Origin of the sequence: Pseudoalteromonas holothuriae, from assembly GCF_945859825.1 — a bacterium.
Classification (GTDB): Bacteria; Pseudomonadota; Gammaproteobacteria; order Enterobacterales; family Alteromonadaceae; genus Pseudoalteromonas; species Pseudoalteromonas holothuriae.
Genome location: NZ_CAMAPC010000009.1, coordinates 115,343 through 172,465, shown reverse-complemented (window position 1 = coordinate 172,465; position 57,123 = coordinate 115,343). Strand labels below are relative to the sequence as shown.

Annotated in this window: 39 protein-coding genes and 2 pseudogenes (1 of these 41 running past the window's edge); 12 read left to right on the top strand and 29 right to left on the bottom strand. The window is 40.4% G+C overall.

Annotated elements, in window-relative coordinates; genetic code table 11:
* A pseudogene (locus tag OCI93_RS12930) lies at positions 1-106 on the top strand (IS982 family transposase); the annotation flags it as partial.
* 55 nt (positions 107-161) lie between these two features.
* Here the strand turns inward: OCI93_RS12930 and OCI93_RS12925 are convergent.
* Both OCI93_RS12925 and OCI93_RS12920 read right to left on the bottom strand, forming a co-directional pair.
* Positions 162-809, bottom strand: coding sequence for a histidine phosphatase family protein (locus OCI93_RS12925; protein ID WP_261626565.1), 648 nt, complete (start codon positions 807-809; stop codon positions 162-164).
* 46 nt (positions 810-855) lie between these two features.
* Entirely contained in the window at positions 856-1,677 is an 822-nt protein-coding gene (locus OCI93_RS12920) for a 3-deoxy-manno-octulosonate cytidylyltransferase family protein (protein ID WP_261594764.1), read from the bottom strand.
* A 308-nt stretch (positions 1,678-1,985) separates the two neighbouring features.
* Between OCI93_RS12920 and OCI93_RS12915 the strand changes: the two genes are divergently transcribed.
* A complete protein-coding gene (locus tag OCI93_RS12915) occupies positions 1,986-4,427 on the top strand; it encodes a TonB-dependent receptor (RefSeq protein WP_261626564.1) in 2,442 nt (813 codons plus the stop codon).
* A 316-nt stretch (positions 4,428-4,743) separates the two neighbouring features.
* Here OCI93_RS12915 and OCI93_RS12910 read toward each other — a convergent pair whose 3' ends face one another.
* The 5 genes from OCI93_RS12910 to OCI93_RS12890 all read right to left on the bottom strand — a co-directional run bounded on the left by OCI93_RS12910 (position 4,744) and on the right by OCI93_RS12890 (position 11,073).
* Complete coding sequence (locus OCI93_RS12910) at positions 4,744-5,100, bottom strand: hypothetical protein (RefSeq protein WP_261594766.1); 357 nt, start codon at positions 5,098-5,100, stop codon at positions 4,744-4,746.
* A gap of 380 nt (positions 5,101-5,480) precedes the next feature.
* Positions 5,481-6,035: a hypothetical protein gene (locus OCI93_RS12905; RefSeq protein WP_261626563.1), complete on the bottom strand. Its 555-nt coding sequence runs from the start codon at positions 6,033-6,035 to the stop codon at positions 5,481-5,483.
* 113 nt (positions 6,036-6,148) lie between these two features.
* Positions 6,149-6,523, bottom strand: coding sequence for a hypothetical protein (locus OCI93_RS12900; protein WP_261594768.1), 375 nt, complete (start codon positions 6,521-6,523; stop codon positions 6,149-6,151).
* A 719-nt stretch (positions 6,524-7,242) separates the two neighbouring features.
* A complete protein-coding gene (locus tag OCI93_RS12895; RefSeq protein WP_261626562.1) occupies positions 7,243-9,960 on the bottom strand; it encodes a CHASE domain-containing protein in 2,718 nt (905 codons plus the stop codon).
* A 123-nt stretch (positions 9,961-10,083) separates the two neighbouring features.
* Positions 10,084-11,073: a substrate-binding domain-containing protein gene (locus tag OCI93_RS12890; protein WP_261626561.1), complete on the bottom strand. Its 990-nt coding sequence runs from the start codon at positions 11,071-11,073 to the stop codon at positions 10,084-10,086.
* 477 nt (positions 11,074-11,550) lie between these two features.
* Between OCI93_RS12890 and OCI93_RS12885 the strand changes: the two genes are divergently transcribed.
* Together OCI93_RS12885 and OCI93_RS12880 are read left to right on the top strand one after the other, a co-directional pair.
* Complete coding sequence (locus OCI93_RS12885; RefSeq protein ID WP_261626560.1) at positions 11,551-13,227, top strand: esterase-like activity of phytase family protein; 1,677 nt, start codon at positions 11,551-11,553, stop codon at positions 13,225-13,227.
* Positions 13,228-13,288: 61 nt separating this feature from the next.
* Complete coding sequence (locus tag OCI93_RS12880) at positions 13,289-14,167, top strand: hypothetical protein (RefSeq protein ID WP_261626559.1); 879 nt, start codon at positions 13,289-13,291, stop codon at positions 14,165-14,167.
* Positions 14,168-14,375: 208 nt separating this feature from the next.
* On the opposite strand, the gene OCI93_RS12875 is transcribed toward OCI93_RS12880, so the two are convergent.
* The 3 genes from OCI93_RS12875 to OCI93_RS12865 form a co-directional block, all read right to left on the bottom strand.
* Positions 14,376-14,861 (bottom strand): hypothetical protein, encoded by a 486-nt coding sequence (locus tag OCI93_RS12875; RefSeq protein ID WP_261594774.1) that lies wholly within the window; start codon positions 14,859-14,861, stop codon positions 14,376-14,378.
* A gap of 37 nt (positions 14,862-14,898) precedes the next feature.
* On the bottom strand, positions 14,899-15,750 hold the full coding sequence (locus tag OCI93_RS12870; RefSeq protein WP_261626558.1) for a hypothetical protein: 852 nt from the start codon (positions 15,748-15,750) through the stop codon (positions 14,899-14,901).
* Between the two features lie 885 nt (positions 15,751-16,635).
* The gene (locus OCI93_RS12865; RefSeq protein WP_261626557.1) at positions 16,636-16,821 is read right to left on the bottom strand and encodes a hypothetical protein; all 186 of its coding nucleotides are present in this window, start codon (positions 16,819-16,821) and stop codon (positions 16,636-16,638) included.
* Positions 16,822-17,087: 266 nt separating this feature from the next.
* Between OCI93_RS12865 and OCI93_RS12860 the strand changes: the two genes are divergently transcribed.
* Positions 17,088-19,064, top strand: a complete 1,977-nt coding sequence (locus OCI93_RS12860; RefSeq protein ID WP_261626556.1) for a TonB-dependent receptor plug domain-containing protein — start codon at positions 17,088-17,090, stop codon at positions 19,062-19,064.
* Positions 19,065-19,590: 526 nt separating this feature from the next.
* On the opposite strand, the gene OCI93_RS12855 is transcribed toward OCI93_RS12860, so the two are convergent.
* The 3 genes from OCI93_RS12855 to OCI93_RS12845 are packed head-to-tail and all read right to left on the bottom strand — an operon-like array spanning position 19,591 to position 21,796.
* Positions 19,591-19,920: a DUF3325 domain-containing protein gene (locus OCI93_RS12855; RefSeq protein ID WP_261626555.1), complete on the bottom strand. Its 330-nt coding sequence runs from the start codon at positions 19,918-19,920 to the stop codon at positions 19,591-19,593.
* Positions 19,917-21,536 carry a PepSY-associated TM helix domain-containing protein gene (locus OCI93_RS12850; RefSeq protein ID WP_261626554.1) on the bottom strand — a complete coding sequence of 540 codons (1,620 nt, stop codon included), beginning with the start codon at positions 21,534-21,536 and terminating at the stop codon, positions 19,917-19,919. The genes OCI93_RS12855 and OCI93_RS12850 overlap by 4 nt, the downstream gene beginning before the upstream one ends.
* The gene (locus OCI93_RS12845) at positions 21,515-21,796 is read right to left on the bottom strand and encodes a hypothetical protein (RefSeq protein WP_261594219.1); all 282 of its coding nucleotides are present in this window, start codon (positions 21,794-21,796) and stop codon (positions 21,515-21,517) included. Before OCI93_RS12845 ends, OCI93_RS12850 begins: the two co-directional genes overlap by 22 nt.
* Before the next feature lie 544 nt (positions 21,797-22,340).
* On the opposite strand from OCI93_RS12845, the gene OCI93_RS12840 reads away from it, so the two are divergent.
* Entirely contained in the window at positions 22,341-23,219 is an 879-nt protein-coding gene (locus OCI93_RS12840; RefSeq protein WP_261594218.1) for a hypothetical protein, read from the top strand.
* A 107-nt stretch (positions 23,220-23,326) separates the two neighbouring features.
* A pseudogene (locus tag OCI93_RS12835) lies at positions 23,327-23,470 on the top strand (IS5/IS1182 family transposase); the annotation flags it as partial.
* A gap of 1,306 nt (positions 23,471-24,776) precedes the next feature.
* Here OCI93_RS12835 and OCI93_RS12830 read toward each other — a convergent pair.
* The 8 genes from OCI93_RS12830 to OCI93_RS12795 all read right to left on the bottom strand — a co-directional run bounded on the left by OCI93_RS12830 (position 24,777) and on the right by OCI93_RS12795 (position 38,239).
* Complete coding sequence (locus OCI93_RS12830; protein ID WP_261626553.1) at positions 24,777-26,126, bottom strand: sphingomyelin phosphodiesterase; 1,350 nt, start codon at positions 26,124-26,126, stop codon at positions 24,777-24,779.
* Positions 26,127-26,720: 594 nt separating this feature from the next.
* Positions 26,721-30,188, bottom strand: coding sequence for a DEAD/DEAH box helicase family protein (locus OCI93_RS12825; RefSeq protein WP_261626552.1), 3,468 nt, complete (start codon positions 30,186-30,188; stop codon positions 26,721-26,723).
* 38 nt (positions 30,189-30,226) lie between these two features.
* On the bottom strand, positions 30,227-31,273 hold the full coding sequence (locus OCI93_RS12820) for a virulence RhuM family protein (protein WP_261626551.1): 1,047 nt from the start codon (positions 31,271-31,273) through the stop codon (positions 30,227-30,229).
* A 154-nt stretch (positions 31,274-31,427) separates the two neighbouring features.
* On the bottom strand, positions 31,428-32,624 hold the full coding sequence (locus tag OCI93_RS12815) for a restriction endonuclease subunit S (protein WP_261626550.1): 1,197 nt from the start codon (positions 32,622-32,624) through the stop codon (positions 31,428-31,430).
* A complete protein-coding gene (locus tag OCI93_RS12810; protein WP_261626549.1) occupies positions 32,621-34,321 on the bottom strand; it encodes a type I restriction-modification system subunit M in 1,701 nt (566 codons plus the stop codon). The genes OCI93_RS12815 and OCI93_RS12810 overlap by 4 nt, the downstream gene beginning before the upstream one ends.
* Before the next feature lie 7 nt (positions 34,322-34,328).
* Positions 34,329-35,267, bottom strand: coding sequence for a DUF5655 domain-containing protein (locus OCI93_RS12805; protein WP_261626548.1), 939 nt, complete (start codon positions 35,265-35,267; stop codon positions 34,329-34,331).
* A 295-nt stretch (positions 35,268-35,562) separates the two neighbouring features.
* Positions 35,563-37,383, bottom strand: coding sequence for a glutamine--fructose-6-phosphate transaminase (isomerizing) (gene glmS, locus OCI93_RS12800; RefSeq protein WP_261626547.1), 1,821 nt, complete (start codon positions 37,381-37,383; stop codon positions 35,563-35,565).
* 88 nt (positions 37,384-37,471) lie between these two features.
* On the bottom strand, positions 37,472-38,239 hold the full coding sequence (locus OCI93_RS12795; protein WP_261626546.1) for a DeoR/GlpR family DNA-binding transcription regulator: 768 nt from the start codon (positions 38,237-38,239) through the stop codon (positions 37,472-37,474).
* A gap of 206 nt (positions 38,240-38,445) precedes the next feature.
* Here OCI93_RS12795 and OCI93_RS12790 point away from each other — a divergent pair, with 206 nt between their 5' ends.
* A complete protein-coding gene (locus OCI93_RS12790; protein ID WP_261626545.1) occupies positions 38,446-39,750 on the top strand; it encodes a PKD domain-containing protein in 1,305 nt (434 codons plus the stop codon).
* A gap of 199 nt (positions 39,751-39,949) precedes the next feature.
* Here OCI93_RS12790 and OCI93_RS12785 read toward each other — a convergent pair whose 3' ends face one another.
* Positions 39,950-40,246, bottom strand: a complete 297-nt coding sequence (locus OCI93_RS12785; RefSeq protein WP_261594208.1) for a DUF6482 family protein — start codon at positions 40,244-40,246, stop codon at positions 39,950-39,952.
* 216 nt (positions 40,247-40,462) lie between these two features.
* Between OCI93_RS12785 and OCI93_RS12780 the strand changes: the two genes are divergently transcribed.
* The 4 genes from OCI93_RS12780 to OCI93_RS12765 all read left to right on the top strand — a co-directional run bounded on the left by OCI93_RS12780 (position 40,463) and on the right by OCI93_RS12765 (position 46,342).
* Positions 40,463-41,746, top strand: a complete 1,284-nt coding sequence (locus OCI93_RS12780; protein ID WP_261626544.1) for a beta-ketoacyl-[acyl-carrier-protein] synthase family protein — start codon at positions 40,463-40,465, stop codon at positions 41,744-41,746.
* Positions 41,747-41,946: 200 nt separating this feature from the next.
* Complete coding sequence (locus OCI93_RS12775; RefSeq protein ID WP_261626543.1) at positions 41,947-42,633, top strand: LytTR family DNA-binding domain-containing protein; 687 nt, start codon at positions 41,947-41,949, stop codon at positions 42,631-42,633.
* Positions 42,634-42,791: 158 nt separating this feature from the next.
* Positions 42,792-44,762, top strand: a complete 1,971-nt coding sequence (locus tag OCI93_RS12770; protein WP_261626542.1) for a TonB-dependent receptor — start codon at positions 42,792-42,794, stop codon at positions 44,760-44,762.
* Positions 44,763-45,049: 287 nt separating this feature from the next.
* Positions 45,050-46,342, top strand: coding sequence for a LysM peptidoglycan-binding domain-containing protein (locus OCI93_RS12765; protein ID WP_261594204.1), 1,293 nt, complete (start codon positions 45,050-45,052; stop codon positions 46,340-46,342).
* 197 nt (positions 46,343-46,539) lie between these two features.
* On the opposite strand, the gene OCI93_RS12760 is transcribed toward OCI93_RS12765, so the two are convergent.
* The 7 genes from OCI93_RS12760 to OCI93_RS12730 all read right to left on the bottom strand — a co-directional run.
* A complete protein-coding gene (locus OCI93_RS12760; protein WP_315942819.1) occupies positions 46,540-49,716 on the bottom strand; it encodes a lantibiotic dehydratase in 3,177 nt (1,058 codons plus the stop codon).
* Between the two features lie 12 nt (positions 49,717-49,728).
* Positions 49,729-50,952: a lanthionine synthetase C family protein gene (locus OCI93_RS12755; RefSeq protein ID WP_261594203.1), complete on the bottom strand. Its 1,224-nt coding sequence runs from the start codon at positions 50,950-50,952 to the stop codon at positions 49,729-49,731.
* A 72-nt stretch (positions 50,953-51,024) separates the two neighbouring features.
* Entirely contained in the window at positions 51,025-53,148 is a 2,124-nt protein-coding gene (locus tag OCI93_RS12750; protein ID WP_261594202.1) for a peptidase domain-containing ABC transporter, read from the bottom strand.
* Positions 53,149-53,180: 32 nt separating this feature from the next.
* A complete protein-coding gene (locus tag OCI93_RS12745; RefSeq protein WP_261594201.1) occupies positions 53,181-54,425 on the bottom strand; it encodes an HlyD family secretion protein in 1,245 nt (414 codons plus the stop codon).
* Between the two features lie 242 nt (positions 54,426-54,667).
* Entirely contained in the window at positions 54,668-56,029 is a 1,362-nt protein-coding gene (gene glmU / locus OCI93_RS12740) for a bifunctional UDP-N-acetylglucosamine diphosphorylase/glucosamine-1-phosphate N-acetyltransferase GlmU (protein ID WP_261626541.1), read from the bottom strand.
* Positions 56,030-56,331: 302 nt separating this feature from the next.
* Positions 56,332-57,027 (bottom strand): hypothetical protein, encoded by a 696-nt coding sequence (locus tag OCI93_RS12735; protein WP_261626540.1) that lies wholly within the window; start codon positions 57,025-57,027, stop codon positions 56,332-56,334.
* Positions 57,024-57,123: the end of an efflux RND transporter permease subunit gene (locus OCI93_RS12730; protein ID WP_261626539.1), read on the bottom strand. The gene runs 3,059 nt beyond the window's last position; only the last 100 of its 3,159 coding nucleotides appear in the window; its start codon lies off the right edge, out of view; the stop codon is at positions 57,024-57,026. The genes OCI93_RS12735 and OCI93_RS12730 overlap by 4 nt, the downstream gene beginning before the upstream one ends.

Genomic DNA, 57,123 nt, shown 5'->3' with positions numbered 1-57,123 from the left:
CTTTATGTTGAATTTAGTGGCTGGATTGGTGGCTTATTGCTTTAAAGAAAATAAGCCACACCTTAATTTAACTGACGTAGAGCTTAACGCATTAGTTATCGCTTAAGCAGATCTCAGGTTAAATTAGGTAAAAAGAGCACGCTCGTGTGCTCTTTTTATAATCATGTATGTAAGGCTGGTATTAATCCCCACTCAACACAGTGCCAATCATTCTGTTGCCCCGTTTCGTTCTCGAAAATACATATACCACCCGTAGGCACTTTTAAATTCACTAAGTCAGACTGACTATCCAGCACATGGCTAAAGCGCATAATACCATTACTACTAACCATCAATGTGGTTCTATTTACTTGCTGAGCTAATATTGAACTTGCAAAAGCATGCCAGCCATTACGCAGTTCGTCAGGGGCAACCTGCCACCCAGCAGGTACTTCGCCATGGCTATTCCAACGTGTAATAATTGCCTTCCCTTTCGCTAAATCTCCCTTACCCAAGCGCAGCATTACATCCTGCTCTATCTGATTTTCATCCGGTCCATAATCTATTTCATTCAAAAAGTTGTCTGTCTGAATCACACTGTCATTAATATTTAGTGGTCGACAAATCAGCTTAGCAGTTTGTTGATGGCGCTTTAATGGCCCTGCATAAATCACATTTGGTACGAGCTTATTAGCTAATAAATATTGCCCAATAGCTGTCCCTTTATCTTGCTCAACTAAATCAAGGTCGGTACGCGCACCAACTCGAGTAGGCGTATCTGTTGGTAAAAATGTATTGCCATGTCTAACGATAATTAATCGTGTTGTCATAAATACTCCTATCTTTAAATCATACCCAGCACGGCACATATAACCACTAAAGTGTTAAATCGTACTCACCATCTCTGGCAATAATCGCTTCAGCACGTTTAATATCTTCAGGGCTATCTACCCCACTCATTCCGGTATGACCTTGATAACTCACCGGCACCATTTTTACCGCTAAGCTATTTTCTAAAAAGCGCATTTGCTCTAGGCCTTCGCAGCTTTCATAGACACTCTCAGGTAACGTAAAATAGGCCTCTAGTGCGCTGGCGGTATAACCATATAAGCCAATATGACGTTTTACTGGTGATAGCGTTGTCGCCTGTCGCATCGACGCTTCTTTACGAATAGCGGGAATAATATTTTTGCTGAACGTTAATGCCAGTTGTTCGTGGTTAGTTTGCACCGTAGTACCACTAAATGGTGTAATTTGCTTAACGGCTCTCAAGTCATCAAGCTCTTGCCATGTTAGCTCAACATAAGGCGTAAACACCTCTCCTACTTCGCTATTGCGCCACGACTGTATCAACTCACTAATAAACCAAGGCGGACAAAAAGGATTATCTCCTTGTAAATTTACGATAAAGTCTGGTTTTTCGGTCAACTGTTTTAGCACATCAAAACATCGCTCTGTGCCACTACTGCACTGCTCTGACGTCATCATACAAGGTACATTATGCTGCTGACACAACTGCATAATACGCTCATCGTCTGTTGCCACTACATAGTCACAACCTTGCTGACTTGTAGACACATAACGCGCCATATCAGCGACTCGTAACAACATTTCTCGCCCTGCAATTTTAATTAATGGCTTACCTGGTAACCGCGTACTGCCATATCTAGCAGGGATCACTATCAGCGTTTTATGCATTTTAAAGTCCTTGGAAATCGTTTAAATGTGGCTGCGAATACTTTTCTAGCACCTGCGACTATGGTCCATTATAGACCGTCTAGCAACATGCTTTAAAGACTAGTTTTAATCAGCATCGCACAGCCAAATAAGATACTCTCAGATTTCTCAAAACCCGATTATTCATGTAGCAAAATCAGCCAACTGGTAAAATAGATGATAACTAAAGGTTATAAAGCATAAAAATCAGGAGGAACAGCTAATTTTTAGTTGCAATCTAAATGATAATAATTAATATTCGCGACCTAAAAATGTGCCTGGAATATTATATGAAATCGTTTAACCTCTCATTAGTAACACTCGCCTGCTTAAGTGTTTCTGCTTTTGCACACACTCACAACGCAACAGTTAACACCGCTGATTCAGAACAATCACTAGAGCGGATCAGCGTATATGGCAAGCAAAATGACGTGGTTATGAACTCCGGCCTTGCGACTAAATCCAACATGTCTTTAATGGCAACACCTGCGGCGGTGGTTATCGTAGACGAAGCCATGATCAAAGCTCAAGGCGTCAATAACTTACAAAGTTTAGTGCGTAACATCAGTGGTGTTACACAAGCGGGTAATAACTATGGTATCGGAGACAACTTAGTAGTGCGTGGTCTAGGTGCTAATTACACCTATGATGGCATGTATGGTGGTGCAGGTTTAGGTAATACGTTTAACCCCACTCGCTCACTGACCAATGTTGCTTCTATCGAAGTATTAAAAGGCCCTGCGACAGGGCTCTATGGCATGGGCAGTGCTGGTGGTGTTATTAACTTAATTGAAAAAAAGCCTCAATTTGAAAAGCATAATGAAATCAATATTGAGCTAGGACAATGGCAAAGTTATGCTATGAGCATAGACTCAACTAATGGCATAACCGATGATTTAGCCTATCGCTTTGTCGCTAAAACAGCGCGCAGTGAAGGCTATCGTGACTTAAGTAATGACCGTGATGAAGCCTACCTATCGCTTCGTTATTCCCTAGATAACACTCAAGACTTAACCCTCTCAGGTGCATATATTAAAGACAGTATTGCCGTAGATTCAATTGGTCACCCTATTCGTATTTACAATGCAGACTCTGTGGCAGGAAAGCATGCCGGTGATGTGACTTGGCAAGATTTAATGAATGACCCTAAAGACCAAGGCATACAATTGAGTGATTCGCAACGTCAGCAATTGGCAGACTCTTTGGCTGCCAGCGACGGTCTTACGCCCTATACTTTTGGTCATGCAGGGCTTATTTCGCCAATGGCCAATGATAATAAGGGCGAAGAGCTACGCTTCAAGCTTACTCATAATATTGATTTAACAGACAACCTATTCCTAAACCAACAATTACAATATCGAGATTACGACACAGGCTTTGCTCGTCAAACCGGTGCATATAACTATGTGTATTGGAACCGTCGAGGCACCATCAATGCAGACCCTCGCGCACCATTAGTTATGGATGGGCAACTCTACCCATTTGCCGCACGCCGCCAAGAATATCGTAAAGTAAGTGCTGATGAACATTCATGGCAATACTTTGCTGACTTACGTTATGACTTTAATCTTGCCGGTATCAATCAAGAATTATTAATCAATGCTAACTACGAAGACAGAGATATACGCTTTAAACAATACTCTATTTACGATGCAGATAAGGTGATCAAAAATAAACAAGGCGAACAGATATACCAAGGTACTTTACCGTATATCTTAGATATTCGTTCACCTAACTGGGCAAATGGCCGCTTTGAAGATCACGACCCACTCAATACCGCAAATTATAATAAAACAGTCAGCGCTTGGGGCACAGGTATACAACATGTAGCCTATTTTGATAATGGTTTTACGACTCGCGTAGGGGTTGCCTTCAATGAGATTGAGCAAAGTTATGAACACTTTGGCGTTGATGCACGCTACCGCGCAAGTGCCGCACAACCCACGCCAGAACAAAACACCTCAGACCAAGGAGCCACTTACAACTTAGGTGCTACCTATATGCCAACAGATAACTTTTCCGTGTTTATTAATCACGCTAAAGGGCGTACAGCTTACGGTATACTAAATAGCATATCAGGCAGTGAAAAAGACCTTGATGACTCCGAATCTTTGAGTAATGACCTAGGTTTTCGCTTCAAATCATTTAATGACCAACTATTAGCTTCTTTCGTGATATTTGAAAGCGCTCGCACTAACTTGCAATACACCAACCCTGATTATGAAGAAGGCGTTTCTGCTGCCAATGTGGCGCGTTATTTTTATGATGGGCAGGAGCAGACTAAAGGTGTGGAACTAGATTTAAATGCCTATTTAGACGAGCGTTGGAAATTAAATATTAATGCTGTTTATCAAGATGCTCGAAATCAAAAGAACCCTAATGATGAACGTAATTTCAACACCCGCCAAAAAGGTGTACCTTACATCAGTGCTGGTACATGGCTTAGCTACACTGCGCAATGGTTTAAACTGGCTCACCCATTAGAGCTAAGTGTAGGCGCTAACTATGTTGATAAGCGCAGTACACATTCAACCTCATTTGGCATTCCTGATGGCTATGTACCAAGCTACACCGTATTTGATTCTGCATTGAGTTACAAAAGCGACGATTGGACGCTACAGTTAAATGTAAATAACTTATTCAATAAAGCTTTCTACAGCAAAGCGATGTTCTTAGGGGGGATGCCTGGGGATGAACGTAATGTAAAACTAAGTTTCAGCTTTACACTTTAATATCATATTTATGCACAAGCTTTTTGCTTGTGCATTTTATTTAATATCAGGGTATACCAATTGCATTAAATAAATGACCAGCCATTGCGATAGAGAAATGATTTATTAACAATTCAGGTATGTAGTTATTTTACATAAGTAATTTTTTAATGTTAGTAATGGAAAACCTAATATTTTGTAATAAGCAGCTATACAATAAGGTTATTGAGTGAAGTTCAAATTAGAAGCCTAGCCTTTGCCATAGGTAGCAGCTGAAACACCGCATTATTTATACACCTTCCAATGTGCTACTAATGCAACAGCATAATTTTTGTGGTTATTTTATCACTTTCAAAAAGCTCGATTGCACCTCAGGCCTCATAGGTATTATCGGTGCTTGTACACAACAACCCAGAGTTTCTGCACGCAAGGCACTGACGTGATTAAATACTGTTTTAACGCCATAATATTGCTCCATATCTTTATCGCTCTCCAACAGGTCGCCTAACTCTAACATCAAATAATATGCTGTGTGTTGAATTTTTTCAGGTACTTGCTCTTCAACTTCCCCTTTGACAAACCCACGACGGATAAAAAGCTCTAAACGGTTACATCCATGTCCTTGCACAATCATACCTACCGCCAATGCGATAGCAACAACCATTAATACTATAAAAATCACAATTGGTTGCATAACTTATGCGACCTCCCAATGTTTGACCTTACATATGATAAACTGCCCCTCTTGATTTAGATGCCCAATCAAGATTTCAAAAAACAAGCTGACATTTCATCACCGTTAACCAGAAAACTCGTGAAACAGCAAAAATAACACTCATCGATTGCCAATAAAAACCTATTGTGTAAACCGAGCAAAGCTAAATATTGTTACCAAATATTAACTTTCACTGTAAAGTGTGTCAATTTAAAACTAAGCTCGCTATCGTTTGCTCTATAGCAACAATTTGATTTTATTTAAAAAACGGTCGCATTATATAAATATATTTATATAAAACCAATACCAATAGTTAAATATTCTTAACAGCGTTTACCAAACTCAAACTTTCTCGTCCGTTACTGGCTTTTGTTGTAAATATTAACAAACACATACCGAATAGAGTAACTTAACAAAATAATAGCAATAACCGCATTACTAAAAACAATAAAAACACCATAAACATCATACTCATACAAAAAGTTAACATCAAAATAACCTCGCAGTACAAGCTGCGCATAATTCATGGTCATCAACCACATGAGATACATACATATTCTTGCAATAAGAGAGAAGCGGCACCCTCTCAAACGGTGAAAGATATACGCTGTGAGCATGAAAAAAAATATATGACACATTAAAGCTACATAAAACACTTGTCGTCGATCTATTACTTCCATAGACAATGCAATTAAATCGTACGCGAGTTGATTGCCCAGCAAACTAAATATGGGACCTAAGAACGCGCAGATAAAGCATGAGTAAATTTGGTGATCTTGAGGCGTTTTTAAGCTGGATTTATGGACAAAAGATAACGTGATACCACTATGTTTATAAATAAATAGCATCAATAAAAATGCGAGCACCTCGAATGTCACGGTGATATCACTAATGACACTATAATACTCTTTCATTTACCATCAACTCCACCATACCCTGTCAATCAACAAAACTGTTCTTTCTAACTTATTTTTTGTTCACTGAACCTAATCATGCAATACTAACTCATGCTATTTTTGAGTTGTGATTATTTCACAACTTTTAGTTTTGATGTTTTTGTGGAATTTGGTGCTTTGGCAATTTGTTGCTCTTCATCACTCCCCTCTGTTGCATCATATTCAACCGACTCTGCATGTAATTCACTCACTTTAGACAGAGCTTGCCTAACACTTTGTTGTTGAGCGTGGTCTTCTTGCTCCTCTAGTGCTTCACCAAGTTCCATCATGATGTGGTAAGCTTGACTCTGTAATTGTTCGGGCGCGTCATCATCAACATCTTTGCCAAGTACTAGCTTGTGTAATTTTTTCTCAAACTTTAAACGCTTTTGGCCATGTATTACGGACATAACTACCAGTCCAAATGAAATTATCATAAGCACAGTGCCAATAATCAGTGGCTGCATCGTTAACTCTCCATTTCATTATAAAGGGCAAAGCAATCAGTTGCTTAAACGAACAAGAAAGCATATTTTTTGTTCGCCTTTTGCCTTGAGTCGCTCAGAACAAATCAACTATTCCAAAAAAATGAATGATTTAGTCAAATTATTCTCTTAAGCTGTAAAAAATAACGACATAATGTTAGAGCTTCTTTGCTGTAGTGGCAATAGAAACGAGCGTTGTCATACGCTTTTTTACATATTAGTTAAAGCAGGTATAGTCTGTAGCACTGAAGGTTAGACTTGAGTTCATTAACATCATGCTCGGATAAGAGTTTTGAAATAGCGAACATACATAACTCAGAACACCTGCAATCCAATAATGATATTTTTTCAATATAACGGCGTTTTTATGCAGTAATAGCGGACTATTACAAGTGAAAGAAATGCAGAAAGTAAACAAAATAGCTTTATTGGGAAAACCAGTTCATCCAGAGTTGAAGTTAATTAATCTCAAGTTTGGATAAGGGTTTTTAAATTAGAAAATACTTTGTAACTCACGTTACTTACTATCCAATGATGATATTTAGCTCAATATCAAGGCGTTTTTATGCAGTAATAACAGATTATTACAAGTAACAGCAACGCAGAAAGTGAGGGCAATATTTTTATTAGACAAACTCGCTATTGAGTGGTTCTAAATGAGAAATACCTAACGTAGCTAGGTCTCTAAAAATGATTAAGTATTATTGTGGATTGGTATTAGCCGATTTACTCAACACAAACGTGGCGACAGTTGTTAATAGCTCTGCTTGCTCAACAGGCTTTGCGATATAACCATCAAAACCAACTTGCTTGTATAAACGTTTATCTTCTTCATAGGCGTTTGCTGTGAGCGCAACAATGGGTATCGACCCATTGAATTGTTTTATGATTTTGCAAGCTTCAACACCGTCCATTATCGGCATTTGAATATCCATTAAAATCAATTGAGGTGTATGAGCTCTCACTGCATCAACTGCCTCTTGGCCATCTTTGACCATACTTATATGTGCCTTGGTTGGTGCTAGCATCGCCCGTACAACCGTTTGATTAATTGCATTATCTTCAGCGATTAGAATATGAGTACCACTTAGATCCAATGTTTTAAGTCGAGCTTGCTCATTTACTGGGGCACTCTGTGCTTTAAGGAATGGTAAAGTGATAGTAAAATTACTGCCGCGACCGGGCTCACTTTGTACATCAATAATGCCGCGCATCATATTGACTAATGAATAGGTAATTGCAAGGCCCAGCCCCGTTCCCCCATACTTTCTGGTTGTCGACTTATCTGCTTGCTCAAAACGATGGAATAACTTATCTATTACGTCGCGACTCATACCAATACCAGTATCGATGACATGGATCACCAGATACTCGCTGTCTTCTTGTTCTCTAAACAATACTTCTACTTTTCCTTGCGAGGTAAACTTAACGGCATTAGACACCAAATTTAACAAAACCTGTCTCACTCGGACTTCATCACCCACCCAGTAGTCGCTCGACAAGTCCACATCAAAGCTTAAGCAAATGTCTTTTTCAAATGCTGTCACGGATAATTCTGACTTTAAGTTTTCTATTAAACGAATTAAGTTAAAAGGTTGCTCTTCAAGGACTAATTTACCCGCTTCAATCTTAGAAAAATCTAAAATATCGTTAATAATCGTACGCAGCGCTTTGACTGAGTAAATACCTTTTTCAAGTAAATCTTGCCCTTGGGCGCGTAACGGTTCAGCCTTAAGTAACTGTAACGTACCATACAGCCCATTCATGGGTGTTCTGATTTCATGGCTCATATTGGCTAAAAATTCTGATTTGGCGATAGTTGCTTGTTCAGCTTGCTCTTTAGCTTCTGACAACGCCTTTTCATGATTGAGCTGCTCGGTTAAGTCATAAGCAACACCTAAAAACCCAAACAATGTTTGCTGCTCATCAATGAGTGCCGTAATACTCAATCGAACCTGAATATGGCGACCACCCTTGGCAATATAGGTCCAGCGGTTTACATCTATTCCACCCGTTCTCACTTTCGCAACAAAGCTTTCAAAACCTGGACTGACCTCTGTGCCTAATTCGTGACTCAACTGTTTTGCACGGGTAACAACTTCTTCCTCTAGATGAAAAACCGCAGGACTTGCACGGCCCACTAGTTCATCAGCTTCATAGCCCAGTAATTGTTCCGCGGCAGGGTTAAATAATGTGATCAAACCTTGTTCATCGGTCGCAATAATTGCATAGCTAGCTGATGTTAGTATACTTTTTTGTAACATATTGGTTTTAATAATTTGCTTAGAACGTATCGCAACTTCACTCTCTAGATGCATATTAACCTGCTCTAAAGCAAGCTCTTTTGCTTTAGCAATTTCAATACGCTGTTGCTTAAGTTGGCTTTTTTTCAGTAACACCAGCTGTAAACTAAATATAAGTATCACCAGTAATAGCGTGATACCTAATGCCAGCTTGATAACTGAAAATGGTGACTCAATATCTAATGAATAGATAAATGCAGGCGTCGCATGAAGCGACAAAAGCCAATATCGACCCAGTATGTCAACTTGTTTACTAACATAAAATTCGTCTAAGCGATGACGGCGCTCTCCATGTGTAAAAAAGGTAACCCCCTGATCAGGCGTTTCATCTGAAATTGATAACACAACGTTATCGCTCAGCGACCGAATTGATGATAAAACTTCATCTATCAAGATAGGGGAGTAGCTCCAACCCACTAAGCCATTAAGCCGATCACTGACATTATTCGGTGTATTATCTTGATATATTGGTAATAAGATCAAAAAGCCTTGCTGAGCTTTATTATTTGCTTGCACTAAAGTAACGGGTGCCGTCAGCCTTACCTCACCGCTCATGCCGGCCTCTAATGCCGCGCGTCTGCGCATTTCCTCTGAGCCAATATCTAACCCAATCGCATTGGCATTGCGCCTTTCAGGCTCCACCATCTCAATAACAAACAAACTTTGGTTGTGCGGTTTAAACTGTTTTACATTAAAAGTGTTATCAGGCCTGTGACGCTTTACTTGATTAACAAAATCAGCTCGCTCATGTGGTTCAACTAAACGAATAAAGCCAAAGCCACGCGCCCCTGGAAACTCTTCATTAAAGTCACGAACGCTCATATATCGCTGCATAGCGTTATAGTCAAAATGCTCCGCCCCCGCAGCAGCAATTGCCCCACCTAAACCAAATAAGCCATATTGATAAAGTTCAACACGTTGCTTAACACCATAAGCAATATGTTCTAACCGCTCAGTTAAAGCGCTACGTATCTTCTGCTCTGTTAATTGCGCTTGCTGCTCATACACCACATTGCTATAAATTAAACCAATCGCTAAAACCAGCATGGGCAATATCATTAGCTTGAATAAAGACACAAGCTCGCCCTTTGAGTTAGTCGTATTACTATTATCCATAACAAATATCACTTTTCTTATCAATTGGTTATATGGCAACCACTCTAAATTTATAGGCTCAGCAAACTAACTCAGAGTATAGGGACTAAGCAACACGGTGCCAAGCAGCCATACTAGTTTGCTTCATTCGTGATTCGTCGTGCAACTCGTTACGTTGCTTGCATGGCAAAAATGGTAATCTAAAAAGTAGTTTTGCTGCTTTGGTCGCTGCTTATTAACAATAAACGCATACAATAGCTGAGCACCAAGCTGCCCCATCGTAAAAGGCTTTTGCCCTATGTTTTGCGTAGATAAGCCTTTTGCCAATGCCTGCAACTGAACCGCCTCTGTGTCCGCAGAAATAATAACCACCTCTTGCATTGCGATTTTCGTTCTAAATGGGCTCAACCTTTCAATATATTGAGTGTTAAACTGCGCAAAACCTGCAACCGCCAAAAAAATAGGGGGAGCTGGCAGTTTTATCATACTTAATAATTGGCTCAGCGCATCCTCTCGACGCCCCATCGTAAATAAAGGACAGCGAGGGTGCTCTCGCCAACCCGTTGCCGCAACTAACCTACTGGTTTCGCCACCTGATAAAGCATAGCGCACGCCACGTATACGTTCATTCAAATTAGGTGTCGTTTGGTGTCCCGATTGAATACAAATAGTTTGAATTGATTCTTTTTTGTACTTCTTAGCCACCTCTGCCAATGCTCTACCAAAATCAAAATTATTTGTACCAACATATGCTAAACGGTAACGACGATGCTCTGGTAACAAATCAGAGTCAAAGGTGATCACAGGAACCCCCTTTTCTTTTGCTGCTTTTAAAGCACCTTCTACTAAATAGTTTGAGTCTGTGGTAGATATCAATAAGCCATCAATACCATTACTTATTAGCTCTTTAACAATTAACACTTGAGTACGAACATCTTGATAGTCATCTGCACCTTCGTAAATGCACTTAAGATTGTCATACTGTTTAGCGAAAGCCTGACAACCATAAAAGGATTGCTCATAAAAGCTGTCATTTTTGGTTTTACCCACTACGGCTATTTTGATTTGGGCATTAACCTGACATGCCAACACGGTAAGTGACATAACAAGGAACTGTATGTGTTTAAAAAGCATTATTATACTCCTTCATTAAAAATACTTTATTCGTTCCATCCACTAAAAAGAGAAAGTAATAATACCAAAGTAATCAAAGCATGTGTTACCTACTCGTTCACTAAATACACTTCTAACGCTTCTTTACATAAAACCACAACCACTTCAACTCGATATTTCTCGGACATAAGCATGAGATTACTCTCAATTTGGCTATCCTTTATCGTGCAGCAATAGCAAATATCTATCTCTCTTGCTAAAAAGGGGCTGCCTAAGCTCCTTTTTTCATTCATGCCAATTATTGCAACATCATGATTAACCTAATTAAGATACGCACTACTCAAAAGCTATAATCTTCTTATTTATCAACATCACTCAAATTATTAGTACCATTTAAGCAATACACCACATAATTTTTTATTTAAATTTTTTAAAAAGTAAACCAAATCGTCACATTAAGAAAATACCTTATTAAATTTACTTAATAACGGAACAAATATGAAACCCTTCAGCATATCAACTATCGCATTTACCACCATGCTCGCTTTAACCGGATGTAGCGATGGTGACAACGGTAAAGACGGCAATAACGGTATCAATGGTGTCAACGGTACAGATGGTGTCAACGGTACAGATGGTAGCAATGGCACAAACGGTAGCAATGGCGCAAACGGTGGTAATGGTACGAATGGTCTAAGTAGTTTAATTATGCAAACACAGCTCAATACAGGCCATGAAAAGTGCTGGCTAGGTGGCGTAAAAATTGAATCTGGATTGGATAAAAACAATGATGGCACACTCAACAGCTCAGAAGTGAGCGAGACATCTTATGTGTGCAACCCTGATAATTTTGCCAGTAGCGGCGTACGTTTGCCATATTCAGTAATGCGTAATGACCTTGAAAACGGGGCACTTTCAGGTTCAACTTTTGAAGTACGCAATGGCGGTTACGGCTCAGATATGGATGGCCACCCCACGAACCCAATGCAATTCTACGCCCTGACTGACCGAGGGCCTAATGCCACATTTACAGGTGAGCAAGGTAAAGGGAAAACGTTTCCAACCCCTGACTATACGCCGCGTATTGGTCTATTTGAAGTACAAGCAACAGGCTCAATCAAATTAGTCAAAAACATCCTGTTAAAAGACAAAGCGGGCAGCGTAATTAGTGGCTTACCAAATAGTTCAGCGCTAGGTGGCACCGGCGAAACGCCTTATGATGTAAAAGGTGAAGTGATCAGACTTGATATGAGTAAACCCTATGATAAAGAGACCAACCCAATACGCATTGACGATTACGGTTTAGATGCTGAAGGGTTAGTCGCCATGAATGATGGGTCGTTTTGGGTAAGTGATGAATATGGCCCACACATGGTGCACTATAGTGCCGATGGCACCGAGCTTGCTCGTATCAACCCATTTAGCAATGATACGCGCAATGTACACACTCTACCTGCTGAGTTTGGTAATCGCTGGGCAAATCGAGGCATGGAAGGACTGACTATCACACCAGATGAAAAAACTCTGGTAGGTATAATGCAATCAAGCCTAGATAACCCAAGTAAAAACCGTACCAACCTAACTCGCATTGTCACCGTTAATATTGAAACAGGTACTACGGCTCAATATTTATATAAACAAGAGCAAGGTTCAAATTCAAATTCAGCAATCAAAGCACTAAGCAATACTCAGTTTTTGGTGATAGAACGTGATGGTAAGTTCTATAATCGCGACAATTCAGCGATGAAACGTGTGTATAAAATTGATATTAGCAACGCGACCAATCTGGAAAACGTAGCAAATAATGAGCAGCTAACACAAGACGATGCACTTGGTTTAATGATTGCTGGTGAAACGTTAGAGCAAATTATAAACAACAATGCGGTTAACGGTGATTACACTCCTGGGTGGGAAAAATTAGAATCAAACAACATAGTGCCAGCACAAAAAGTATCACTCGTTGTCGACATGATTTCTGAAGTAGCCTACCCGCACGATAAAATGGAAGGGTTATGGTTGATTGATAACACGCGTCTTGGCGTAATAAACGATGATGACTTTGCCACTTGGTCAAGTAGCGGTGTCTTAGAGCAAAAGTACCTTGATAACAATCAGTCAGTAATTGATGGCAATGCACTTTATATTATTAATGGATTAGATATAAGCGCCAACTAAGATGATAGCAATGGCCGCATAAGCGGCCTTTTTAATACGAGAATAAAAGGACAATTAGACTATGAACAAGAAAATATGCATATTGCCAGTGGTGAGTCTGGTATTTATCAGCCACATATCAATGGCAAACCCAGATGTGACGTCTAGAGAATATAAACTGCTATTGGAGCCTAGTTTGTTTGATCATGCGAGTGAAGCTGCACAAGTAAATAATTACTTTAGTACCTTAAAACCCATTATAGAGCAGGCGATTGCTCGGGATGTAACGGGCACCATGTCACTCGATAAAACTCGCACCGTTAAGTTTTTTGATACACACGCTAGCTGCCAATTAAAGCGGCTTGGTTATGCCTTTCGCGAACGTATTTATAATGGAAACTCCGAGGTCACACTCAAATTTCGCAGCCCGGATCGCTACATCGCTGACTTTGAAGATGTGTCATCACCTACTCAAGGGGCTAAAACCAAATTAGAAGCAGATATGGGTGTCAAAGGCAGCAACCCATTTAATGTGGTTTATAGCCATTCTACAAAAGCGCCTAATACCCGCACAATTAATAACTTTAAAGATATTAATACACACTTTCCTGAGTTTGAGTCTACTTATGGGTTGAGTGATGCTGTGCCATTAGCGCAAGTGGGTAACCTAACAATTACTGAACAGGTTTATAAAGGCGCGCACATAGATTTAGGCTCGTTCGATGCAGAGCTTAGTATAACGTTATGGTACGCGGGAACGCCTTTAGCTAACACATTGCCATTAATTGCTGAGGCATCTTTTAAATATGAAGACAACAGTGCCGATTACAGCAAAAAAGTAGTTCAGCGTGCCAAACTTGCCTTTGAGGGTATGCAAACAATTAATGCGTGGAATGCCACAAATGCAACCACTAAAACGCAATCGGTTTATCAATACAATCCTAACTTTTGTACTCAATAGCTGTGTTCGTTTTCCACATTGTGTGCAGTATGACTTATAGAGCTAGTCTATTAAAAAACGCACATAACAGGACAGTGATACACTGTACTATCTACTTTGAATCAAAAAAAACCAATTTTAATCAACTGAAATTAAAATTGGTTTTTTAAAGAATAATGATAGTAGTAGTAAGAGTAATAATAACTACTACTTTATTTATTCTATCGACTTATGGCTCGTAACCACAACGCCAAACACGCACTGTTCTAGTTTCTGTTCTACAGTTTGTTTGTACCGTACGGGTATGCTGTGTTGTTTTCAGCTGATCACTTGAAAGGCCTAAAAGGCCAGAATAAGTGTACCAATCAGTACTTTTGGTGCCGTTAGGTTTCGTATACCAATATGTGCCTGTTTGTGAGTCCCATTGAGATGATGGACAGCTACTTGTCTCAGCTAAAACCCTACTCGTTGAAGCATACCTTATGTGAGGTAAATAAAAGTCTGGCTGGTTCCACAAATGGCCCAAAGTTAAATGGCCATTATAACCACAGTGCCTTTTTGTTACCGTATAGTTTTCAGTTTCAGTATCGCAAACTTGTACGTTGCGAGTCTGAATATCCCAATACCCACCCACATCACAGTTCATGCGAGCTTGCGCAGAGCTAGCACCAACTAGCAATAACGCTGTTGCTGCTGTTAAACTTAAGGTTTTCATAATTTCCCTTATTTATTTTTTTGTTTATATAAACAACTTATAAGCGCAGCTTATTTAGTTGCTCTTGCGTGAAAAGCGCCTTAATTTGCGACAACTTTTCAAAGTCTGTTGATACACTTGGGTTTGCATACGGGCTACCTGTAGAACCTAAATCAATCTCTTGCGAAACCGAATAAACCTGCTCTGACAAACGCTCAATTTCTTGTTGTTGAAAAGCGCTTAAATTTAGTTGACTCACTGAGTGAGCAAGTATGCTTTGTTTTTGACTCACAGTAAGTTGTGCCTGACCACGCTCATACACTTGGTATTGCTCTAACTGTTCCGCTGTGAGCGTACTTGCAATAGATTGGCGATATTCAGCACTGTTTTGTATAATTTCTTCGTTATACAACTGGCGGTAATATTCATGATTATCGGGTTGTTGTTCCAAACGCTCAGACAGCGCCTGCCAACTCTCAAAATCTGCCTGCGCTTTTTTCGTCAGTAGCTGCTCAAGCACATTATTTTGTTCACCCTGCAATTTCAGTTCACTCGACAATGCAAACACAACAGGTTTTACTTCAAATACTTGCATGCTTTTTTTTACTTGCGCAGATAAAGCCGGCTTAGGTGTAATTTGCTCAGTTGATTGTTGAGACGATGCCCCACTTGGCACTGAGAATGACGTTGCCTGTGCAGCTTCGATGGGGAGTTCAAGTATTGCTACTTGCTCACGTAATTGATTATTTTCCTCTGTGAGCTGTGCAATCTGAGCGTGTAAAGCAACCGTTTTATTATCGTCAATACTCACCACTGACTCAACGCTACGAATTTGCTGCACATTATCGCCAAGCATAAACGCAGCCGCAAAGCCAAATAAAAATACTACGGACATTTTTAATAAATTCATGATTATTAGCCCTACTTTAAATTCCGACATAAACAAAGAACCTATAACAATAAGTTATAACTTAGCTTCAATAACAGGCACGTTTGTAATATTAAAACTCGCTGTGAATTTGTCTATATACTATGCAACTTTACTGATTAATAAACCAGCTATTTTTGACAGGTTTTTTAAAAACCACTGGTGAAAATAGGAAACTTAGAAGCTAAGGAGGTGCTTACCTCAATAAATAGCTAATAAAATGCGTAGTACAATGTGATATTTAAAAAATACAACACCCAATATAAATCAACAACTTAAGGCAGGACGGTACCCATTAAAAAAGTTTGCACCATACTCTATTTTTAATGCACTTATTATCAGATAAAGTGGCTCAGTTTGAAGGCTTGGGCGCCAAACATTTTTGCACTCAACATTAAGGCAGCGTAGCTTATAACCGTGTCATTTCATTAATACATTACGATACGTTTGCAGTATTTTTTTAGAATAAATCAAGCTCGAGCACCAACTAACTCGGCAAAGTATGCAAATTAAATTTATACCAATCTTATTAAAACGTTGCTCATTATAGCGAGCTAAATAACGCATTAACTGCATTAATTGCATTAAAAATAGCTCATATGGAATAACTATATACCGAAATTTTTATCTGGTTACCAAGTCATTTATCTATCGCAATATCTGATCATTTATTTGCAATTGCTTAAGCTAATAAGCCGAGTATAAACATTAAGCCTAACACGGTAGAACCCGCTGATGTATGGCAAACAGCCTCAAACGAGCGTGTAATTATTCAAAATCAAGAACGAAAGAAGATAAAGGAAATATTCACATAACAATTAAAATTCAATACAATACTGCCACGGTTACTTTTTGAGATTAATATGCTTAAGCCACTTTCGACCCTGTTGGTTGTTTTTGTGATGCTGTTTGCTTTTGCTGAGCAATCATTTGCATATCATCAGCCGTTTGAATCTCACGTTCAGAGTAACAATTCAACTCAAACAAGCCAAAGCAGCACATCTCATGCGGTGAGTAACGTCGACAATGAAGAGGCATGCTGCGATGTACCATGCTGTGAACTTGGCTGTGTTTGCCCCGCGAATAGCTGTATGTTTTCTTTATACTTACCTATGGCTAGTTGCTCAACAAACGTTGTACTGCAAAATAACCCAGCCGTGAACTATATTGTAAAACCACCTATTTTAATAACTACGCGCCTTTTTAAGCCCCCCATTTTTATCTCATAAAAAGCCTGTGTGCTCAGCATTGTGTACACAAAAACAATTCTCAATTAAATAGCGCTGATATGCGCGACTTTTTGCATCTATGAGGTCAAAATGCTTTTTAAACACTCAAAATATATGGTGTCGGTTTTATTATTGCCACTTTGCGTTTACGGCTCCCCAGAGCACCATGAACATGATCACAAACACAACGCAGGTAAAATAGAAAAAATTCAAGTCACAGCATCTCGTTTAGGCCGTATTGTGACTGAGTCAGCAACACGTATTGAAATAATAAACGGCGAAGAAATTCAAGAAAAAGCGCTGATGCGTCCGGGAAATATCTCTATGCTGGTAGCTGAAACAGGCGGCGTGCGGGTACAAAATACCTCACCTGCATTGGGTAGCGCAAATATTAGGTTACAAAGCTTATATGGCCGATATACGCAACTATTAAGTGATGGGCTCCCTTTATATGGTGGCCAAACGGCATCAATTGGCTTATTACAAATCCCCCCCACTGATCTAGCCAACGTTGAGATAATTAAAGGCGCGGCTTCTTCTTTGTATGGTGGTTCAGCGCTCGGCGGCGTGATAAACCTAATTTCACGTACCCCATCGGATAAATTTACAGCAGAGGTGCTGCTCAATGCCACATCAAAAGATGGCCAAGATGTAACATCCTACTTTGCCACACCACTATCTGACTCATTTAGTACATCTATGACTGCCGGGCTACACCGACAAACAGCGCAAGACCTAGACAGTGATGGTTGGTTAGATATGGCACAATACCATAGAGCCACTATGCGCCCAAGGCTGTATTGGCAAGGTGACAATGGAGCCAGCTTTTATAGCACATTTGGTGCCATGACAGAGCAGCGCAATGGCGGTACAACCAAGAACGCCAGCCTGCCCGATGGCAATGCTTTTGCACAAACACAAGACACCGTGCGCCTAGATACCGGATTTATCTTTGATAAGCCACTGACCAACATGCTTAATGTCAATGTGCGTGGCGCAGCAATGCATCAAGCCCATGAGCATGAGTTTGGCAATGCCATTGAAGATGATACGCATGAGAGCTACCTAATTGAGTCAAGTTTGTCGGGATACTCAGATAAAACCGCTTGGCTCTTGGGAGCGGCTTATCAGTCTGATCAATTCAGTTCAGACGGTTTTTCGCAGTTTGATTATGCCTATAATGTGCCTGGGTTATTCTCACAGTTAGATTACGAAGCAAGCGACAACATCGCCTTGTCATTCAGTGCTCGCACAGATTGGCACAGCGAATACGGCACGCAATTTAGCCCCCGTATTTCAATGTTGTACAACCCTGACAGTTGGACTATTAGAGGCTCTTACGGTCAAGGTTTTTTTGCACCCACCCCTTTTATTGAAGATATAGAAGATACGGGGTTATCTCGACTTGCCCCTCTTGAAAATCTCAACGAAGAAAGCGCCTCAACAGCCTCGCTTGATATTAGTTATGTGTTTAATAGCTTAGAAACAAGCGTAACTTTATTCGCCTCTGACGTTGAGAATGTCACTGAACTCGACGTGATCAATACATCACCAACCGCTGATAAACACAAAATTCGCATCGTTAATGCTCCGGGACAAAGCGAAATACGTGGCGCTGAATTGTTGCTACGCTACCGTTGGCACGACATTAAATTAACGGGTAGTTACTTATACACCGATGCAAGCAGGCAAAGTAATGTGGGGGTTAAGCGAGTGCCTCTTACACTCACACCCAAACACTCCGCGGGTGCCGTCATCATGTGGGAAGAACATGGTAGCCACTTACTCGGCTTTGAGGCCTACTATACGGGAACTCAACATCTAGAAGGTAACCCATTTCGTAACAAAAGTGGTGCCTACTGGCATTTGGGCCTACTGGGGCAGATCACCTCTGGGCGTCTCAGCTACTTTATTAATGCCGAAAACCTGCTAAATATCAGGCAAACAAAAGAACATCCCTTGGTACTGCCAGAACAAGCCCCAAGTGGCCGCTGGACCACAGATATTTGGTCACGCAATGATGGATTTACCGTCAATGCTGGAGTACGTATCAAGTTTGGTGATTAAACAATTTGTTGATTAAACAACATAAAAGCACAAACAGTATCGGGATAGACTGATGTTCACAATGTAGCCCGCATACGCTTTAAACTTAACGCCAAAAGCAGGTAACTAACCTCAGATTTGGATAAGGGTTTTGGAATAGAAAATATTTTGTAAACAAACATTACGTACAATCCAATGATGCTATTTTGTTCAATATCAAGGTGCTTTTATCCAGTAATAGTGGGCTATTACAAATGAAAGCAACGCCGAGAGTGAGAAAAATAGCTTTATTGGACAAATTCGCTTATACAGAGCTGAGGTTAACTATACCTCGCACCGACTTGATGACGGATAAGCACCTCTGAGCGTACAAAGTCAGAGGTGTTAAATGACATATGAGCTGCCTTATAACTCACATTCTTTATCATCAAATGATAACCTTTTGTTCAGTGTAAGGCGCTTTTATGCAGCCTTGTACACAGTAATAGCAGATTATTGCAAGTGAAAGTAACGTAGATAGAGGGCAATACAGCTTTATTGAGCAAACTCACTTGTCCAGCGCTGATGTTAACTTATTAACATGTAATAAAACTGGCCTTAAAGCCAACTGCGGGCGATATTGAAACAATACTGACAAACAACACCCGCCAACGGTAAGTAAGCCCAAAATAAACACCACTGCATTCACCCAACCCATTACCAAACTAGATAAATACCAACTGATAGCAATAAGGCCCCAAGCAGCGACTCGCCGACGCCGAGCCTGTATCTCACTGGGTTTAAATTCACGACCCAACACTTTGGTGTATTTTGGCAATGAGAGTAAAAATAAACACAGCGCTTGGTAAATAAACATGACCGAAAACAACATTATCATACGACCCCCTCAACCTTGCGCTTAATAACTTTTACAGACTGAGTATGCTTATTAGCACGCGTTACTTTGCTTGCAATAAAGGCACATAGCAAACCCGCCACTAAATTACTCATATCGAACGCAACGTAAACCCAATCATTACTGGCAAAACTTGGTACTAAGCCTCGTTGAGTGGTCAATGCATTTATAATTGGCACCGAAACAAAAAGCAGCGCTGCAGCTGTCCATTGTTGATACCACGCTTTTTGCCCTTGGTTTTGCCATGTAAAGTACATACCATGCACCAAAAACGCCAACCAAGTAATAAAAAGGCTATGTATTTCCCAATCGGCACGCCCATCAAACGCGACTGGTAATAATCTATTTGCTAAAAAGTATACTGCTACGGCTGCGGGTAAACCAACAATGGTGCCAATATTTAACCCTTCAGTAAGCTTAAAACTAAACGGCAAACCATTTGGGTGATTGAGCGCTTTTTTGCGTCGCTTTGTGGTCCATAAAATCATGCCAGTTGCTATCATCGCGCAACCCGTTAGCCCCGAAATAAAATACAACCAACGGATTGGTAAATCTGCAAATATTCCTTCATGTAACTCCAAAAAAACAGACTGCACTCGGCGCACTCCTGCGTAATGCGCTTGATAACTTAGCACCTCGCCACTGGTGGCACTGATCACTAACTTAGTGCCATCGTTACTTGGCTCTGATAGCTCTGGTGAGAACACCGCGACACTGTTTTTATCATGCAGGTGATAAATGCGAATAGCATAGTTTGCTTGATTGTTACCTTGGCCGGCTAAGTACATTGCAGCATTCTGATAAAGTACCGGTAATGGCAGCATAGTGGCCGGCTCTCCTGATGCCTCAACCGGCGCACCTCTTTGATAGTACTCTTCAAAAAATTGTTTTTTGCCCGTCTCTCCTAACCCATAACTGGCATTTAAAATAAACGGTACATAGGTAAACGTGAACATAATGAGCCCAGAATAGGTGATCATTAAATGAAACGGCAAGCTCATCACACTCATTAAATTGTGCCCATCGAGCCATGACGTTGCACCTTTATTTAGCCTAAAAGAGAAAAACTCTTTAAATATTTTTTTATGAACAACAATACCCGTTACCAACCCAAGCAACATAAACAAAGTAAACACGCCAACAAAATAGTAGGCCAAGCGAGTAGGTATATAATGCAGTCGATAATGCATTCGATACAATGATTGACCGCCACCCGTTGCTCTACTTTGCAACACTTCACCCGTTTGTGCATGCAACTGCTGTGAAACACGCACCAACTTACCAGCATCGTTGCGCTGCTGATAGCCAACCTCTAAATGTGGTTCTGTGCGAGAAAGTGGCAAATAAATACGCCAATCTTTTGCGTCTTGCCCATGCTGTTCAAGGTGACTTTGCGCTGTAATCAACGCGCTTTGAGTATTGCTTGTATTACGCGGTAACTCCGGCTTCATCCAAGCGTCAATCTCACTGTCAAAATAACCTAAAGTGCCGGTTACAAAAATAAAATACAGTAACCAACTAACAATAATACCCGTCCAAGTATGCAGCCAAGCCATCGACTGTCTAAAGCCACTTTTCATACTCTTTGCATACCCCACATTAAAGCGCCACTTATTAACCCTGTTGCCATTAGTAACAGCACACTAACCCTAAGTAACTGTTGCCATGTTTTAAGAGCAAAAGCCCACATAATATAAGCCGTGTAAAGTACAAAGCTCAACATAGAAGCAGCGGCCACTGAGTCTGGTTTTGACAGCGGTAAACAATAAGAAATCACAATGCTGGTTGCCATTACCAATGGATAACCAAAAACAACGATGATCAGCAAGCGGCTGACAACCTCTTTATTTAACGCCAATTTGGGGAAGTTTATTTGCATCACTTAAATAAAAAATAACGAACCATAATTGCAAATGATAACAATTACTGATTTTATTTGTAACTGATAACTTTGACTTTTGTGCAATAACCCTTAATTAAAATAAAAAGCGTATTTTTAGCGTAAATGACTTATGCAGAACTTTGGTTTTTTGATGACGCACTGTTAATTTTATTAATGCAGCCTAAACCTAGCTTGATAAAATGTGCAGCACGCTTTGGCTAGCACTTTCTTAGGTCATTAAAAACATACATACCTGCCAACAATCACATTAATGTACTAATCGACTACTCATATTGCTCATCAAAATACATCAGAGCAAAACACAACAAGTACAGTAATACGCAACAATGCTTTGTTCTATTTTTATGGTCAACACTCATCTTCGCGGATTATATCCAATCAGCTTATTTGCTCGGTTAAACTACTTTTCATATGAACTATGTAATTGTCTGTAATCGCTTTTTTTTGTTTAGAAATTATACTTGGGTCTTTCATTCGACAAATATTTAAAGGAATAACCATGGCAATTATTAGCTACACTAGTTTGAATAATATCAAAAAACTTAGCATCAATGAGTTACCAAACACACCAACACAAATTGATGAACAACTGGGTAACTATAATGAAATGGCCCATGCATTTTCGCCCTCTCCATTTGACTTAATACGCCTTAGTATGACTCAGCCTCTTACCTCGCAATATTGTGCAGCTTATAGCTTGACTGCCGCCGCCGCTACACTTGGGATACTGCCAGAGAATAAAGAAGTACAAATTCAACTACAAGATGGTAGTCAATCAAAAATCACACTAAGTCATGAAGATAATTTCACCTCTTTGGCGCTTAAACTCTATAAATTAACTCGATTTGATGCAGCAGAGATTAAAGAGCTATTAAAGGTAGACTGTATTCCAAAAGAAGCAGAGAAAGGCGGTAGCGTGCCACTGCGGGTCGCTAAAGTAGCAACTAGCCTAGGCATGAATGCTGAGCTTTTTGTCACCAAGCAAGCTTTCGACAATTTTGATTCGTTGGCACAAAAAGAGATAGCTGAGCTTGGTTCTAAAGCAAGCTCGCAGGATGTGTTGGCATTTGTTTTTGGTAATTCACAGGAATATACCTTAACAGAGTCGCCTATGCCCACGCCTCAAGCGGATGAGCTTAATTTGGTGTTAATCCAAACACCAGTGAATACCTTGCATTGGGTAGCACTCAGTAGTGACAGTACGTATTTTGATTCGCTTCGCAACTTTCAACCTGGCGGTCAATTTGGGTGTGTTGGCAGTCAATGGTCAGCTAGGCCTTACGTTGATACGGGAGTTTGGATAACAATAAAAAATAAAGAAAAAATGCAAAACGAATTACTTAAACTAAATTGCAAAGGGTTATTTACTTTTGACTAGGGGCTGTTTGGGTTAAAAAAACAAACAACATTTGGGTTGGTTATAATGGTGTTGCCAAAAAGCCAAAGTAACTTCCCCAAATGACGAGGTTAATGTTAACAAATGATATTGGTTGGTGCTTATATCACTACCGCCATTTAGTTGAAAATACATTTCTTAAGATTAAAAAGTACCGCGCAAGTGCTACTTGGTATGATAAGTTGGCTAAAAACCATCAACATATGGTATCTCTAGTCTTTTCATTAATGTAACGACCTTTGTGAGCTATTCATAAAATGCACACAAAAAGTAATGATAAGAATTGACGAGAAATCGCTCCACATTTACTCGAGGATGCACATTTTCAAGAACGGCTCGTATTTGTATGTACACGACACTTGTACTTATGATGCTACAAGGTATGCAACTTATTATCGAGAGGCTACTTTGACTATCATGAGCTAAAACTGGTTTACGTCACAGTAGGCTGGATACGTAATATAATAACTATTTCAGCAATTGCTGTGTACCCGCTGAAATCCTTAAGAACATACATAAAAGAAAAACGTGCGGTAGAAGAATAGTCTTTTGCAAGAAAGTTAGATTCAAAGAATCAGTGGCTGGCTCACACTTAACATTATTCAATTAAACGTAATGGAATTCTGAGGCAAACTCAGAATCACGAAAAGTATATAAATATATAGCATTTTGTCTTCCTGACGCAGGTCAGGATCTTATGCGAGAGGCGTTAAGCCCAGTTATTACAAACAAAAAGTTAAAGATAATACGTGACCACGCTACTCTAAAAGCACATAAGAAAGCTCGGCTAGAAGCTTTAAAAATAAAATCAATCAACCTTTTTAAAGTTTGCCCATATTTGACGTGCAGGGTAAATTGAAATGGCATACATCATTGTTAAATTACAAAGCCATCCTACAATAACATATAGCGGCTTAAGCTCATGGTAATCAAAATGTCCTCTGGCAATTAACTGCATCATCTTGATAACAATATGAATAAAACTTATGTATAAACAAAGCCGTGAGGCGAAATTAAATAAACACTTTCTTAGCCTATGCCAACAAAACAACACCAATATACAAATAAACATATTGACTATACCGGTAAAATAAAAGACTTTTATCCTGTCATTTAAGCTTGGCATCAGGGTATGAAGAAAAAATTGCCCCATTTCTGAGCCTAACATATGGAACAAAAACACACATACCGCAACCATAAAGCTTGAATGCAAGTCGTGAAGTTGTAATGAGTTAAGTTGATGACTTCTGGCGCTAAACAATGACCATTTATGTGTTGGCAGCTGTGTGATCAAAAACCACGTTATAATTAAAAACTCATAACCTTTAAGCATCCAGCCCAAGCTATACAGCAGTTTATATAGTTCCATTTACCCAAACCAGATTGTCAAAACACTCAGTAAATAACCGTATACTACGGATAATACCAATCATTTAAAAGACTCTGACCTACGTCAGGAAGACAGCAGGTGTATGTGTGGGCACTACCGTCTTCCTGATTAGCCCTTATTGTGAGTCAATGGTGTGCTGTGCAGCTTTTTTAATAAGGCATGTATTCAGGTGCCAATGGAAACGCAAAACGCCCTTCTACGGGATAGTGATCAGACAAATCCCAGCTTTGCCAATGCTGACTGTCGATACTGCGCGGTGTCAGCATGTTATTTTCAGAGGTGTAAGGCGCGAGGTGATCATTACTATATAAAACATAATCTAAGTATTCATTAAACGCTTCATCGGCATAAATGTTGACTAGGCCTGCATATGAATAAGGGTAAGCACCTTTGGCCTCAGGCTCTGTGGCATTCAACAATGCTAAAAAAGCTAAATGCTCTTGCGGAAAGTTAATTTTATCCACGTTAAAATCACCCGCCATAATCACAGGCTCTTGATATGGGATCTGCTTATTTTCAATAAAGTGTTTTAACTGCGTCAGTTGCTCAAAACGAACTGCGACATCTTGCTCACTAGTATACGCATGTGTGTGGGTTCCAAAAATATGATACGCATTACTGCCTTTTCTTATTTTCGCATAATTCATACCCTTACCAGCCAAACATCCGTCTGCTCGACACGCGTCATACACTACCGCGTCTTGGGCTTCGATAGGCCAACGGCTCGCAATAAACGACCCTCCAGTCAAAATTTTACCCACTTGCCATGGGATCTCCGTCATATATGGATAAGTCTGAGCGACCTTAGCTCTGAATTTCGCTGTTAAAATAGGGTCAAACACTTCTTGAAAAACCACCACATCGTAATTGGTCATATACTCAGCGATAGTATCTAACCTATCACCAGTATTTTTAGAGGCAAGCGGTGGCAGTAAAGCCCACGTGTTGTAAGTCAGTACATTTAGTTCATTAGAGTATTGAGACTTTTCTGATTGATTAAATTTATCGTGGATCACATAGTGTATATCATCGCCTGATACTCTGGCTGAAGACGATTTAAATGCCAAAGTTTGTTGCTGATTATTTAAAGGCACACGATGGATATCGCGATCATAATGCCATGGTTCATCCTGTCCATTGAGCCACATTTTGCTAAATGTCATGGTGCCGAGCAATTTTTGCTTTAAAGAAACAGGCTGCGATGCACCATTAACCAATGTTGTAAAAATGTATTCTTTTCCCCACTTAATGCCTTGATCGCGATTAAATCGCAGAAACTTAACCGTACCTAATGGTGGCACTTCAGACGCCAATTGCTGCCACTGATCACCATGACGAATATTATCATGGCCGGTTTGCTGCGTATTCAGCGTCAAGGTTTCCATGGTATTGTTGGTTAAATAAACGTAGCTTTCTGCCAACGCTTGACCTGACAATAAGCCCGATAAAACACCAACAATGACTAAACCGAGCGCTCGGCATTGCTTAAGTGTGATCATACACTGATCCCTTTTTTTAATTATTAGATTTAATTTGAATGTTCTGCTGTATCTCACTCATGCCATAGGTCGTTATTTAATAAACCGTAAAGCTCTGATAAGGCTCAGTAAGTGAGTGCACAGTCATACTATTAAAGCTAAATCATGCGCATGACGTGAGTATTACACTTTGTATAATTTATACTACTAACAGCTCAGAGGTGATCAGAAAAATAAGGACGTATTAGCCGAGAAAGTGCGATTAAAGGAAGAAAAGTAGATCTGCCAGCCCTTGAATAGTTATGTTGTGAAGTGAGTAGCTTGACCCCATTTTTCATAAAAGATCCTGACCTGCGTCAGGAAGACATCATACGTATGAGTGGGCTCTACCGTCTTCCTGATTAGCCTCATAGTCAAGCCAACTTCGTCATTCTGAACTTGTTTCAGAACCTCATCACTTTAACTGATTGAAACTACTCAATACTCCTACGTAATAAATATATTCATACTCAAAAGCAATTAAGAGTGGAAAGTGGACCTGACAGCCTTTAAATAGTTATATTGTGAAGCAAGCAGCTTGACCCCTTTTGCTTCTTTGCCACACTCTACTGTAGGCTACCCATCACCAACCGCCTGTGCTTCAATGTTCTTAATCTTATTCCTTAAATCCATCACAGCACCATCGTCAAACAAACCAAACACACCTTCAAAGTGAATATCTGAAAATGGCGGTTTAGCCAACATTGCCGGGCTCATTACGCCGTTTTGAGTGAGGAAATCGATAATAGTATTCACAAAGCGTATTTGCTGGCTGTTAAACTTGGCATCATCTAGGTAGTCAGCAAAGGCTTCTTTAGCTGCGCCTCGGTCCAAACCTACTAGCTCACGAATAAATACACCGAGTGACTTATCAGGGTGAATGGTTGATTGGTAGGTTTCAATGTTATCAATGCCGCTGGCTTCAAATAACTTATTGTCTAATTCTTCTAAATCTAATTTGGTGATCGGCTGGTTTCGCTTAATACGCTGTATGGTTAAGTTATCTTGATTTTCTTTGATGTAAGACTCAACTTTCTTGCGGTACAACTCTAAACCACCATCTTGGCCAAACTCATATACGCCTTCGTTTTCATGCACGCCTAACACTTCATCTTGGAAGTTGGTGTAAACCACACCTGTACTTTCTTTTTCGATAAAACGCATTAATAAACGCAATTTACGGCGAGTTTGCTCTAGCTCTTCGAGTGTTAAGTCAGTCCAGAAGTTGGCTGATTGCACGTATTGTAGCCATTCAAGTTGCTCGCCAACCGCTGGTACACTGGCTTTACTTTCAAGCTTTGCTGCAATCTGGTTAAGCTTATTGCGATAAAAGTCACTGATACCTGTTTTTTCTGTTAGTGCTAATTGCATAGTTAGCATCATATGGTCAAAACGCAGCGCTAACTCTTCATCGATCTCATCAGGTTCTAACGGCTCAGCTTCTGTTGGTAACACAGATACTTGCTTCTCAAGCTCAGCTAAGTGCTCATTAGTTAACTTAAACCAGGTATCAAGCTTTTGATATTTCTCTACCACTTGTCGATTTGGCCGGACAACAAAGTTGTCTAAGTTCATTCCAGCGACACGGTTATGTAGCGTATCAATCAAGTAACGCTGATATTCTGCACCGTAAATACCAAATTGCTCGTTATCAATTAGCTGTTGCGATATGGCTAGGCGCTTTTCAAATATGGCTTGGGAAAGTGATTTAGCGCCATTGTCTTTGGCACCCTCAGGGTTGATCTCAAAGTATTCAAAGTTTTTACAGCAATCGAACACTTTAAAGAACAGCTTGTTGTCTTCAGGGCCAAATAGGTTTTCACACAAGCGAGTACCACGGCCAAGCATTTGTAAAAACTTAACTTTCGATTTAATCACCTTAAAGAACATTAAGTTAACGACTTCTGGCACATCAATACCGGTATCAAGCATATCTACCGATACCGCAATAGTAAGTGGAATATTAGGATCAGAAGGCTTTTTCTCACCTTTAAACTCTTCAATTAGTGAGTCAGCATAGGTTTCTTTATAGGTAACAACCCGGGCAAACTTACCTTTATATTTGCGGTAGTTTGCATCAAAACGTTCGACAATAAATTCAGCGTGGTCGTTATTCGCAGCAAAAATAATGGTTTTGCCAAGCCTGTCACCTCCTGCAACTTTAACGCCTCGATCCATTAATACTTTAAGTGCTTTATCTACGGTATCTTTATTAAATAAGAACTTGTTTACTTCAGACGGCAGTACTTCGTCTTTATCTTCAAGTTGCTCTTTGCTTTCCCATTCTTCTTTTTCATTAGCAGAAAGTTCGGCGTACTTAATACCTTTACGAATAAAGCCCAAATCAATATTTACGTCTTTAGGCGGTACTAAAAACTTATCGCCTATTGCCTCTTTTAACTCATAAGCATAAGTTGGGTCGCCATCTGGCTGCTCAAAAATATCAAAGGTATTTTTGTCTATTTCACTTTTTGGTGTTGCGGTTAAACCCAGTAATAAGGCATCAAAATAATCAAAAATATAGCGGTACTTTTTATAAACGCTTCGGTGCGCTTCATCCACAATCACTAAATCAAAATGACCAACACCAAATAGTCTTGTATCAGGCGCTGCACTCAATAAATTCATCATTGTCGGATAGGTTGAAAAGTACAATCGGCCTTTTAAAGCACTGGTGCCGCTTGAGAGTATTTCAGGTGATGACTTAGGCAGTAGCTTTGAGAATTCTTTCTTCGCTTGGTTTACCAGTGCATTACGGTCAGCTAAAAACAGAATATTTTTAACCCAACCTGCTCGCATTAAAATATCAACCAAGGCGATGGTAGTTCGGGTTTTACCTGTACCTGTTGCCATTACTAGTAATGACTTACGTTGTTTTTCAGCGTCAAACTGCTCACAAACTGATTCAATCGCTAAGCGCTGATATGGCCTACCACGACCTGCAATATTAGTATCAAGCTCTATTGTATTTAATGCTTTGGCTAAGGTGCGCCTGTCAATCAAGCGCTGCATTTCATCTTGGTTTAAAAAGCCTTGTACCTTACGAGGAATATAGTTTTCATCATCCCAAAAATAAATATCGTAGCCGTTGGTGTAATAAATCAATGGTCGCTGGTTAAACATGCTATGTAGGCAATTGGCATAAAGCTCAGCTTGGCGCTTACCCTCTTTTGCACTTCGAGTTGTCTTTTTTGCCTCTACAACCGCTAATGGTTTGCCATTTTTACCCCACAACACATAATCAACAGAGCCATTACTATTTGGATTTTGTTTTGAAATAGGCATACCACTAACAGGAAACTCTTTGACGTTAGTGGCATCTAAATTCCAGCCCATTTCTTTTAGGTACTGGTCAATTATAAAAGTGCGAGTTTCGGCTTCGTTATAATCGTGCGGGTCTTTAACTTGCTCTGCGACTTTGGCGTTTTGTGCTTTTTGCTCCGCTAACTGTTGTTGCAGCGCTTTTAATTGGTTTTGCAGCTCAAGGTTTTGGTCGCGCTCTTTATCAAGCTTCTCTTGATGTTTATCATCACGCTCAGTGAGCTGCTTTTGTAACTCTTTTAACTTCTTGGCACTGTTCATTACCAAGTTAGCGTCAATTTGAATAGTCTCAGGTAATTTAGCTAAATCGAATACTTGGTTTGTTGCAGGCTTTCCTTGGGCGCTAGCAGCAGTATAAGTACGATAAAACCAATACAGAATATGATGCAGTTCTTTTAAGCTTTGTGTTGACTCAAGTGGTGATACCTTGCGCTCACTATGTACCGCATTATTACCGGCTTTTTGTACCGCTTTAATTTTAGGGAAAATATTGCTGCCCAACGAGTTTTTAAACTCTCGTTGGTTAATCAATGTATTTAAGGTGGTATCGTATTTAGGTTTTTCTAACCAATTGTCGAACTCATACATCCATTGTACTAATCGCTCTAATGTATAGCGACTATAAAAACAGCTAGAGCGAGGGTCAGAGTTAACCACAGCTTCCGCTTGTTTCGCGTGCTCTTGTAACTCTGGCCATTCTGTTAAAAAGTTAAAGTTCGACATACAACATCCTAGTTATACTAAATTTTTTTAGTAATTTTTTATTCTTCTTTTGATTTTTTTAGCAAAGCTCTTAATGCGGAGATACTGTCTTGCTGCCCTTGTATTTCTTTCAAACCACGACGTTTCGCTTCATATTGCTCATAAGTGTTTTTAGCTTTTAAATCAGCCTGACTCTTTGATATTGAACCAGCACCTTGTAATACATTTCTATCGTTAAACGCTAGAAAACTATCAAGCTTTTCATTCCAGTCTTTTAAAAATACCTGTTTACGGCGAAGTGCTTGGTCTTCGGCAAAATCTAACCACATGGTAACAATTCTATTTAACTCGCTCACTTCTTCTTGCGAAAGATAATTTTTAGCAATAGTGACATCGCCTTTTCTTACTTCGTCACCTTTAAATGTGGTTAAACCGGCATTGGGTTTATCGGCATCAACGCGTGTTGATATGATTTCCGCCGCTGTCATACCGGTAGTAGCATGGTGCAACTTGTTTTGAATAGACTGAAAAAATAAGTTGGTATCTTTATTATTGGGCTGGTAGTCGGCAGCCATCGCGAATATTTCTCGAACGCGTAAATATACACGGCGTTCACTGGCTCTAATATCACGAATACGTTCAAGCATTTCGTCAAAATAATCAGGCACCATAGATTGGTCGACAGGTGGATTTTTCAATCGTTCGTCGTCCATGGCAAAGCCTTTCACTAAATACTCCTCTAGTGTTTGCGTTGCCCAACGTCTAAATTGACTGCCTCTGCTTGAACGAACTCGATAGCCTATTGCGATAATCATAGAAAGATTGTAGTGAAGTTTATTTCGCTCTACAGGGCGTTCACCTTCCATTTGAACTTGTAAGTAATGCTTACAAGTTAAATTTTGTACAAGTTCTCCTTCATCAAAAATAGCTTTAATATGCTGCGTAATAGCCTGAGGTGTTACTTGATACAAGTCTGCAATTGATGCTTGAGTAAGCCATAAAGTATCAGACTCAAAGCGGCACTCAACACGCGTTTTACCATCTTCTGAAGTGAAAAATAGAAATTCACCATTCGGTGCTAGCTCTTCAGGTATTAAATCAGTCATTTGTTGACACCTTTGGTATTTATTTAATTAGGCTAACCACAGCTTCCGCTTGTTTCGCGTGCTCTTGTAACTCAGGCCATTCTGTTAAAAAGTTAAAGTTCGACATTCGCTTTCCTTATTTAAAGCCCTTTCCTAATACCTTTGATGAGTGGCGTTACGCCACATCCTTTAATTCAAGTTCGCCTTTGAAGGCTTTTTGCATCAGCGAGTTAAATAAATCATCGTTTTCTTTGAAGTGTTTCTTCAACTCAAACAATTTTTCATCTAGTGCAAAGACTATTTTTTGAAATTCTTGTTGAAGCTCTATTGGTGGTATTGGCAATTTAATTTTCTGAAATTCTTTCGCGTTAATATTTGCCATACCCACAATGCTTTTACACATATTAAGCAGAGTTTGCTTACCATATCGAGAATTCATCAACGCTGAAATGTATTCTGGGACAGCTTTATCATTAACTCTTGCCCTTACGAGATATCCAGCAAAAGCCATAGGCTCACTTTCTCGGTAAACCGCAGTTTTGCCGACTAATTCTTTACTATTTGTCCGGTTAAATAAAATATCTCCGGATTCAGCTAAATACTTTTCAACACCTTTTTCATCTAAATCTAAATACTTTAACGAGCTAAAATTCCAGCGGCCTTCGTAGGTAATGTTGTTCATCCTAAGAACAGGATATGCTCCGTTTTCAATGTCTGCTTTATCAGATGTTCCATAATTAACAGAGGCACAGCAATCCCCGATTACACCCATAGGCCAACTTTTTGAATTCTTGGCAGGATCACCAAACATATCAAGAAACACAGATTGAGCAAGGGTATTAAGCTCTTGTTCCATTTGTTGACACTGACTACGCAAGGTATCGGCTTTTTCTAATACCGCTGCAATTTGCTTTTGTACTTGTAATGGCGGCAGTGGGATTTTTAAGTTTCTTAAAACCTTTAATGAAACAAACTTTTGAGTTCCACCTTTAGATTCTCTTAATATTTGCCTTTTCACTAAGTCGCTATCTAGTGCAAAAATCAAATAACGGTTATAAATTTGAGAGTCTTCTCTAAATTTGATAAGTCCCACATTTTTAATACTAAACACGGTATCAGTATTCACAATTGCTGGATTCCCCACAGTGCCAATCATGGCGTAGAGAATATCACCATTATCTACCTTTGAACGCTTAGATATCTTAGTGTGGTCTTCTTCAGTAATTAAGTTCGCACTAGTAAAATCGATAGAACCATTTATAAGGTTTTTTGAAGTTACTAAAGGTATTCCTTCACTTTGATATTTTGGAGAGTCATGAGTACCATCTCGAACATCACAAATTTCACCTAGTACACCTGTTTCCCAACTCACAACATTGCCTCCAGATCTGCAATACCTTTATCCATTGCGTGCTGTAGTTCTTTGATGCGTTTTAAAATGACCTGCGGCTCGTCATAGTTAACTTCTTCGTAAACCACTTCTTTATAGCGATTGATAGATAAGTCATAGTCGTTACTGGTAATTTCAGCTACTGGCACATAAAAGCTTTGCTCTGTGCGCTTTCTATTGCTCTCTACCTTTATTGGCTCATGGCTGTCAGAATGCTCTGGACTGTTAAATCTATTTTTCCAACGGTAGAGCACATCAGGGATATTATTAAGCTTATGGTTGTTGTGCTCTGAAGGTGCGCTCTTTATTTGCTGAAGGCTCTCATTCTCAGGTAATGTTGCATCAATCACATCAGCCTCAGTCGTTAGCTCAACCCCTTTAATAAGTGGAGTACGTTTATCATCTAATGAAAAACCATCAGCTTGCATGTCGTAAAACCATACATTGTCTGTGCCGCCACTGTTGGTTTTAGTGAAAAATAAAATAGCGGTAGATACACCAGCATAAGGTTTAAATACCCCTGATGGTAGTGATACCACAGCATCCAACTTATGGTCTTCAATAATGGCTTTTCGGATTTCTTTATGTGATTTGGTGGAGCCAAATAATACGCCGTCTGGCACAATCACCGCTGCTCGACCACCCGGTTGTAACATACGTAAAATAAGCGCTAAGAACAGTAACTCAGTTTTTTCTGACGGGCCTTTTTTCGCTTTTTTGTTACCATCTTCGTCAGTTTCAACTTTAGGCGCTGCTTTCTTCGGTGTTTTACCTAGTGCTGTTAATAAGTCAGGTGAAAGTTCGTCATAGGCAACACTGCCTTTAAATGGCGGATTAGCTAAAATAAGCGTGTATTTATCTTCTAATTTTTGCTCGCCATTGCCGTCATGAACAGCGCTTAATGAGTCTCGGTATTCAACGGTTGGGTGCTCTACACCATGTAGCATTAAGTTCATGGCACCAATGCGTAACATGTGTTGATCAAAGTCGTAAGCGTTAAACATTTTATTATGAAAATGCTCGCTGTTTTCAGGCTTCATTAGTTCGTTTTCAAACTGCTTACGCACGTATTCTTCTGACGCCATTAAAAAGCCACAAGTGCCTGATGCAGGATCACAGATCACATCTGACCTATTACCATCAAGTTTAGGCTGAGTCATTTCAACCATCATTTGAATAATGTGGCGAGGCGTGCGGAATTGACCATTAGTACCTGAGCTTTGCAGCTTAGATAACATGTACTCGTATAAATCACCTTTGGTATCACGATCATCCATCGGGATTTTGTCGATAAGGTTCACTACTTTATCGAGTACCTGAGCTTTAGGGATCATGAAAATGGCATCAGACATATGCTTAGCAAAGGTTGTGTCTTCACCGTTAATGGTTTTAATAAACGGGAATACCTTGTCTTTAACTAAATCAAACATCACTTGTGGGTCTAAGTTTTTAAACTTGTTCCAACGGTAATTGTTGTTTTCTGATGGAAAAATAGGGTTGGTAAAAGCGGATTCAAGTAATAGAGATTGTTTCTCACGGTTAGTGTGTATTTCATCTAAACGGCGGATGAATAGTAGATAGGTAAATTGCTCGATAACTGAGATAGGATTGGTAACACCACCGGTCCAGAATACTTCCCAGATTTCGTCTACTTGATTTTTAAGTTTGCCTGTGAGCATGGTTTTCCTAATTTTTTTCAAAGCTTAATTGGACTAGCTGTTTTGCTAATTCTAAATCTTGTTCAGACCTTACAATAACCTCTAAATCTCCTGTTCCCCAGTGCCCTTTGTCTTTGGCATCATGAACAACACCGTCTTGCAATTGAACATTGCTAGGGTCGATATGAAGATAAATTCTTAGTGACGGGTCTTGTTGCGGTGCCCAAACTTGCACGCTTGCGAAGTTTTTAATTTTTTTAAGGGCTGTATAAAACTTTAATTCTTTACGCTGCACATCATCCCCAAGTGATAACCCAAAGTCACATACTGATTCATACAAGCTTAGTAATTCTGAGGATGCAGATGATTTTCTATTCTCGTGATAGTCACGGCGTTCTTTTTTTGTCGGGTTAGTATCCGCTTCGGATAACTCAACTTCTTGTCGTTTTGGCGTTGCAGCTTTATTGCTAAGGTGGCTATTTACTAGCTCAAGTAAAAATAAATTATCTCCGAAATACTTATAGCGCATAAGCTCTATATTTCTGTCTATTTGTTTTATAGCATGCTCATCGTATCTTGTGAAATCAGTTGCAATGCACACTAAACGAGCGCCTTCCCATTCAATGTTTTCAGCAATACTCTGACCAAGCTCCTTCGTCACTAATAATTGAAATTCAGCTTTGTGATCTAATAACCAGTCGTAGTAAAACAAGCCTTGGTTAATAACGTTTTCGTTTATGTGACGTTTATATTCGATAATGACAGGACAACCATTTTCATCCAGTCCGAGTGAATCGATACGACCACCATTTGATGTGGTGAACTCTGTAGCTAAAAACCTAATCCCTAAAAACACTTCCATATGTGGCTCAACCAGCTGCTGGAGATCTTTTTCAAATTTGGCTGATTTACTTACAAGCTCAGTAACCTCACCTTGCCCCAATTGGAACAATTTAATATCACTCATGCTTCATTTCCTTAGAATTTAATATGCATAGCACTACTGTTGAGCACAGAGCTAATAAAAGACCTTGATATGATGATACATTCTACAAATAAAGACAATTCGTTACCATTAATTGAAATTTTACTTATGTTACGACATACGCCAATAGGCGCAATATTAATTAGGGTAAGAAGAAGGCTCTAAAGATTAGGTTTGATTATGTTTTTGAGTAGGTATATCTTTATTGTTCACCCACAAAAATGTGAGCTAGCACTTTATTCCTAAGTCACAAAAAAAGGCGCTTTCGCGCCTTTTCTTATTCTACCGTTACGCTCTTGGCGAGGTTTCTCGGTTGGTCTACGTCGGTGCCTTTAATCACCGCTACGTAGTACGACAACAGCTGTAGTGGGATTGTATATACAACTGGTGCGAGGATGTCATCTACGTGGTTTACGTTGATAACACGCATGGTGTCGTCAGAGGCAAAGTGCGAGTCTTTGTCAGCGAATACGTAGATTATGCCGCCGCGTGCGCGTACTTCTTCAACGTTTGACTTTAGCTTTTCAAGTAACTCATTGTTAGGCGCAACGACAATAATTGGCATATCAGCGTCAATCAAGGCAAGTGGCCCGTGCTTTAGCTCGCCTGCAGCGTATGCTTCAGCATGAATGTATGAAATTTCTTTGAGTTTAAGCGCGCCTTCCATTGCGATTGGGTATTGTGAACCACGGCCTAAAAACAATGAATGATGCTTGTCGGCAAATTCTTCGGCTAGCTCTTCAATACCACCAGCCAGCGTGAGTGCTTCTTCTAGCTTGTTTGGTAAAGTTTTAATTGCGTTTACAATATTGCTTTGATCTAGGCCTTTTTCTTGCGCAATTGATGCCGTTAGCATCAATAGGCCAACAAGTTGCGTGGTAAACGCTTTGGTCGATGCCACGCCAATTTCAGCACCGGCTTTGGTCATAAAGGCCAAGTCTGATTCACGAACAAGTGATGAACCCGGTACGTTACAAATGGTCATTGATGCCATGTAACCTTGCTCTTTAGCTAAACGCAATGCCGCGAGTGTATCGGCGGTTTCACCAGATTGAGAAATGGTCACTAATAAGCTGTTTTCATGTACAAATGATTGACGGTAACGGAACTCAGAAGCAATCTCTACATTACAACTTACGCCTGCAAACTGCTCTATCCAATAACGTGCCACCATGCCTGAATGGTAAGAGGTACCACAGGCTATTATCTGTACGTGTTTTACGTCTTTAAAAATTTGTTGTGCACTGTCGCCAAATGCATCGACTGTTACACGGTCATTTTCAAGTCGCCCTTCTAAGGTATTACGAACCGCAAGTGGCTGCTCGTAAATTTCTTTTAGCATGTAATGGCGGTATTCACCTTTGCCAGAGTTATCTTGCGTGATATTTGACTCTATTACTTCACGCTCAACTTGTTGGCCATTGCTATCATAAATCTCAACGCTATCTGCTGTAATACGTGCTACATCGCCTTCTTCTAAAAATATAAAGCTGCGTGTAACGGGTAGTAATGCAAGTTGATCAGAGGCAATAAAGTTTTCACCTAAACCAAGGCCAATTACCAAAGGGCTACCTGAACGCGCTACGATCATTTCTTGATCGTTCGCTTTGTCAAACACCACCGTGCCATAAGCACCTTCTAACTGCTTAACAGCGGCTTTAACTGCTTCTAACAGGCTATTATGTTGCAGGCGAAGTTGATGAATTAGGTGCACCATTACTTCAGTATCGGTGTCTGATAAAAACTCGTAGCCATCGCCTTTTAATGCATCACGCAATGGCGCGTGGTTTTCAATAATACCGTTATGCACCAAGGCAATTTCGCTATTTGATACATGTGGGTGCGCATTCGCTTCTGTCACGCCACCATGGGTTGCCCAACGCGTGTGAGCAATGCCCGTTGTGCCCTTTACTGCGGCTTGCTCAAGTGCTTTTTCAAGGTTAACCACTTTACCAACTGCTTTAACGGTATTAAGTGAGCCTGATAAACTCAACGCAACGCCCGCTGAGTCATAACCACGATATTCAAGACGTTTTAAGCCTTCAATTAAAATTTTATTTACTGGACGCTCTGCAACGGCCCCTACAATACCACACATAAATCTCTCCATTTTGCACGTGAAGTGTGTTGTCATAATGATGTTTACTACACAAAGTGTTGTCGTCATTGTGCAGCGTAAAATTTATTTAAACGGTTGCACGAACTACTGTTACACCGCTTTTTTCAATGCTTTGGCATAATTCCAATGCTAAATTATCGTCAGTGATCAAGGTTGTCACTTGCGCCCAAGATAGTTCTAAGTTGGGAATCTTTCGGCCTATTTTTTCTGACTCAACCATTACAATAACCTCTCTAGCTGACTCAGCCATGACTTGGCTTAACCCCACTAACTCATTAAAAGTGGTAGTACCACGCGCAACATCAATGCCATCAGCACCAATAAATAGCTGATCAAAGTCGTAAGAGCGTAATACTTTTTCAGCAACTTGCCCTTGAAATGACTCTGAATGTGGGTCCCAAGTACCTCCGGTCATCAAAAGTGTTGGTTCATTTTCTAATGATAACAGTCTATTAGCTATATTTATGGCATTGGTCATTACAACCAACCCTTGCTTATTAACAAGCTCTGGGATCATTGCGGCGGTGGTTCGGCCACTATCAATAATAATGCGATTATGATCGTTAATGAGATTAGCGGCGGCTTTAGCAATTGCCATTTTGCGAAGTGAATCGCGCTTATCGTTGCTTTTTGCAACGATCTCTTGTGGCAGTGCCATGGCTCCGCCGTAGCGACGAAGTAACAGTCCGCTTTTTTCAAGCGCAGTTAAATCTTTGCGAATCGTCACTTCTGAAGTTTCAAACTCAGCGGCTAACGCCTCAACACTCACTTCACCTTGGTCGTTTACTTTGCTCAATATTGTATGTCGGCGCTGCTGGGTGTTTCGTTTTGTCATATTCAGATAAGTTTCGATTCGTAATTTACGCGCAGTGTAAACGAAACTTATAAGTTTTGACAATGTCTATTTTACTTTGCTCTGTAAAAATATAAAAACTCAAACTCTGTCAGCTTAAGTTCAGTTTTAAAAATTTACACTTAAACCTTATTTAGGGACAATGACTGTTATTCAAATAAAAAGCGCAACTAAAAAGGATAAAATTTATGCGTAATCACAAGTATCTATTACTTGCTTTATTAGCTTCTCTCACTAGTGCCTGTGGCGGGTCTGACTCAAAACCAGTCAAGGTTGTTAAGACTACTAAACAAGAAGCACCGATAATTAAGCCTACACCAACTCCTGCCCCAACGCCTGTCCTAGAGGCTATAGCCTGGGCAACAGGTAAATCCGCTCTTGGTCAAACAATCATATTAGATGGGATCAACAGTCAAACTTATGATGGCGTAACCGCACAATGGCAATGGCTGCAAAAACCAGATAATAGTCAGGCAATAATCTATAATGCAAACACATTAAAAGCCCAATTTATAGTTGATCAAGCTGGTGATTATCATGCTCAACTTACACTAACAGACAGCGATGGAAAGTCTTCGGCTGCCAAAGTAGAAGTAGCTATTGCTGCACCAAGTACAAACCAATTTCCACTAGCAAGTTTTAACTTAGCTCATAACAGTATTTTGATAAATAAAGAACTAGAGCTTGATGGCAGCGCCAGCAAAGACCCCGACGGTGATAAGCTAAGCTACTTATGGAAAATTAGCGATGCACCGAAAAATGCTGAATTTACACTCCAAAACTCAACTCAGGTACGATCTACCTTCGCGGCCCAAACTGCTGGGAAATATACGATTTCTCTTACTGTCAATGATAACAAAAGTCACCATACATTAAGCAGAAATTTACAGGTTGTTGATAGTAACCACACCCCCACTATATTGCGTATTGAACAAAGTGAGAGCGAAGTTTACCCTAACGAGACGGTTTACTTTACAACCTATGCGGAGGATTTAGACAGTGACCCCATCTCATATAAATGGCGCGTTGTAAGTCGTCCACAAAATAGTACTGCCATACTTCAAAATGCGCTAACTAAACAAGCTTATATGGTCTTTGATGAGGTTGGTGAATACCTATTAGAAGCGGTTGTTTCGGATGGACTGTCGTACAGTGATACTAAACGTGCCCATGTCAAAGTAATTACTCGCCCACCAACACCCAATACTAACAAACCGCCATTTTTTCTATCTACAATAAAAGTTAGTGAGAACCCCACTCCTAACAGCCCGATCACTCTAACGGCCAATGCCACTGACCCCGATGAAGACCCAATAACCTACCGTTGGGTAATGCACCAAAAAGCAACGGGATCAAACTATTCGTTTTCAAGTACCACCGATGCAGAGATAGAATTGACTGTCGACATGACTGGCTGGTACTTAGTTCAGGTTTATGCCAATGATGGCCAAGCAGAGTCAATGCCTATGGCAACTGTTGTTAGAGTTAAATAATAGTGAGGCAGGGAAGTCCCTGCCTGTCACTTTATGTCACTTTATGTCACTTCATGTCACGATTAGGTAAGTTTCAAATCGTAATTTAAATAAATTTTAAGCTAAACCTGTTAGGACATGTTGGCAGCGACTATTTAATTTTTAAGTAAATTTTTCAAAAAAAAGCAGGCGAGGAGCCTGCTAAAAACATTAGAGTAGTCTAATGGAGAATGGTTAAACTGGTTTTGGTGGACCCTGTTACTGGGGAGCCTACCATTTCATCGTAAGCGGTTTGCATTTCAAAAGTGGCTGATCCAACGCCTAAGCTAGCAAGCATCACTTCTGCTTCTCTCAAAGAATTAAAGGTCATGGTTCGGCCAAGCTCATCACTTAATAAATGATAGTTACCATTTGGGTCAATACCACCAGCTAAATAATGATTTGCATCGGCGTAACTTAAAATAATGGCATCGAGTAGGTGCTGATTTAATTGGCTCTTCAGTTCATTTGCACGCATTTAATATTTCCTAATTTTTATTGATTACTTTTTAAACGACCTTACCAACTGTTTAGATCACACACTTATCAAAATTTTTATTATTCATCACAATAAAATGTCATGATTGTGTCATACCTACTAATTACGCTTGTACAGCTACATGCATGTCTACATTAATAAATAAGCGACAGGGAGTAACATCACCCAAGTCACAAGTTAGTTGGAAGGTATATCATGAGAAGAATTGTTGTAACTGGCATCGGTGCTATTTCGCCTATTGGTGATACTGCGCAAAGCAGCTTTGAAAACTTATTACAGGGCCGACATGGAATACGCCCGATTGAGCACTTCAATCCAACCGAGTTTGCTTGCAAAACACTCTTTGCCTCGCAAGTGAGCGAAAACTTAAACCCCGCAGCCCTTGCACCATTTAAAAATATGGAAGATAGCACCCGCACCAAGCTCCTAAAAAAATTAGACCGACATCAACTCTTTGCCATGATTGCCGCCGCAGAAGCCATAATTGAAGCGGGCCTTAATACCATAACCAACGAGCACATTCTTCACCGTATTGGTGTAAACATAGCCACAGGTGTAGGCGGACTCAATAGCCTAGAACTCTGTGCAGGCAAAGCTGCTAATGGCAAAAAGCAGTCTCCATTTGGTAATTTAATGTTTTTACCTAACCTTGCCGCTGGGTATGTAGCCAGCCATTGGAACTTTGGTGGCCCTAACAACTCACACTCTACCGCCTGTGCCGCCAGTGCTCATTCAATTATTGATGCGTGTAACGCCATAAAAAGTGGCGAGGCGGAGATCATTGTAGCCGGTGGCGCTGAAGCCTCTGTCACCCCAGTTGGTATTGCTACTTTTAACGCACAAAACGCCTTATCGACGAGAAATAACGAGCCATGTGCGGCATCACGCCCGTTTACTCATGATAGAGACGGCTTTGTTATGGGCGAAGGTGCAGCTTGCTTAGTGCTTGAAGATTATGACCATGCCATTACACGTGGTGCCAAGGTTTATTGTGAAATTGTTGGTTTTGGTCGCACCAGTGACGGTTACACTGGGCAAGCTTTAAGCGCCCCTCATCCACAAGGCTTAGGCGCGCAACGAGCAATGCAAACAGCCCTTAATATGGCCGATATTAACACCACTGAGGTAGATTACATCAATGCTCATAGTACCAGTACAGCCGCTGATAGCATCGAAGTACTGGCGATTAAAAATACTTTTGCCGAGCACGCCAAACATATTTCAGTATCTGGCACTAAGTCACAAACCGGTCATTTGCTGGGGGCTGCTGCCGCAATTGAAGCGGTATTTACGGTATTGGCTTTAAAAAGCCACACCTTGCCTTACACGCTAAACCTCACGCCAGACAATGCTGACCCTGCTTGCCAAGGTGTAGACTTAATTATGCAAAAACCAATGCAAAAGCCTGTTCGGTATGCATTGTCAAACTCGTTTGGTTTTGGTGGTACAAACGCTTCGTTAGCTTTTAAGGGGTTTTAAGCCCTTGTACTAAATCAATCATGACTTGCAAACAATTTTGCCTGTATTTGCCTTGCATCTGGTCAACTGCGCTTTAAAATACCCTTATTTGAAACTCAGTTGCTCTTATGTATGGGTTTAATGCTCAAATACAAAAGCCTAAACAACGCTTAAAATATCAGTGCTTGTTAAGTACTATCATATGGACGGTCATAATCTTAGTGCTATCATGCATCAGCTGGGTACACGACCTCATTGTTGCTGAACATGACAGGATAGATGATCCTATATGGTGGTCATTACAAGAGTGGTGTTTATGGTACCTACTTACCCCTATTACCTTCGCTTTACTTGATAAGCTTCAACAATTAAATTTAGTTAATAGAAAAGGTTATTTTACAACCTTGTTACCTATGTATTGTACAGCTATGGTATATCAGGCTATTTTTGATGTATTTGTATATCAAGATCCCATACTAGGCACCTTGGTATATTTTGCGCCTTCACATCTACTCATTCTTTATATCAGTACCCTACTATGGCATAAGCTTTGGAAAACCCCAGAAAAAGTAAGTAGTCACCCCGCTATGCTATTGGTTGACCAAGGTAAACATAAAACATTACTGCCAATGCACGATATTGTTAGCCTTAGTGCCGCTAGCAATTATGTAGAAATACATTCTCCTTCAAATACTTATATAAAACGTGCCACCCTCAAAGATTTAATGCAAAAGTTACCACCTAACTTGTATATACAATGCCATCGCTCTCATATTATAAACCTCAGTTGCATTAAACATATTGAGCGTAAACCATCTGGTAGTGGGCTAATTCATTTAAATAATGGTCATGTGGTGCCGTTAAGTAAGCGCTATTACTCAGATGTCAGATCTTTGTGTGCAGGCTAAGTAAAACACTCGGTTTGCGATACCCGATGCGCGGCATCCGGTATGCGATACCCGGTTCATTCATCCCAGAATGCTTCCAAACAGCCCTAATGTATTGTTTTATATAATTTGATATTTTTAAATAGCGAATAACATCCCATGAAGTAAAAGAATACATAATGTTATTAAATCATCTTACTTTTTTTGGCTTATGCCTATTTTTGTCCTGCTCAACTGTGGTGCTTGCCAATGAGCAAACACATATCAAGCAAGGGCAGCGTTATCAGTCTAGCCACTTCAATCAATTTAACGCACAGCATGCTTTAGACATGGTTACCCTAACCCCAGGGTTTGTGTTGATAGAAGGCAGCACAGAGCGAGGGCTTGCGAATAGTTCTGGCAATGTACTAATCAATGGGGTGCCTGCGCAAAGTAAAACAGAGTCGCTGACTGACTTACTTGAAAAGCTCAGTGCTGAGCAAGTCGAGTTTATCGATGTATATACATCCAACCACCCATTCTCAAGTGTGTCTCAACATACTCAAGCAATTAATATTACAACCAAAAAAAACCAAACTACCGTTGATATACAAAGCAGTTTAGCCCTAAGAGACAAACAAAGATCTCAAGCACAGTTGCAAACACAGCTGCGCACACCATGGCTTGGCTGGCAACATCAATTGAGCACTAAGGTACAAAACAGCCGTTACAGGTCACATTACTTTGCAAATGAATTTGATCAACAAACCGCTTTAATCGAGCAACAAACAGAAGATTTTATTGAACAGCTGCGTCAATTCCAAGTTGATACCCAATCGAGCACCCAAACTCAGCACGGTAACTTACAACTATCGAGCAAATTACTATCTGAACGCTGGCAAACTGACTTTGAGCATGCCCACTTTGAGCCTAATAACCCAGTTGCGTTTAAACAACTAACCACCACAGAATGGATGAACTTCGACGAATACCAGCTTGGTTTTGATTGGCAAACAACACATAATAACGCGTTTACTATCCAATGGTTAGGCTTGAGCAGCGATAATAAGCAAGTGACTCATATTCGAGAGTCCAATGCCACACAAGCGCCATTTACACAAAGCAAAACACGCAAAGAACACGCTACACAGTTGTCTATACAAGCAAACACTTGGCCACTTGAGCCACAGTTTGGTATAGAGTTTAGCTATAATCAACAACGCTCAAAGACCGAGCTTGATGCTCTGCACATTCACAATCGAGTAAGCGAAACACGCTATCAACCTTTTAGTGCTATCCACTGGCAGGTTAGTTCTGATTGGCAACTTTATGCCAAACTTAATATCGAGTTTTCACAACTAACAACAGGTCAGCAAGCTCAAAACCCGCTCAAAACTCACCATATAAAACCATTAGTGCGGCTAAGTTATAGCGCCAATAATTGGGACTTAACAGGGCAATTTAAGCAACATGTAGAGCAGTTAGATTTTGATTTATTTGTTGCGACTCAAGATATTAGTTTTGGTCGCACACAACTTGGCAATAATAGTCTAAAGCCCAGTCGCTATAGCGAGCTATCGGTACAAGTTAACTACACACCCAATGAGTACCTAACGCTAAACAATACCCTGTTTAGCCAATGGCAAAGAGATATTCACGAATCAATGTTACTTGGCAACAATGAAGAAGGGGTAGCCAATGCAGGAAGCGCACGACTGTATGGCATCGACTCGGTCATCGATATTAATACGGATTTTATTCTTACAAACAGTACCCTAACGATTGATTATCAATACCGCCATGCTCGATATAACGACCCGCTCAGTGGCCAACGAGCTATCAATAACTTAACGCCTCATACATTAAATGCTGAATTTAGGCATAATTTCAATACACTGTCTTGGGGCTTGGAGTATACGGCCAAGCAACACCTTACTGAGTATTTTGTTTCTGAGACGGTAATAGAGCGCGATGATCCAAACACTTCGTTATTCTTAGAAATACCACTACTTAACAAACTAACACTGCGTGTTGAAGCTAACACCGTAGAAAAATATCAATATCGGCAGCAGTTCTATCAAGCCAAACGCGGGGGAGCACAAGCAGGCTATCAAATTACTCATGAAACCGTTGACCCAGAGCTGCGTTTAACACTGCGAAGCCAGCTTTAAGCACTTGAATGTTACACCATCAGACTTTAGCAAAAGGTGCTTGTGTTAAAGTTTGGTTCGCTAAACCTTTATAGTTTTATAAGGGTTTTGGGATCTAATATGCTTTGTCACTCATATTGCAGCTGCTTTAAACAAAAATAACTCGATTAAGCAAGTTTGCCTACCCAAAGCAAAGATTATCTGTCAATTCATTGCTGATTAATATCCTAACTCTAAAGTAATGGCACTTATACAAACCGATAACCTTAAGTTACAATCGGAACAAACAACAATAATATTGGCTCACTATGCATTTTTTTCGTACACCGTGTTTATTTTTTTTATTATTTTTAGGTGGCTGCGCGACAACGTCTGATCACTCACCACAGCCACCACTTTCAGCTCCATCCGAACCGACAGTGAGTCAACTCCCCCAGCACAAGGCAAGCCAAAGCAAGCCTTCTCCAAGTGAAGTTATACTGTTAAAACCCCACCAACATAATGATGTTTGGCAACGTATTCGCAGCCAGCTAGCGTTTGAGCCAACACAGCATAAAAAAGTGCAAGCACGCGTTGATTGGTATATGTCACATCCAAACTATATGGATGTGATCAGTGTCCGTGCCGCGCCATTTTTACATTATGTGGTAGAGCAAGTAGAGCGTCGTGGCCTGCCAATTGAACTGGCGCTGATGCCTTTAATTGAAAGTGACTTTAACACCTCTGCATATTCTCATAAGCACGCCTCTGGACTTTGGCAACTCACACCACTGATTGCCAAACACTATGGCGTTAAAATTAGCCCTTGGTATGATGGCCGACAAGACATTGTTGACGCCACCAATGCCGCTTTAGACTTTTTAAGCTACCTGCATCAACGCTTTGATGGTAATTGGTATCATGCCATCGCCGCTTATAACACCGGTGAAGGGCGTGTTGCTCAGGCCATTAAAAAGAATAAACGACGTGGTAAATCCAGCGACTTTTTTGCGCTGTCCTTGCCTAAACAAACTCGTCACTATGTACCTAAACTACTCGCTGCTGCACAACTACTGCGCGAGCAAAAAATGAAATTTCCAATCATTGCCAATCGTAAAGCTATCTCTGTGTTAACACTCAAACAAGGCGTTATTCTCAACACAGATAAACAGTGGCAAAAAATTCAAACACTCAATCCGGGCTATACGCGCTTTCCGGCACTGTTAGATGGCCCTAAGCATATTGTTCTACCCGTTGAACAGGTCAAACAATGGCAAGGTTATTTGGCAAAACTACCCGCAATGCCCAGCTCTCAGTGGCAACAATACACTATCAATCGTGGTGATAGTTTAAGTGTTATTGCCGCACGACACGCCCTAAGTGTTGCACAACTTAAAACTTTCAATCAGTTGAAAAGCAATAATATAAGAGCTGGTGACACACTATTACTACCGATTTTAGCGGATCAACAATTAGATTATACGGTGCGCGCAGGGGATAGCTTATGGCGAATTGCTAATCATTTTAATGTTTCCATTAGCGATATTAAAAAGTGGAATGCGTTGTCAAAGGACATGTTACGTATTGGCGATAAGCTTACACTATTTTTATCCAACAGCTAACGGGCTTTATGCAACAATGCGGGTGGTCTTATTTACTTTGATAATTCCTTCTTGATTGCCTATGACATCTTCATGGGCAACAGAGCTATTATTATCACCTCTTATTATCGTGATGAGCCGTATTTAGCATCTTAATTAAATGTACCTTGGATAAGGTCACGCCAAACAAACGCTCAGCGTGACAGCTCAAGTCTCGCTTATTGTTTTTTATGCGCAGAAAAATACTTTCGACGTAATAAATCGTGGATCACCAGCTCTTGTTCGCGACCATATGCTTTAAACATACGGTTGTTATGCATGTGCAGCAACGAGCCAAGAAGTGAGTCTTTACTACAATTTAAAGCCTCTTTAGCAATAAGCTCATTTAACTGTTCAATCACGGGTTGAGCCTGATATTGCCAGTGCATAAGCAAATCAAATAATGCATGTTGTAGTTCATCGGTGGCTTGCAATGGCTGTTGATTAAAGTGTGCAAAGTCCTTATCAAGATCTTGTTGATAATCTCTAAAGCGATTACCCAGTTGCTTTCTAAGTGCACTGCTATCGTTAAACTCACGCCCAAAGCCATCTCTAAGCCTGCTGATAAGCGCTAACTTCGTCTCATCATCGTAGTTGAATAACTTCAACAATCTATCAGTGTGCATTAAGGCAACACGCCACCTCACTTGCTCACCGTGCTCTTCAATTAATTCACAGGTTTTAGCGATAAGCGAACTATCAAACATAAATAATGACTCAACTAATGCCATTGACTCTGGCCCACCGTAGCGCTCTACCTCTCGCTCATAGGTCATTAGCTCAACTTTATGTAGCTCACCACTTTCTACCATTGGGTCAAGAAGCTGATTTAATGCAGGTAAAAGCTGACCACATAGCACCTGAGGTTCGCCAAAAAAGCGCAGCCTTAAATGCCAATCAGGGTCGCCATAGCGAATAAAAAACCATTTATCATACAACTGGCTGTGTTGTGCAATGAAGGGCTCTAATTGCTCACTTAACAGCTGCTCTAGTAAAGAGTTACCTGAGTAAATTTTTAAGCTCAACCATTGGGAGCCTGCACTAAAACGGCGTTTAATTGACGTAGCAGTAATATTTGCACTGGGGTTGTCGGCGTAATGGTAATGTGAAGGGGCATAGCTGTTAAAAAACGGTACTATTAGCTCATTACTATAATGATGACCGTGCGAGTCGACCACTTTTGAATAGTAGTGATTACTGAGCACCTCTTTAAGTTCTACACGACTCAACCCTTTGGTTTCTGAAAGCAAAATTGCAAACATATCAGGGTTGGTTAAGTCTAGCTGCAAAACATTATCAGACATTGCATAACTTACCTGTGAGTCAAGTTGATACTTGTCCATCAGGGCAGTCAGCTTTGCAGTGTTAAATTGCCCTTTCGTGTATACCGCTTCAAGTTGTTCACGGCCAATGCGCCACGTTTTTTCACTCAATATCAGATTATCTAACATAATACGTGGTACAAACGCACTTTGATTAGTACTCATTGGCATACTGAAATTAGGTGCTCGACCTGATTGATGCTGTAACATACATAAGAATTTGTAAGCGCTTAAACTACGCGCAGAGTAGTTATGCGCACTAGATAGGCGTGGCACTATTTGCTTATTAAGCCGCTTACTCCAAAGTTTTACATGCTTGCCTTCTACCCACACGTACAAATCACTTAATGGAATTTGATACTCATCAGCTAAGCTGCTATCTGCCATAAATACAATTTCATACTCACGCAAATGAGGACGCGCTACCACATTGCCCGGTCTGCCTTCTGGCATATGCACCACTTCAGCAAAAATAACCTCTGGCGAGTGCCGCTGTTCTTTTTCAAGTTCAGTAACAACTTGCTCTTTCAAAGTCTCGTCAAGGTGGCAAAAACGCCCCAACAAGTTTGCTGACGATGGTCCATAGCAACCATTAAATTTAAGGATTGGGTTGTGCTTATCATCTTCATAAACGCTCAATATTGCCGCAAATGAACTTGGAAATTTTGTCACTGCGTCTTTATTAGTCACTTTCCCTTTTAGCTCTTTACCTTTTAATACAATGCAGTCTTTAGCGCGGTTTTCAGGCAGACTAATAGCGTCGTCAATAATGGCTTCCAAAACACTTACTTGTGGAGCAGTCGACTGGCCCTGAGATTGTCTATTACCTAGTGGTAAACCCGCTATAAGGGGGGCATCGTAGCCAGTTTCATCCGAGATACCAATACCCGATTCATCATCTAAAATGACATCGAGTGGCACAAACTGCCCTTCAAACCGAGCATTAAATTGCGCCGTAAAATTACTCATTGCCGTTGAGTCTGAGTCAACACTCAAACCCGCAATCAGCTCTAACTGCTTTTTAAAGCGGCTGATCTCCATGTCACTAAGCTGGCATTGTTCAAAGTGACGATAAACATCGGACTGAAATAGTTTGTTTTCTTGCACTTTAACGGGCAAGTGCTCTAAATGTTCAAATACTTGTTTGTAAGGTGTGATCTCACCACTTTTTTGCTGATCTAAGCGCTCAACTTGTGTTAATGCCGTTGCTAAATGGTCCGCAGTCTCGTGCTCTTCAATGGCCTGTAATGACTTTAGCAAAGCCAAATCTGGCGAGTCACCGGTTAATGGCAAGGGAATATCAGCTTGAATAACTCCTTCATCAATTAAATCTTGAATATAGGCTTCTACCTCTTCTTGCTCAGCTTCTTGGTATTGATTGCAAAATGCTTTAACAAGCGCATTGAAGCTTAAACCCTCTTTTGCACTCTCAAGTGCAAATTGAAAATACTCATCACTTTCTACCGCACTTAAACGGTATTGCATGCTGTCATCAGACAAGTACGCTTCAATATATCTGCACTGCTCAGCCACAAAATAGTGAGAAGAATTAGGCTTATATTTCAAGTTGTCGGAACGAGAGGCATGTTTAACAAAATGCTCTTTTAACGCTGATAAGTAAAACATATCTAAGCGAGTATTGCGCTTATCTTGAGTATGACAGCCACCGACTAATGTAGTTTCATTGCCAACTTGCCCAGTATGAATACCAGAAAACAAACCAAACGGCGTTGGTCTTGAACACATTCGTACCATATATTTGATCAGCGCATGAGCCACCTTCTTACCCTGTTTAGAGTCTGGCTTAGAGCGCCATTGATCAATTCGCTCAAGCAAAGAAGGGCTTGCCAAGTAAAGTGCTTCAAGTACACCCGGAAGCACTAACCAGTCACGAATAATCGCATTGTTGTCAGCTTCAGGCATAGAAAAAGCCTGTAAATGTTCAACCGACAAACGGGGGGTTCTAACAACAAAAAACGCTCCATTCTCAAGTGTTTTTGCCATAGCATTTGGTGGCTGTTTGTTAGTCGCCATACATTCTCCTTTCTAAGCCATTAACAGGCAATCAGCCCAGCTGGTATCATCATTTAGAGCGGCCAATAGTGCTAACCCTATACCGGAGTAACCCATCAACAAGCCAAGATCTTCGTTATAACACTTATCCATCCCATTAAAACTATACATAGCTTCAATACCCCGATCATCGTATTGGGCTAACGTATAATCGAGCCAAGTTTGGGCTGTCGAGGCAAGCTCAGGGTGAGGCATTATTTTATTTAATAATTGATATATAGTAACCAACCCTGCAAAGCCATGACACAGCCCAGCATCGTTAATGTGGCCAGATTCTGCGTCTCTTTTGGTGCTATGAAGCGCTATCTCTAATGCTCTTTCGACGTAGCTAGGTCTACCTAAGGCATGGCCTATACGAGCTAGTGTCAATGCAATGGTTAAATCTCCATAACACCAACCTAACCGTGAGTCATGTTGGCTGCTTTGCGCACACGTGCCAAAACACGAAAATGCGTCATCATTGGTATTTTGATGGGCCAACAACCAATCACATCCGCCTTGCAGTAACTCGCTAACCTGAGGCTTTAACTGCTCAATATTTAATGCGGGCAGCAATGCGGCGAGAATACCGGGAACACCATGCGCCAAACCAATGTTATACTCTGGCTCATCAAGCGCCTCTTTATCTAGTCTATAGACTGAGTTACTCGGTTGAGACCAAGTAATATGACCATTGTCTAATCGCGTTGCGGTGCTTGCTAGGCCGTTAACAATCACAGTCCATAATTGCGTTTGATCACTAAAACGTGCTCGTCTGGCTGCATAAGGACTATAACCAGATAAACCCATTACTGTTTCAATTTCTCCAGGCCATGGGTCGTGCGATAATGACTCAATAAATAACGCATCAACCTCTTCTAAAAGCTCAGCATCATAGTCATCTTTTTCTGCTTGATTTAGATACTCTAATACCCAAGCTTGACCGGCTAGACCATTACTCAATTCAAAAGATTGCTCAGCGAGCCTATCCTGTAGCTGCTCTAATTTTTGAGAAAAAAGAGTTTCATCAACCCATTGTGGGTTCCATTGATGCGCGTTATAAAGAAACAACAAATGCCCAGCTACACCACTTAACAAACCATGATGAAATTGCGTGGTATCAGCATCAATGACTGACTTAACTAACTGATGAATAATGTGTTCTATTTTTTCTTTTTGTTCTTTTTTTTCAGGGAGTAAGTTGTAATTATCAATCATGCTTTTCCTTAAGGTATCTTTTATTATCTTAAGCCATGGGCACGAATCCTATGACTTATTTGACTGCCTTTACTAAGCCTCTGTCGGGCTTTGTTCTTTATATTTAGTTAACTTTATTTCACGATCAGCAGAAGCTATGGTTTCTTTGCGGTGTGCAATGATCACCCGAGTAATTTTCAAACGCGATACGGCATCATTAATATCTGACTCTAAGCGGGTGTCTAAGTGACTTGTCGCCTCATCCATAAATAAAATTTTAGGATCTTTATACAATGCTCTTGCCAAAATAATACGTTGCTTTTGACCCCCTGAAAGACTTGAGCCCATATCGCCAATCAGGCTGTCATAACCCATGGGCATCGCACTAATATCATCATGAATCGCGGCAAGGTCAGCGCAGTACACTACCTTTTCCATATCTATAGGCGTATCAAAAAAGGCAATATTATCAGCCACTGACCCTGATAGCAGTTCATCATCTTGCATCACGGCTGCTATTTGTTGGCGATATTGACGTGCGCCTAATTGCTCCAGTGGAATACCATCTATCAGTATTTCTCCGTTTTTCACAGGAATAAGCCCCAGCATGATTTTCAACAACGTAGACTTACCACAACCTGAGGGCCCTGTAATGGCTACCGATTCTCCCGCATTGACTTTCAAGCTCAAGTTATTCAGTACATTGGCTGAGGCATCAGAGTAAGCAAAACTCACATTGTTGATTTCAATATTACCTTCAATATGATGGCGTTTGGTTTTATCTGGCTGTAACTGTTCTTTGTCAGTAAGCGCAATGTCGGCAATACGATCAAAGTGCAAGCCCAACATTTTAAACTCGATAAACTTCTCAATTAGATTCGCCGTTTTATCCATGAACTGGCGCTTATACGACATGAACGCAAATAGCATTCCGGTACTAAAACCACCTTGAATAACCAAGTGTGCTGCCAAATACACCACCACTATGTTTTCTATGCCAAACAAGGTTCTGTTAATGGCATCGTAGCCTATTTGAAAGTTCCCCAAACGAATATTTTGGTTGATTGCATTGGCATAGCGGTTTTGCCATTGACCTTCACGCTTAACTTCAGAGCCAAACAGTTTTATGGTTTGAATACCACGTACGGTCTCCATAAAGTTTGAGTTTTCTTCTGCTCGCGCCATGATCTCTTGCTCACTAATTGCACGAAATGGTTTATACATGGCAACTCGAACTAGCGCATATAACACCACTGCAATTAAAACCACCAGCGATAGCGTGGGTGAGTAGAAAAATATCATCGCCAAGGTGATCATCGCCATTAAGCCATCAATAATGGCTTCGATTACACCCGTAGTGAGTAACTGTTTGACCTGTTGTAAAGAGCCAAATCGAGAAACCACATCACCCATGTGCCGTGTTTCAAAGTAGCTCAGTGGTAAACGTACTAAATGGTGAAATAGATTAGCGCCCAGTTGAATATTCATTTGGTTACCAAAATGCAGTAACGTAAAACCTCGCAATGCATTCGTTGCAATCTCAAAGACCAACACCAAAAAAAAGCCAACCGCCAGCACCGTTAATAATGATGTATCGCCACTGAGTACCACATCATCAATCACCAATTGAATGTAATAGGGAGACGCCAGTGTAAAAACTTGCAATAGTATAGATAACGAAAAAATCAGTATTAAAGAACGTTTTAAGCCGGTGATCCGGCTCCAAAAATCAGAAAACTTTAAAGAAGGTTTTGCTTGTCGTTTTTCAAAATTCTTAGTTGGGGTCAGTTCAAGTGCAATCCCCGTAAAGTGCTTAGATGCTTCTTCAAGCGTAAACGTTTTTTCACCCGCCGCAGGGTCATGGATCACAATGCGTTTTTCATTGGCCTTTTTAAGCACCACAAAGTGGTTCATATCCCAATGTAAAATACAGGGTGTTTGTAATGCGTCTAAGTCTTCTAATTCAATTCGTAATGGCCGAGAAGTCAGTTCAAGCTTTTCAGCAAAGTGCATAATATCTAAAAGCGTTGCACCTTCTAATGAAATGCTAAACTTTTGTCTTAATGAAATGAGATCGCTGTTATAACCATGATATGCAGCTACCATAGCTAAACTTGCTAAGCCACATTCTGCCGCTTCAGATTGTAAAATAATCGGCAGAGATTTCCTTGACCAAAACTGTAGCTTAGCTACTGGAGATTCATCTTCAACTTGCATAATAAGCCGCCTTTATTCCTATAATTTACAGCTTACAGCTGACCTTTAATGCTAAATACTGGGTCGAAAAGCCACCGTAGTAATGATCGCTCTTCTAAAATAACATCCGCGTCTAACGTCATGCCTGGACGCAACGCTGATTCTTTTCCATATGCCTTTACATGCTGTTGCTTTATATCGACAACCACACGATATGCCGGTGCAGAGATAATACCAGGGGTATTGGTTTCATCTGGAAAAATAACACTTTGACTGACTTCAATGACATGTCCGTCATACACACCAAACTTTTCATAAGGAAAAGCATGATAACGCAAGCGAGTTAACAGCCCTTCTTTTACAAAGCCAAACGCACTCGTTGGGACAAAAATAATGGCTTGCATTTGACTGTTTTCTGGTAATACAGACAACAAGTTTTGGCCATTGACCACGTTCTTGCCTACTTTGGCCATCAAACCACTGACAATACCCGACTTAGGTGCTCTGAGCTCACCTAAGCGTTGCTGTTCAACGGAGGACAGTTGAATTTGCAACTCTGCTTTTTGAGATTGCAGCTGCGATAAATGATCACTTTGTTCTAAAGGCAACTGCTCTAGCTGATTTACTAATTGTTCAATTTGGCTTTGCAGCGACAAGCGCTCCGATTGAATACTTGATGCTTGCTGTCTTAATGATAGCAACGTGTCTTTTTGCCTTTGCAGCTCTAACTCTGAAATATACCCAGTACCTTTGAGCGTACTGATTTGCGACACCATTTGTGCATTTAATGATAAGCGCTCTGAAAAAGTTTGCGATTGCGCTTCCAGTTCAAGTAAGCGAGCCTGTGCCGATGATTTTTGCTGGTTAAGCTTACTTAATGCGAGCTTGTTTTGCCTTTGTTGTTGTTCAATACGCTGCTCTAGCGAATGCAATTGAAACGTGTATTGATTTAACAACGCTTGGTTAAGCTCAACCGCGTGTGTACTATGCTTGGCAGAGGCAATCCGTAACAAAGGCGCACCTTGCTCTACGTACTGTCCTTCACTAACAAGCACCTGTGAAAGTACACCGGTTTGCGGGGCTTTGAGTCGCAAGATCCCAGTATTAGGTTCAATTACGCCACTCACACGCTCTTTTCGGGTGTATTTACCCACAGATAAAAATATCAAGCTGATGATAACAATGGCCACTATCATCACTGCTAACGTGCGAAATAAGGGGGGCTGCACCAATGAGACAGCACCTTCTAGCCGATGCCGCTTGTTTTCCATTACTTCTTTGCGGAATAAGTTTTCCATAGCTCTACTTCGGGTAACATTATTGTTAAATTTTGTTCATTGAAATGACAATGTACCATGACAGCTAACAAAAGGGAACGCAGTGAACATATGCCACGTACCTTTTTAATAACCACTTAAAGTACTCATTTTTAACTGAAAAGCCAATATCGAAATTTATAGTGTTTGGTAAAAGTAGGGCTAAACGGTCTAGGCTAAAACATAACTATGGGCAACTTTCATTGCCCTTTGTTATTATTGGCCTAAGATTTTTTAGTTGGCCGCTTCCATCCAGATACATTACGCTGCTTAGCTCGTGCTACAGCGAGTTGCTTATTTTCAACCGTATTTGTGATCACTGAACCCGCACCAATGGTTGCAGTTGTGCCAATATTCACCGGTGCCACGAGCGCTGAATTAGAGCCAATAAAAGCGTTGTCACCAATAATAGTTTTTGACTTGTTTACGCCATCATAGTTACAAGTAATTGTACCGGCGCCAATATTTACTTTTTCACCAATCTCTGCATCACCCAAGTAAGTAAGATGATTCGCTTTAGAGCCTCGACCTAAGTGGGTATTTTTCATTTCAACAAAATTGCCCACATGTGAGTCTTCAATCATCACAGACCCAGGTCTTAGGCGAGCGAAAGGACCAAGCGTACACTTAGCACCTACTTGCGCATTCTCAATTAGCGTATTGGCTTTGACTACTACACCATTGCCGATAACGCAGCTTTTTAGCACACAATTGGGGCCAATGATAACATCATCACCAATTTCAACTTTGCCCTCAAAAATCACATTGATATCAATCTGTACATCTTGCCCGGTAGTAACTTCACCACGTACATCAATACGACTTGGATCAGCGAGGCTGGCACCATTGAGCATAAGTTGCTCAGCTTGCCAAGTTTGATAAGTACGCTCTAAAGCAGCTAATTGTAAGCGATTATTAGCCCCTTCTACTTCCATTGGATAGTCAGGCTGAGCAGACGTGATTTCAACACCATCTTGATGTGCCATAGCCACAATATCAGTAAGATAATACTCACCTTGGGCGTTATTGTTAGACAATGCGCCTAACCACTTTTTAAGCAACTGGCCATTGGCGGCCATAATACCCGTGTTGATTTCTTTGATTTCTAATTGTTCAAGTGTCGCGTCTTTTTGTTCCACTATGCCTACTAATTTGCCATTTTCTCTAAGCATACGACCATAACCATTAGGATTATCAAGTACCACGGTTAATACAGCTAAACCTTGTTTTGGCGTTACCGCTAACAGCCTCTCTAATGTACCAAATTTGGTCAACGGGACATCACCATATAGAATAAGCACAGTGTCATCATCACCTATGTGATCTTTGGCAACTGCTACTGCATGCCCTGTACCTAGTTGCTCTTTCTGTAAGACCCAGTTAACTTCATTGTGTGCCAATGCACTCTTTAGTTGTTCAGCTCCATGCCCATATACAAGGTTAACCTCTTTAGAGCCTAACGCTACTGAGTTATCAATAACATGCTGCACCATAGGCTTAGCAGCAACAGGATGAAGTACTTTAGGAAGTTTTGAGCGCATACGAGTACCTTTACCCGCAGCTAAAATAATTGTGGTGAGCGACATTAAATCAGCATCCTTTTATCAAACTGGTTTATTATCATGTGAACATCGTGCTATGAGAAGATATCAATTATTTACACACATAAACCCCCTCACTAGATAGGGTATTACGAGCGATAACGAGTAGTCACATAATTCTATATGCCGCTATTGTAACGAGGTTCTTAGCAAGTCGTTAGTAAAAACTGTTTGATTACCCATCTAATCTCATCAGAGGTGCACGAAGGAAGGAGTATTTTGTTTAAGCCTGAAGTAATTATGTGGATACACATAAACAGCGTACCCACAGTTTACTATTTGGTGTACTAATCGTACTTGGTCGTCTCTATATGAGTAAGACTAACTTCACTTAGAAACGTTGACTGCAGCTTTAAGTCTTGTTGGAACAACGCCACCTTATGTGCTTTACGGCAAAGCTGGTCTGATGTATTCATTACACTATCACCAATATTTGGCTGCTTCTCACTTAACCATTCTATTAATGAAGCAGCTGCAGCAGGGTCTGAAGCAGTAATTAAACGCTCTGCCAGTTGTTCATGATATTGAGATACCAATTGCTGAGCTTTCGACTGCCATGCAGCAACATTTATATTCAAGCCAACCTCTCGTTGGTATTGTTCGCCGGCATTAAATATTTCACTCAGTAGAGTACGAAGCTCACTTTTATCAATAAACCGCAGATTAGTTCCATGTAACTGACTAAGGGTGCTTGCTATTATTTGCAGCTTGAATGTATCAAGCTGAATTTGCTTCATATCTTGTAATGCACTACGTAATATCGCGCCCAACTGAGCCACTTGCTTATGCTTAATTTGATGCTGCTGCTCCGTTAGTTGTGATGTACTTTCATCCAGTTCCAACTTGTTATTTACCTTTGACACCCATATTTTTGAGTTGTCTCCTTGGTAACTCAACTGAGTATTTAATTCACAAGTATTAACCTCAACAGCATACACCGTCAAAGAAACTAACCAAGTGAATATTCCAATTATTAATTTCATTTTACGCTCCTAGATTGCGATAATGACATTGCTTGCTTCTCATTGCTCACTGCTAGGCTTAATGAAGATTTTACAGCTTCCTTATTGAACTGGCTC

Coding starts and splice junctions, on each gene's coding strand:
- OCI93_RS12925 (WP_261626565.1), bottom strand. CDS start 809: ATGACAACACGATTAATTATCGTTAGACATGGCAATACATTTTTACCA.
- OCI93_RS12920 (WP_261594764.1), bottom strand. CDS start 1,677: ATGCATAAAACGCTGATAGTGATCCCTGCTAGATATGGCAGTACGCGG.
- OCI93_RS12915 (WP_261626564.1), top strand. CDS start 1,986: ATGAAATCGTTTAACCTCTCATTAGTAACACTCGCCTGCTTAAGTGTT.
- OCI93_RS12910 (WP_261594766.1), bottom strand. CDS start 5,100: ATGCAACCAATTGTGATTTTTATAGTATTAATGGTTGTTGCTATCGCA.
- OCI93_RS12905 (WP_261626563.1), bottom strand. CDS start 6,035: ATGAAAGAGTATTATAGTGTCATTAGTGATATCACCGTGACATTCGAG.
- OCI93_RS12900 (WP_261594768.1), bottom strand. CDS start 6,523: ATGCAGCCACTGATTATTGGCACTGTGCTTATGATAATTTCATTTGGA.
- OCI93_RS12895 (WP_261626562.1), bottom strand. CDS start 9,960: ATGGATAATAGTAATACGACTAACTCAAAGGGCGAGCTTGTGTCTTTA.
- OCI93_RS12890 (WP_261626561.1), bottom strand. CDS start 11,073: ATGCTTTTTAAACACATACAGTTCCTTGTTATGTCACTTACCGTGTTG.
- OCI93_RS12885 (WP_261626560.1), top strand. CDS start 11,551: ATGAAACCCTTCAGCATATCAACTATCGCATTTACCACCATGCTCGCT.
- OCI93_RS12880 (WP_261626559.1), top strand. CDS start 13,289: ATGAACAAGAAAATATGCATATTGCCAGTGGTGAGTCTGGTATTTATC.
- OCI93_RS12875 (WP_261594774.1), bottom strand. CDS start 14,861: ATGAAAACCTTAAGTTTAACAGCAGCAACAGCGTTATTGCTAGTTGGT.
- OCI93_RS12870 (WP_261626558.1), bottom strand. CDS start 15,750: ATGAATTTATTAAAAATGTCCGTAGTATTTTTATTTGGCTTTGCGGCT.
- OCI93_RS12865 (WP_261626557.1), bottom strand. CDS start 16,821: ATGGTACATCGCAGCATGCCTCTTCATTGTCGACGTTACTCACCGCAT.
- OCI93_RS12860 (WP_261626556.1), top strand. CDS start 17,088: ATGCTTTTTAAACACTCAAAATATATGGTGTCGGTTTTATTATTGCCA.
- OCI93_RS12855 (WP_261626555.1), bottom strand. CDS start 19,920: ATGATAATGTTGTTTTCGGTCATGTTTATTTACCAAGCGCTGTGTTTA.
- OCI93_RS12840 (WP_261594218.1), top strand. CDS start 22,341: ATGGCAATTATTAGCTACACTAGTTTGAATAATATCAAAAAACTTAGC.
- OCI93_RS12830 (WP_261626553.1), bottom strand. CDS start 26,126: ATGATCACACTTAAGCAATGCCGAGCGCTCGGTTTAGTCATTGTTGGT.
- OCI93_RS12825 (WP_261626552.1), bottom strand. CDS start 30,188: ATGTCGAACTTTAACTTTTTAACAGAATGGCCAGAGTTACAAGAGCAC.
- OCI93_RS12820 (WP_261626551.1), bottom strand. CDS start 31,273: ATGACTGATTTAATACCTGAAGAGCTAGCACCGAATGGTGAATTTCTA.
- OCI93_RS12810 (WP_261626549.1), bottom strand. CDS start 34,321: ATGCTCACAGGCAAACTTAAAAATCAAGTAGACGAAATCTGGGAAGTA.
- OCI93_RS12805 (WP_261626548.1), bottom strand. CDS start 35,267: ATGAGTGATATTAAATTGTTCCAATTGGGGCAAGGTGAGGTTACTGAG.
- glmS (WP_261626547.1), bottom strand. CDS start 37,383: ATGTGTGGTATTGTAGGGGCCGTTGCAGAGCGTCCAGTAAATAAAATT.
- OCI93_RS12795 (WP_261626546.1), bottom strand. CDS start 38,239: ATGACAAAACGAAACACCCAGCAGCGCCGACATACAATATTGAGCAAA.
- OCI93_RS12790 (WP_261626545.1), top strand. CDS start 38,446: ATGCGTAATCACAAGTATCTATTACTTGCTTTATTAGCTTCTCTCACT.
- OCI93_RS12785 (WP_261594208.1), bottom strand. CDS start 40,246: ATGCGTGCAAATGAACTGAAGAGCCAATTAAATCAGCACCTACTCGAT.
- OCI93_RS12780 (WP_261626544.1), top strand. CDS start 40,463: ATGAGAAGAATTGTTGTAACTGGCATCGGTGCTATTTCGCCTATTGGT.
- OCI93_RS12770 (WP_261626542.1), top strand. CDS start 42,792: ATGTTATTAAATCATCTTACTTTTTTTGGCTTATGCCTATTTTTGTCC.
- OCI93_RS12765 (WP_261594204.1), top strand. CDS start 45,050: ATGCATTTTTTTCGTACACCGTGTTTATTTTTTTTATTATTTTTAGGT.
- OCI93_RS12760 (WP_315942819.1), bottom strand. CDS start 49,716: ATGGCGACTAACAAACAGCCACCAAATGCTATGGCAAAAACACTTGAG.
- OCI93_RS12755 (WP_261594203.1), bottom strand. CDS start 50,952: ATGATTGATAATTACAACTTACTCCCTGAAAAAAAAGAACAAAAAGAA.
- OCI93_RS12750 (WP_261594202.1), bottom strand. CDS start 53,148: ATGCAAGTTGAAGATGAATCTCCAGTAGCTAAGCTACAGTTTTGGTCA.
- OCI93_RS12745 (WP_261594201.1), bottom strand. CDS start 54,425: ATGGAAAACTTATTCCGCAAAGAAGTAATGGAAAACAAGCGGCATCGG.
- glmU (WP_261626541.1), bottom strand. CDS start 56,029: ATGTCGCTCACCACAATTATTTTAGCTGCGGGTAAAGGTACTCGTATG.
- OCI93_RS12735 (WP_261626540.1), bottom strand. CDS start 57,027: ATGAAATTAATAATTGGAATATTCACTTGGTTAGTTTCTTTGACGGTG.